Genomic DNA, 57,344 nt, shown 5'->3' with positions numbered 1-57,344 from the left:
TTGGATGCCATATTCTTCTGTTTCCGGTGTATGTTCACCGCGCAGCTCCTTCAGCCAGCCAGGCGCTTGCGCCGCCTGGTCGAAGTCGAACAAGCCAGTGTCCAGAATCCTGGCAAGGGGAACCTGACCCATGACCATGGGAATGATCTGGGCTCGGCGGTTCAGGCTCCGGAGGATAGCTGAAAGCTCCTCCCGCTCGGCCTGACTGACCAGATCGATTTTGCTCAACAGCAACACGTCAGCGAACTCTACCTGCTCGATCAGCAAGTCGCTGATCGAACGTTCATCGTCATCCCCCAATGTCTGGCCACTGCTTTCCAGGCTCTCTGCGGCTTGGTAATCCCGCATGAAATTCAAGGCATCCACCACGGTGACCATGGTGTCGAGACGCGCCAGATCCGACAGGCTGCGGCCTTGCTCATCACGAAAGGTAAAGGTTTCAGCCACAGGCAACGGCTCTGAGATACCGGTCGATTCAATCAGCAGGTAATCGAAGCGCCCCGCCTCGGCCAGCCGTGCAACCTCTTCAAGCAGATCTTCACGCAACGTGCAGCAGATGCAGCCATTGCTCATTTCCACCAGCTTTTCTTCGGCGCGGTTAAGGGTGACATTGCGCTGAACTTCGCTGGCGTCAATGTTGATCTCACTCATGTCATTGACGATAACCGCGACACGAAGCGCTTCGCGATTGCGCAGCACATGGTTGAGAAGCGTGCTTTTGCCTGCGCCCAGAAAACCGGAGAGCACAGTGACAGGAAGACGATTGGACATGGCAAAACCTCATCACACAGGCGCATTCGAAACGATGCATTGCATAATGTTATAAAGTAACAATACAATCTAGCCAAGTGGTTCCTGACGAATGCTCGGTGCGGTGAACTGGGAATTGACCAGCTCATTTCACAGCGCAGTACCAACGGCTCTGCCGTTACCTCACACGACCCATCAGCAGTGGACCCAATGTTCCACATACACGCATAGCCTTGGAAATCCCATGTCCCAATTCCAGCCCCAGCTTCCTGACGTCGCTGCACAACACATGAACTCAACCACACCGTTGGACTGGGTAGGAATGTGTGGGATAGCCATGCCAATGCAGATTGGAGGCCGTCAGGTAGCGGCTACAGTGGATGCTGGGGTGAATTTGGTAGATGGCAGCTCACGCGGCATACACATGTCGCGTCTGTACCTAGCGCTTGAAGATCTTGAGCATGAGCCGCTGCGCCCGCTATCGCTGCGTCGCCTTTTGGCGAGTTTTCTCAGCAGCCATGATGGGCAATCATCTGCGGCATATGTGCGCCTGAGCTTCCAACACCTACTCAGGCGGCCTGCCCTGGTTAGCCCTCTAGCTGGGTGGAAAAGCTATGACGTCGAGATCGATGCACGGATCGAACATGAAATGTTCCACGTGGAACTATCTGTTTTGGTGCCTTATTCGTCTACATGCCCATGCTCGGCGGCGCTCGCTCGACAGCTTATCCAGCAACAGTTCCACGCTCGATTCGGCTCAGGAACTTTGGACAGCGAAGAGGTATTGGCATGGTTGGGGACTTCGGAGGGCATCGTAGCAACGCCTCATAGCCAGAGGAGCATGGCAAAGATAAGCGTTAGGCTCGAGGATAATCGTCCTGAGCTTCCCATAACCGAGGTCATAGATGCGGCCGAGCAAGCCTTGGGCACTGCGGTACAAACTGCGGTAAAGCGCGCCGATGAACAAGCATTTGCGTTGGCAAACGGACAGAACCTGATGTTTTGCGAGGACGCAGCGAGACGCTTGTATCAAGCGCTAAGCACTATCGAATGGATTAAAGGGTTCAAGACGCGCGTGGAACATGCTGAAAGTCTGCATGCCCACGACGCCGTAGCAACTGGCCAGTGGCAGTGGAACATCACGTCCGAGGCTTGACCGTACCGCAATCATTGCCCAGCCATACCGCACGTGTGTTCATGCTGCCCTGCTGCTGAACACCGGACGCATTGAACGTGCCACTCACTTGAGTGGTGAACTCCTTGTCACTCAGGAAGGTGGCCTGGCCATTACCCTGGGCTTTGGGGCAGCTGAATTGAAACTTCCAAACGTTACCGGTGCGGTCAGTGATCTTCTGAGTGCAGCCGGACTTTGGATCCTGCAGCGGAATGTCGTTGGTTGCCACCTGCTGAGGGGTGAGGCAGGAGCGCACCCCTTTACCACCTACAGTGACACCTTGCTTGGCAAGCATGCCTTCCATCATCGCCCGTTGATCGGGCGGTAGGTTCTTCAACTGGCTGAGCATGAAATCCATATCAGGTAGCGGCTTACCGTCGACCTGCATATTGCTAGTGGTCAGCTCCCACAAGCCGGGTTGAAGCATCTGGGCCTGGGCTGTGACGCTGCCTGCGCACAAGGCCAGCGCCAGCAACGGCATACGAATTTTCATGGAAATCACACTCCTGGAAATGTCGGTCATCCCGACGATGTTTGGGTTAGACGTTGAAACGAACCGCTTGTTGCAGGCGAACCACGTTCGTGTTCTGTTACCTAAGGTGTATTCAACGAGCAGGATGCATATGGATTACCACAGCCCACTTTTTTTTGGCTACCTACTCGGCGTGATTCATCTGCTGGGTATTATCGCCGCGCTGCATGCGTTGTTCACAGTCCGTACTGCTCAAGGCGCCATTGCCTGGGCAATGCCACTTTTTTTCATTCCCTACCTGACGCTTATCCCCTACCTGATATTCGGTGCGCGCTCTTTCAATGCCTACATCAAGGCCAGGCGCCAAGCCAATCAGGAAATGCATGTCGCCATGGCCAGTTTGAATTGGCGCCCATGGGTCGAAGAAGCGCTGGCCGCGCGCGCATCGGACAGCTACGCCGCTTTGCGCGCCATGCCCAAACTCAGTCGAATGCCATGTCTGGCCAATAATCAGGTCGAGCTGTTGATTGATGGCAAGCGCACGTTCGAGGCGGTTTTCGAAGCCATCGATAAAGCGACACGCGTCGTACTGGTGCAGTTTTTCATCATCCATGACGATGCACTTGGGCGAGCCTTGCAACAATTGCTGCTGCGCAAGGCGGCCGAAGGCGTTCAGGTATTTGTATTGTATGACGGTGTCGGCAGCCATTCCCTGCCCCGCCACTACAGCCAGCAGCTTCGTGCGGGAGGTGTGCAAATACATGCATTCGCTACCCGTCGGGGCCTGTTCAATCGCCTTCAAGTCAACTTCCGCAATCACCGCAAGATCGTCGTGGTAGATGGGTTGGTCGGCTTTGTAGGTGGTCACAATGTCGGCGACGAGTACCTGGGGGCCAACCCCAAGCTTTCACCCTGGCGAGATACACACGTGCAAATCAGCGGGCCAGTGCTAGCGTGCCTACAGGAATCGTTCGCTGAAGATTGGTACTGGGTAACCCGGCAGTTGCCTCCCCTGATCCTCCAGGACACCTATCCCGATGACGGTGTGCTGTGCCAGGCATTGGCCAGCGGCCCTGCAGACTCCAAGGAAACCTGCTCGCTGTTCTTTCTAGAGGCAATCCACTCGGCCAAGCATCGAGTCTGGATAACCAGCCCGTATTTCGTGCCCGATGAAGCGGTATTCGCCGCCCTGCGTTTGGCGGCACTACGCGGTGTAGATGTGCGGGTCCTGATCCCGTCTCGCCCGGACCACAAGATCGTATACGCCGCCTCCAGCCTGTTCGCATTCGAAGCGGTGCGCGCCGGTGTTCGCATGTTCCGTTATCAACCTGGGTTCCTGCACCAGAAGGTCGTGTTGGTGGATGACGACATAAGTGCTGTCGGCAGCGCCAATCTCGATAATCGATCGTTCCGTCTCAACTTCGAGATCACGTTGCTCACCATCGACAAGGCATTCGCCGATACGGTCGAACGCATGCTCAACAAAGACTTTGCCAACGCGCGGGAGATTACGGTCGAGGAAACAGAGGCCACCCATCGGTTACAGCAAGTGGGCATGCGCATCGCAAGGTTGATTTCACCGGTATTGTAAAGCGCGCCAAGGGACGACCTCACTCTTGAAGTGAGGTCGGTCACGCTTGGCACACGTTTGGTAGGCGCTAGCGGTAAAGGTGCTCACGCGTCCAAGGTAGGTCATGGTGGCCATCCGCGTAGGGTTTGACCGCCAATATCTGATGCAGGTTGATCCAGCCTTTCTCGAAAGCGTACGCGCAACCTGCCAAATAAAGGCGCCAGATACGCAATGTTTTTTCAGGGACCAGCGCAGCTGCATTGTGCAGTTGGTTTTCCAGGTTCTCGCTCCAGTGATGCAGGGTCTTGGCGTAATGCATGCGCAAGCTTTCCACATCCACCACTTCCAACCCTGCCTCACAGACAGCGGCGCTGATCATCGACAAGTGGGGCAGCTCGCCGTGGGGGAACACATAACGGTCAATGAACTCTCCAGCCCCCCGACCCACCGGGCGGCCATCCACATGCTTGGCCGTGATGCCATGGTTCATGACGAGGCCGCCTTCGCGCACTGCGCCGAACAGCGTCTTGCAATACAAAGGTAGATTGGCATGACCCACATGCTCGAACATGCCCACGCTGACGACCTTATCGAAGCGCCCGTCTTGTGGCAGGTCACGGTAATCAAGAATCTGCAGGTCTACGCTGTCGGACAGGCCCTCGGCCTCCACCCGTTCCCTGCCCAGCTTGAGCTGCTCTTTGCTCAACGTGATGCCAAACACGTTCGCCCCATATTCACGTGCAGCGAAGCGCGCGAGACCTCCCCACCCACACCCCACGTCCAGCAAGTAATCACCGGCAGCCAAGCGCAGCTTGCGGCACAGATGATCGAACTTGTCTTGCTGGGCCTGTTGCAGTGTATTGTCCGGCTCACGGAAATAGGCGCAGGAATAAACCATGTCCTGGTCCAGCCATAACCGGTAAAAGTCGTTGGACACATCGTAGTGGTAGGAAATGGCTTCGGCATCGGTTCGCTTGTCATGCGCCAGGCGCTGGGGAGCATGATCGCTATCATCGGGTAGCAGTGCTTCGCTGAGTTCATCGCAGACACGGATGGCCTCACCGATGTCGCCTTCGAGTTCGAGCTTGCCTTCCACGAAAGCGGTGCCCAACTCATCCATGCTTGGATGGGTGAGTTGGGAGATGAGCTGAGGCTCCTTGACCAGGATGGTCACTTGCGGGCTGGGGCCCAGGTCGAAATGGTTGCCGTCCCACAATTTGAGACGCAACGGCAGGTGTAGACTCTGCAAAGCCGGCGGAAGCTGAGCAAGCATGTAACCCTTCCTTCCCATGTACGGGGCAAGACCCAAGACATTTCGAAAGCCACCGGTTCAGCGTAGACCATCTGTAGGAGCTGTCTGTAAAACGAAAGTTTAAGCCGAGGTCTACAGCTTCAGATTCAGGGAAACGAATGTCGACCGACCAGGTGCTGGCGAAAACATCGCCTGGTCGTCACCGCCCCAGAAGAAGTTGTCGTACCAGACGTATTCGTATTTGCGGTCCAGCAGGTTCTTGACCTGCACATCGACGCTGGCAGCGGACGTGATGCGGTAGCTGACGCTGGCGTCCGCAACGACAAACCCACCGTATTTGCCTTGCTCATTGAGCTCGTCGATGTAGTAGCTCCCTTGCGCCCTGCCCTGCAGACCGAACTTCCAGTCATCGTTATAACGATAATCGACGCCCACGGTGCTCACGTACCGAGGCGTGGAGAACACTTCCTTACCCGAGAGTGATTGCCCTGCGGCAGAAAACGCTTTGACCACCTTTGCTTCCTGGATGGCGTGGGAGGCATAGACAGTCCACTGATCATCCAGTTGAGCATTGATCTGCAAATCCACGCCGCGACGGCGCGTTTCACCCAACCCGACCGTGGTGCCGGTGCTGGGCATGTTTGCCACTTCATCGGTAGCATCCTGCTGCCAGATCGCCACTCGCGCTTGGGCGCCCTCGAACGGTCTGAACTTGATACCGACCTCTTTGCCTGTGTTGATCGACGGGTCGTATGAAGGCTGCCCAGGGGTCAAGTAGGCGGGCTCGGTCGAGCCGGTGAGTATCTGGAAGGTACGCCCCCAATTGGCGTAAACGTCGATATCGGGGGTAACGCTATAGATCACGCTCAGCTTGGGCTGTCGGATCCAGCCGTAGTCTTGCAGCGAGCCTTTGACGCCACCCAAGAGCTGCGTACTACCGGTGAACTGGTCCACCCGCATGGCCGGGATGATCTTCAGTGACTCGATGGGCTGGATAACGGCCTGAACATAGGCACCGGTGTTGCGCAGGGTATAGCGATCGTCATTCTGCACGCGGGCCGGTACGGTATCGAAGTGGGTCGGAACGCTGAAGCTGTAGCGCTGGCGACGGTAGGTATTGTCCTGCTCTTCGTAGTTGACGCCGCCATCGAGGGTGAGGTGCTCGTTAACGCGCCATGTCAGGTTATTGAGGATGCCCGTCTGCTGTTCGTCCCATTGCCGACGCTGACGGGGCGCATTACCTGGGCGATAGTCCGTGAAGGTAACGGTGCGATCATCGTTGTAGTCGTTGTAATACAGCTTGCTGCTAAGGCTCAAGTCATCATTGAGCTGCCAATCCGCGTGCAGGCTGAGGTGCTTCATGTCGCGGTCATCACCGTCATTGGCGTTCTTGGCCGGTGATTGTGTACGGCTGGCGTGCATCTGGTCACGGGTGAGAAACCCGGACTCCTGGGCCTGGTGATGGTACAAGCGCGCGATCAGCCCAATGCGGAAATTCTGCTCGTCGTTGCTGACGAACCACTTACCCCCCAGTGCGTATTTGTTCGAGTTGCTGTGATCGCGGTAGCCATTGCTGTCCTGCTTGGCAAGGATGTAGTTCTGGGCAAAATTCCCCTCCTCGTGCCCGACCGCCAACTGCACTTCACGGGTGTCGAAGCTGCCATAGGTCAGCCGGCTATCGACATAGTTGCCGCCTTGGCGCGTGGCGAAATTGATGTTGCCCGCAATGTTGTGCAACCCGTAACGAGGGTCGTTCGTGCCCCGGACCACTTCGATGTAGTCGATGTCCAGGGGAAAGATCATGTCGATGAAGCGCTGGTTACCGCTGTTGACGTTGCTCGGGATGCCATCGATCAATGTCTTGATACCGTTGATGTACCCTTCGCCGTTGAAAGCGCGGAACGTAACCTTGCCCGATTCGGCCCCCTGCCCTGTTTCGGTGAGCTGAATGCCCGGCATCTGGCCCAGCAGTTGCCAGCTGTTCATGACGTTCTTGTCCTCTACCTGATCACCGCCCAGCACATCGACCGACGTGAGCACGTTCTCGGTGCTCAGGGCCACCTTGGCGTCCTGCGTAATGTTCACGGCGCCAAGGGTGATCGTGGAGCTGCCTGTTTGGTCGGCGAACAGTTCAGGGGTAACCATTACCGTGAACATGGCAAGGGAGGCCGGGGTGACTCGCATGGGTGCTCCTAGGTGAGTAGACAGGGGTGGGATCAGGTGCGCAAAGCTCGGGAAAATCATGCAGAGCTATTAACACGTTATATCATAACTACTTAAACGTTATGATATATCACCTCAATTCCAACCGCCCAATGTTCAACGCACCCAGATTCGAGATAGGCCTTAGGGGTTGTTAGGTGAAGGGTTCAGCCGCATCCAACCCTGAAGCACAACCGTATAAAAATCATCGATAAAAAAACCCCCGTGATACGGGGGTCTTAGCTGCGGGTTGATCCGATGATCACCTGCCATGTTTCACGGCTAGCCCTGCTCAGGAGCAGGACAGTATGCCGGCACTGTTGAAACGCTACCTTTACTCCACCGTCACCGACTTCGCCAAGTTGCGCGGCTGGTCAACATCAGTCCCTTTGAGCACGGCGACATAGTACGAGAGCAGCTGCAAAGGAATGGTGTACAGAATCGGCGCCAGCGCATCCGCGATATGCGGGACTGGAATCACATGGGTGCCTTCGCCGTTGCTCAAGCCGGCTTGCTCGTCAGCGAAGACCACCAGCTCACCGCCGCGTGCACGCACTTCCTGCAGGTTGGACTTGAGCTTCTCCAGCAGTTCATTGTTCGGCGCAACGGTCACCACGGGCATGTCGTTATCCACAAGCGCCAGTGGGCCATGTTTGAGCTCGCCCGCAGGATAGGCTTCGGCGTGGATATAGGAGATTTCCTTGAGCTTGAGCGCACCCTCCATGGCCACCGGATATTGAGCGCCGCGCCCCAGGAACAAGGTGTGATGCTTGTCTGCGAACAGCTCGGCGATTTTCTCGACGGTTGCGTCCATGGCCAATGCTTCACCCAGACGGGTTGGCAAGCGGCGCAGCTCCTCGACCAGCTCAGCTTCGACGCCCTTGTCCAAGGTGCCGCGCACCTGGCCCAAGGCCAAGGTCAGAAGCATCAACGACACCAGCTGGGTGGTGAAGGCCTTTGTCGAGGCGACGCCGATTTCCGGTCCGGCCAGGGTCAGCAACGTCAGGTCAGATTCACGCACCAGCGAGCTGATGCCCACGTTGCAGATCGCCAGGCTGCCAAGGAAGCCCAGCTCCTTGGCGTTGCGCAGCGCTGCCAGGGTATCGGCGGTCTCGCCCGACTGGGAGATGGAAACGAACAGCGTATCGGGCTGCACGACCACCTTGCGGTAACGGAACTCGCTCGCCACCTCTACTTGGCAGGGGATCCCTGCCAGGCTTTCCAGCCAGTAACGTGCAACCATGCCAGCATGATAGCTGGTACCACAGGCCACGATCTGCACATTGCGCACTTTGCCGAACAACTCGGCTGCCTGCGGGCCGAATGCCTGGACCAGCACATGGTCACTGCCCAAGCGACCTTCCAGTGTGCGTTGCACCACGCGTGGTTGCTCGTGGATTTCCTTAAGCATGAAGTGGCGGTACTGGCCCTTGTCGGCGGCCTCGGCACCCTCGTGGTACTGCACGGTTTCACGCTGCACGGGTTGGCCATCATGGTCCCAGATGGCGACGTGGTCGCGACGGATCTCGGCGATGTCCCCTTCTTCGAGGTACATGAAGCGGTCGGTGACCTGTCGCAGGGCCAGCTGGTCGGAGGCGAGGAAGTTCTCACCGAGCCCCAGGCCAATCACCAATGGGCTGCCGCTACGGGCAGCGACCAGGCGGTCCGGCTGGCTTTTGCTGATCAACGCCAGGCCATAGGCGCCGTGCAAGCGCTTGACCGCAGCCTTCAAGGCGTCTGCCAGGTCGGGGATGCCCTTGAGGATATGGTCGATCAGGTGGACGATCACTTCGGTATCGGTCTGCGACACGAAGGCATAGCCCAATCCCTTCAGTTCCTCGCGCAGCGCCTCGTGATTCTCGATGATGCCGTTGTGCACCACGGCCACGTCATGGCCTGAGAAATGAGGGTGGGCATTGGTTTCAGTAGGCGCGCCATGAGTGGCCCAGCGCGTATGCGCGATGCCGAGCCGTCCTGCGATTGGCTCGAGCACGACGGCTGCTTCGAGCTCGCTGACCTTGCCGATACGGCGACGGCGTTGCAATTCGCCTTCCGGCGTCAGCACCGCCAGGCCTGCGCTGTCATACCCACGGTATTCAAGACGCTTCAGGCCCTCGATAAGGATGGCGGTAATGTTGCGTTCGGCCACAGCACCTACGATTCCACACATGCTTGGTTACTCCTGACTGATAGCGGCGCAGATCAAATTGACGCCGCGTGCTTTAATTTGTTCGCGTGCCTGTTCGCACAGGCGTTCGTCCGAGATCAGGGTGTGCACCCTGCCCCACGGCAGTTCGAGGTTGGGAATCTTGCGGCCGACCTTGTCCGACTCGACCATCACGATCACCTCACGGGCGACCTCGGCCATGACTCGGCTCAAACCCAGCAACTCGTTGAATGTGGTGGTGCCGCGTTCCAAGTCGATGCCATCGGCCCCAATGAACAATTGGTCGAAGTCATACGAACGCAGAACCTGTTCGGCCACCTGGCCCTGAAAAGACTCGGAATGTGGGTCCCAGGTGCCACCCGTCATCAGCAACACCGGCTCGTGCTCGAGTTCGCTGATGGCCCTGGCAACATTGAGCGAATTGGTCATGACCACCAGACCAGGCTGGCGTCCGAGTTCAGGGATCATGGCAGCGGTGGTACTGCCGCTGTCGATGATGATCCGGGCGTGTTCGCGGATAAGGCTCACAGCGGCGCGAGCAATGGCACGTTTGTAGGCCGACACCGGTTGTGCCGGCTCAACCAGCAATTCCTGCGGCATGGTTACCGCACCGCCGTACCGGCGTAACAACAAGCCGTTGGTTTCAAGTGCCGCCAGGTCCTTGCGGATAGTGACCTCAGACGTGTCAAACCGCCTCGCCAGCGCGTCCACGCTGACTTCACCCTGCTCCGCGAGCAGGGCCAGTATGTTGTGGCGACGTTGTGGCGTGTTTCGTTTCGACATCGGCGCTTTAAGTTTCGTTTCGAAAGATAATGATCGCAATCAAAACCTAAATGCTCGGGTTCGTCAACCCGTCTTAGCGCTGTGGATAAAAACGCTGTGCAGAGGCATAGTCCAGCTTTGGCTATCCATCTGATGCCGGACAAATAAAAAGGCCGGCTTGTTATGCACAAGGCCGGCCTTGATAGAGCTGTGGATAAATCAGGGCTTCTTGATTTTCTCTGGACGCTTCCACCCCGAGATGTTGCGCTGACGGGAGCGTGCTACCGCCAACTCACCTGCTTCCACGCATTGAGTGATCGTCGAGCCCGCGGCAGTCGTGGCCCCGGCCTTGATTTCCACAGGCGCGACAAGGGCGCTGTTGGAGCCGATGAAGACGTCTTCGCCCATCACTGTCTTGAATTTGTTTGCGCCATCGTAGTTACAGGTGATGGTGCCAGCACCAATATTGGTACGGGCACCGATTTCGGCATCACCCAAGTACGACAGGTGCCCCGCCTTGGCGCCTTCACCAAGATGAGCATTCTTCAACTCGACGAAGTTACCCACATGGGCCTTGGCATCGAGTACGGTCCCCGGACGCAAGCGTGCAAATGGACCTGCATCACTCCCCTCGCCCATGACTGCACCCTCAAGGTGACTGTTGGCCTTGATCACGGCACCTTTGCGCAGCGTGCAATCCTTGATCACGCAATTAGGGCCAATCTGCACGTCGTCTTCGATGACAACCTTGCCTTCCAGAACGACGTTGATGTCGATCAGCACATCCCGGCCGACCGTCACTTCGCCCCGGACATCGAAACGCGAAGGGTCACGCAAGGTCACACCCTGCGCCATCAGGCGGCGGCCTTCACGCAACTGGTAGTGACGCTCCAGTTCGGCAAGCTGACGACGGTCATTGGCACCCTGCACTTCCATGGGATCGGCGGGTTGCTCGGTGGCAACCATCAAACCATCAGCGACTGCCATGGCGATCACATCCGTCAGGTAGTACTCGCCCTGGGCATTGTTGTTCGACAAGCGGCCCATCCAATCCGCCAGGCGAGCGCCAGGAAGCGCCAGAATGCCGGTGTTGCCCTCACAAATGGCCTTCTGCGCCTCGTTAGCGTCTTTATGCTCGACGATGGCCGTTACTTGCCCATGCGCATCACGCACAATGCGGCCATAGCCCGTCGGGTCTTCGAGCGTGACCGTGAGCAAACCGAGTTGCTGCTCGCTGGCTTTGGCCAACAAACGTTGCAGGGTCGGTACCTCGATGAGCGGAACGTCGCCATACAGCACCAGCACGGTGTCCGCCGACAGTGCTGGCAAAGCTTGCGCCAAGGCATGCCCCGTACCCAGTTGCTTGTCCTGCATGACAAAGTTGAGGTCGTCGCCTGCCAGTCTCGCCTGAACCAACTCTGCCCCATGGCCTATCACCACGTGGATGCCCTGCGGCTGAAGCTGGCGAGCGCTGTGGATAACATGACCGAGCATGGAGTTGCCGGCTACCGGGTGCAGTACCTTGGGCAGCGACGAGCGCATGCGGGTGCCTTGGCCGGCGGCAAGAATAACGATATCGAGGGACATGACTGGCTACCAATCCTGGGCGGTCAGTTGCTTGACCGAAAGGGGGAAATCGAAAAAAGAAAAAGGGTAGCCGAGGCTACCCTTTTACTCAATCGCAACACAAATGATGGCCGTAGCCGATCACTTGCCTCTGCGCATCTGCTGGACAGTACGCAGCTGAGCCGCAGCCTCGGCCAGACGTGCGGCAGCAGCGCCGTAGTCGAAGTCCGAGCCTTTGGTGTTCAGCGCGTTCTCGGCAGCCTTGAGGGCTTCCTGAGCCTGAGCTTCGTCCAGGTCGGCAGCACGTTGCACGGTGTCGGCAAGAACCTTCACCATGTTCGGCTGCACTTCGAGGAAGCCACCGGAGATGTAGTACACCTCTTGAGTGCCACCCTGCTTGGTCAGCGTGATCGGACCCGGCTTGAGATTGGTGATCAGCGGGGCGTGACCTGGTGCGATACCCAGATCGCCCAAGTTGCCGTGCGCTACTACCATCTCGACCAGACCGGAGAAGATTTCTCCTTCCGCGCTGACGATATCGCAATGGACTGTCATAGCCATCTGCTTGCCTCAACCTGATTAGCGCCCCTTGCGGAGCGCCGGGATTACAGTTTCTTGGCTTTCTCGATCGCTTCGTCGATGCTGCCGACCATGTAGAACGCTTGTTCTGGCAGGTGGTCGTAGTCACCTTTGAGGATGCCGCTGAAGCCAGCGATGGTGTCTTTCAGGGAAACGTACTTGCCTGGCGAACCGGTGAAGACCTCGGCCACGAAGAACGGCTGCGACAGGAAGCGCTGGATCTTACGAGCGCGCGCTACCAGTTGCTTGTCGGTCTCGGACAGTTCGTCCATACCCAGGATCGCAATGATGTCTTTCAGCTCTTTGTAGCGCTGCAGAACATACTGAACCTGACGGGCAGTTTCGTAGTGCTCGGTACCGATCACGTTCGGGTCCAGCTGGCGCGAAGTCGAGTCCAGTGGGTCGACCGCTGGGTAGATACCCAGGGAGGCGATGTCACGGGACAGAACGACGGTGGCGTCCAAGTGGGCGAAGGTGGTCGCTGGCGACGGGTCGGTCAAGTCATCCGCAGGCACGTAAACGGCCTGGATGGAGGTGATCGAACCTTCCTTGGTCGAAGTGATACGCTCTTGCAGAACGCCCATCTCTTCGGCCAGGGTCGGCTGGTAACCTACTGCCGAAGGCATACGGCCCAGCAGTGCGGATACTTCGGTACCGGCCAGGGTGTAACGATAGATGTTGTCGACGAACAGCAGAACGTCGTTACCTTCGTCACGGAATTTCTCAGCCATGGTCAGGCCAGTCAGCGCAACGCGCAGACGGTTTCCTGGTGGCTCGTTCATCTGACCGTAGACCAGCGCTACTTTGTCGAGAACGTTGGAGTCCTTCATCTCGTGGTAGAAGTCGTTACCCTCACGAGTACGCTCACCCACACCGGCGAACACGGAATAACCGCTGTGCTCGATGGCGATGTTACGGATCAGCTCCATCATGTTCACGGTCTTGCCGACACCGGCACCACCGAACAGACCGACTTTACCACCCTTGGCGAACGGGCAAACCAGGTCGATAACCTTGATGCCGGTTTCCAGCAGGTCGTTGCCGCCTGCCTGGTCAGCGAACGAAGGCGCCTTCTGGTGGATACCACGACGCTCTTCTTCACCGATCGGGCCGGCTTCGTCGATTGGGTTACCCAGGACGTCCATGATGCGGCCCAGGGTAGCCTTGCCGACAGGAACGGAGATGGCCGCGCCGGTATCGACGACGTCCAGACCGCGCTTCAGACCTTCGGTCGAGCCCATCGCAATGGTACGAACCACGCCGTCGCCCAGCTGCTGCTGAACTTCCAGGGTGGTTTCCGCGCCTTGTACTTTCAGCGCGTTGTAAACACTCGGCACGACGTCACGTGGGAATTCCACGTCGATGACGGCGCCGATGATTTGAACGATACGTCCGCTACTCATAGCTGGATCCTCTGAATTTTTGAACCGTTAAACCGCGGCAGCGCCGCCGACGATTTCCGAGATCTCCTGGGTGATCGCAGCCTGACGCGCCTTGTTGTAGATCAGCTGGAGTTCGCTGATCAGGTCACCGGCGTTGTCTGTGGCGTTCTTCATGGCGATCATCCGGGCTGCTTGTTCAGCAGCATTGTTCTCGACCACCGCCTGGTACACCTGCGACTCCACGTAACGCACCATCAAGCCGTCCAGCAGCTCTTTTGCGTCGGGTTCGTACAGGTAGTCCCAGTGATGCTTGAGTTCCTGATCCGGGGTTGCCACCAACGGTACCAATTGCTCGACCGTCGGCTTTTGGGTCATGGTGTTGATGAACTTGTTCGAAACCACCGAAAGGCGATCGATACGACCATCGAGGTAGGCGTCCAGCATGACCTTGACGGAGCCGATCAAGTCATTGATCGATGGCTCTTCGCCCAGGTGGCTGATCGCGGCTACTACGTTGCCGCCAAAGATACGGAAGAAAGTCGCACCCTTGCTGCCGATCACGCACAGGTCGATTTCCACGCCCTGTTCGCGGTTTTCGTTCATGTCCTTGACCAAGGCCTTGAACAGGTTGGTATTCAAGCCACCGCACAGACCACGGTCACTGCTCACCACGATATAACCGGCGCGCTTTACAGGGCGCTCGATCATGAACGGGTGGCGGTATTCCGGGTTGGCGTTGGCCAGATGACCGATCACCTGGCGGATACGCTCCGCATAAGGACGGCTAGCAGCCATGCGCTGTTGTGCCTTGCGCATTTTGCTGACCGCCACTTTTTCCATGGCGCTGGTAATTTTTTGCGTGCTTTTGATGCTCGCAATCTTACTGCGAATCTCTTTTGCGCCTGCCATGTATCACCTATCAGGTTAGCAAGCGGGGGCCTGGGCCCCCGCTGCGGCTTACCAGGTCTGGGTGGCCTTGAACTTCTCGATACCGGCTTTCATGCCTGCGTCGATTTCGTCGTTGAAGTCACCCTTCACGTTGATCTTCGCCATCAGTTCGGCGTGATCACGGTGGAAGAAGGCGATCAGTGCTTGCTCGAAGCTGCCGACCTTGGAGACTTCTACGTCGGTCAGGAAGCCACGCTCAGCGGCGTACAGCGACAGGGCCATGTCCGCGATGGACATCGGCGCGTACTGCTTCTGCTTCATCAGCTCGGTAACGCGCTGACCATGCTCCAGCTGCTTGCGGGTCGCTTCGTCCAGATCGGACGCGAACTGGGCGAATGCCGCCAGTTCACGGTACTGAGCCAGTGCGGTACGAATACCCCCGGACAGCTTCTTGATGATCTTGGTCTGAGCGGCACCACCTACACGCGATACCGAAACACCGGCGTTCACTGCAGGGCGGATGCCCGAGTTGAACATGGCCGATTCCAGGAAGATCTGACCGTCAGTGATGGAAATCACGTTGGTCGGAACGAACGCCGAAACGTCGCCAGCCTGGGTTTCGATGATCGGCAGAGCGGTCAGGGAACCGGTCTTGCCAGTGACTGCGCCATTGGTGAACTTCTCGACGTATTCTTCCGAAACGCGCGATGCACGCTCCAGCAGACGGGAGTGGAGATAGAACACGTCGCCTGGGTACGCTTCACGTCCTGGTGGACGACGCAGCAGCAGGGAGATCTGACGGTACGCAACAGCCTGCTTGGACAGGTCATCGTAGACGATCAGGGCGTCTTCACCGCGGTCACGGAAGTACTCGCCCATGGTGCAGCCGGAGTACGGCGCCAGGAACTGCAGTGCAGCCGATTCCGAGGCGCTGGCGGCAACAACGATGGTGTTGGCCAGGGCACCGGCTTCTTCGAGCTTGCGCACGACGTTGGCGATGGTCGACTGCTTCTGGCCAACGGCCACGTATACGCAGAAGATACCGCTGTTTTTCTGGTTGATGATCGCATCGACCGCCATGGCAGTCTTACCGATCTGACGGTCACCAATGATCAGCTCACGCTGACCACGGCCAACCGGGATCATGGCGTCGACCGACTTGTAGCCAGTCTGTACAGGCTGGTCTACCGACTTACGCCAGATCACGCCTGGAGCAACTTTCTCGACCGCGTCGGTCTCGGTGTTGTTCAGCGGACCTTTGCCGTCGATCGGGTTACCCAGTGCGTCCACGACGCGACCCAGCAGTTCCTTACCAACCGGAACTTCCAGGATGCGACCGGTGCACTTGGCGCTCATGCCCTCGGCGAGGGAGGTGTACGCACCCAGTACCACCGCACCTACGGAGTCTTGCTCCAGGTTCAGTGCCATACCGTATACGCCGCCCGGGAACTCGATCATTTCGCCGTACATAGCGTCGGCCAGACCGTGGATCCGTACGATACCGTCGGAAACGCTTACGACGGTACCTTCGTTACGGGCTTGGGAGCCGACATCGAGCTTCTCGATGCGACCCTTGATGATTTCACTAATTTCGGAAGGATTGAGTTGCTGCATTGCTCTGCTGCCCCTTCAAACTCAAGATTTCAATGCTTCGGCCAGTTTCGCGATTTTGCCGCGAACAGAGCCATCGATTACCAGGTCGCCGGCGCGGATGACGACGCCGCCGATCAGGCTGGCATCCTCCGACGCGTGCAGGCGCACTTCCCGGCTGAGCCGTGCACTGAGAACCTTGGCGAGTTTGTCTTGCTGTTCTTGGTTCAACGCAAAAGCACTGGTGACTTCCACGTCCACGGATTTCTCTTGTTCTGCCTTGTACAGGTCGAACAGAGCGGCAATCTCCGGCAGAAGCAGGAGACGGTCGTTTTCCGCGGCAACATGAATGAAATTCTGTGCCGATGCATCGAACTTGTCACCGCAAACGTCAATGAATGCGGCGGCCTTTTCTGCGCTTGTCAGTCGCGGGGCCTTGAGCAGGCGCTGCATGGTGTCGTCTTCGGACACTGCAGCAGCCAGGCCGAGCATGGCTGACCAATTGGCCAGTTGCTGATGGGCCTGGGCATGCTCAAAGGCAGCCTTAGCGTAAGGTCGGGCCAACGTGGTCAGTTCTGCCATGATCGCCCTCGCTTAAATTTCAGCGGCCAGTTTGTTAACCAGCTCTGCATGCGCGTTTTGATCGATTGTGGCGCCAAGGATCTTTTCAGCACCGCCAACAGCCAGGGCACCCACTTGGGCACGCAGGGCGTCTTTGACGCTGTTCAGTTCCTGTTCGATCTCGGCCTGAGCCTGAGCCTTCACACGGTCAGCTTCGACACGAGCCTGTTCACGGGCTTCGTCTACAAGCTGAGCAGCGCGTTTCTTGCTTTGCTCAATGATTTCAGCTGCCTGTGCCTTTGCTTCACGCAGTTGCTGACCCACTTTTTCTTGGGCCAGCTCCAGGTCGCGAGCTGCGCGGTTGGCAGCGTCCAAGCCGTCTGCAATCTTCTTCTGACGCTCTTGCAGAGCAGTGATGACCGGAGGCCATACGTACTTCATGCAGAAGAGTACAAAAATCAGAAAAGCAACGGATTGGCCAATCAGGGTTGCATTAATGTTCACGCCAACACCTCGCTCGGTCTTTGTCCATCACACCAATCAACTCGTCGAAACGAGTGATTAGCCGGCGATTTGACCAACGAAGGGATTCGCGAAGGTGAAGAACAGAGCGATACCAACACCGATCATGGTGACGGCGTCGAGCAGACCGGCAACGATGAACATTTTGACCTGCAGCATCGGAACCATCTCAGGCTGACGAGCAGCGCCTTCCAGGAATTTGCCGCCCAGCAGGCCGAAACCAATGGCGGTACCCAGAGCACCCAGGCCGATCAGCAGAGCAACAGCGATAGCGGTCAGACCAACTACAGTTTCCATCTTTCCTCCCGACTTTTACGTCGTATTGGTTAGGTTTTTTAGTTTGAAGCGGTAAAACGAATCGTTTGGTACAGCATGCCCTTGCGGACTTTTTAAGCCCTCCCCCCAAACGAGCGGGGAAGGCTATCAGACACGCCAGGCGGTCTTAATGGTTATCTTCGTGAGCCATCGACAGGTAGACGATGGTAAGCATCATGAAGATGAAGGCTTGCAGGGTGATGATCAGGATGTGGAACACAGCCCACGCCCATTGCAGCACGATACCCAGGCCGCTGAGCCACAGGATGCCGGCGCCGAACATCACGGCAATCAGGATGAACACCAGTTCGCCGGCGTACATGTTGCCGAACAGACGCAGTGCCAGCGAGATCGGCTTGGCGATCAGGGTCACGAATTCCAGCAGGAAGTTGACCGGGATCAGCAGGATCTGCAGGAAGATGTTCTTGCTGCCGAACGGGTGCAGGGTCAGCTCACCGATGAAGCCACCCAGGCCCTTGACCTTGATGCTGTAGAAGATGATCAGCGCAAACACGCAGAAAGCCATGGCCAGGGTCGCGTTCGGGTCGGTGGTCGACACGGCGCGGAACGGAATGTGCGGATCACCCGAGATCAGGATGGCCAGCTGAGGAATCCAGTCGACCGGTACCAGGTCGATGGCGTTCATCAGGAATACCCAGACGAAGATGGTCAGCGCCAGCGGCGCGATCACCGGGCTACGGCCGTGGAAGGAGTCCTTCACGCTGCCGTTGACGAAGTCCACCAGCACTTCGACGAAGTTCTGCAGGCCGCTCGGTTGACCGGAAGTCGCCTTCTTGGCCGCCATGCGGAAGATGAACAGGAAGATCAGACCCAGTGCGACGGACCAACCCAGGGTATCCACGTGGAATGCCCAGAAGCCCATAGCCTTGGCTTCTGCAGCCGAATGGGCGAAGCCCCAGCTGCCGTCTGGTAGTTGACCGTAAGTCAGGTTCTGCAAGTGGTGCTGGATATAGCCCGAAGCGGTTTCTGCTGCCATGGTTGCCTCAAACGCCCTAAGGTCTCGAAAGTCTTTTATTCATCAGCAGGGGCGCGAACCAGCTGACCAAAAGGGTCAACACGAAGACGCCGAATACTGCCAGCGGCGCCAGTGGCTTCACTCCTGCGAAGGTCAGTGCGAAGAGCACTGCCGTCAAAATCATCTTGCCTGCCTCGCCAGCGTAGAACGACTTGACGATGGCCTGCGCCGCCCGAGCTCCGCTAAAGCGAAAAGCCTTCCAGGCGAAATAAACATTGGGCAGCCAGGCAATCAGGCCTCCGCAGAGCCCTGAATATCCGCTGACCGTCCCAGCCAACTGCCACAACACCAAGGTTGCCAGCAGCAGCACGACGAATTGCGTCAGCAATACCGGAAAAACCGCCCAGCGATGGAAAGGCAACCGGTTTGGCGTGCGGATTTCCATCACAACTGCTCCCCGTGAATCGGCCCGCCAGTCAGCGATGACTTGGCATAATTTGTGCCGACAAAATGCGCGCAGAGTATAGGGGTGGATTAACCCCTATTCAACTATTCGTAGTGATTTCCGATTGCGCGCTACAACAGGAATTGTTTCAGCGAATGTGTGCGAGTACGCCCTGCAACTCATCGAGCGAGTTGTAGCGAATGACCAGTTGGCCCTTGCCTTTGGTGCCGTGGCGAATCTGTACAGCCGAGCCCAAACGCTCTGCAAGCCGCTGTTCCAGGCGTGCAATGTCCGGATCAGGTTTACCGGGTTCTACCGGATCAGGCTTGTCGCTCAGCCACTGGCGCACCAGTGCCTCGGTCTGACGTACGGTCAGCCCACGTGCGACAACATGACGCGCCCCTTCCTCCTGGCGATTCTCCTCCAGGCCTAGCAAAGCCCGTGCGTGACCCATTTCCAGGTCTCCATGGGCGAGCATGGTCTTGATCGCCTCCGGCAACGTGATCAACCGCAACAGGTTGGCCACGGTCACCCGTGACTTGCCTACCGCATCGGCCACTTGCTGCTGGGTCAGCTCGAACTCCTGCTGCAACCGCTGCAAGGCCAGCGCCTCTTCCAGAGGGTTCAAGTCCTCGCGCTGGATGTTCTCGATAAGGGCCATGGCAATGGCCGCTTCGTCAGGGACCTCGCGGACCATGGCCGGAATGGTGTCCAGCCCAGCTTGCTGAGTCGCGCGCCAGCGCCGCTCACCGGCGATGATCTCATAGCGCTCATCGCCAACCGGCCGCACCACGATCGGTTGCATCACGCCATGGCTGCGGATCGAGTGTGCCAGTTCTTCGAGCGCCTGCGGGTCCATGTCGCGACGCGGCTGGTACTTGCCCCGTTGAATCAGCTCGACGGGCAGGTGCTGAAGCTCCTTCAGGTCGATCTTTACAGCCTGCTCTTCGAGCGCGCTTACGGTTGGACCGCTGAGCAGCGCATCCAACCCACGTCCGAGACCCCGTTTCTTGACGGCCATGCGGATTCCTTAAGTTGCTTGTGCAGTGCGGGACTGGCGGCGTTGACGACGGACCAATTCTCCCGCCAGGGCGAGGTAGGCCTGTGCGCCGCGCGATTGCTTGTCGTAGGCCAATGCCGGCATACCGAAGCTGGGTGCTTCGGCCAGGCGGATGTTTCGAGGAATGACGGTGTCGTACAACTGCGAACCGAAGTGCTCCTTGAGCTGCGCCGATACATCGTTGTTCAGGCTCAGCCGCGGATCATACATGGTTCGCAGCAACCCCTCGATCTTGAGCGCGGGGTTCAACTTGGCGGCAATGCGCTTGATGTTGTCCACAAGGTCGCTCAGCCCTTCCAGCGCGTAGTACTCGCACTGCATGGGAATGATCACGCCATCGGAAGCCACCAGGGCATTGAGCGTCAGCATCGACAGTGAAGGCGGGCAGTCGATGAGGATGAAATCGTAATTGTCGCGAATGGGCGCCAGCGCATTGCGCAGGCGGCTTTCCTTGACCTGCATCTCCAGCAGCACCACTTCGGCAGCGGTCAGGTCCCGGTTGGCCGGCAACAGCTGGAACCCGCCATGCTCGGAATAGTGCATGGCCTGGGCCAGGTCACACTCTCCGATAAGCAGGTCGTACACAGAGTGCTCGAGCTCGTGCTTGTCCACGCCGCTGCCCATGGTGGCATTGCCCTGCGGATCGAGGTCGATCAGCAGCACACGGCGCTTGGTCGCCACCAGCGAGGCAGCGAGATTGATACAGGTGGTGGTCTTGCCCACACCACCTTTCTGGTTCGCGATTGCGAATACCTTAGCCATTGATGCGTCTGTTCCCAATCAAGCCTTGCGGCGCAGTATCAGCAGATGACGTTGGCCCTGGCAACCCGGAACGGTCAGGGCCTGCTCGCTTTCCACTGTGAAGTCTGCGGGCAATGCTACCAGTTCATCGGCAGGATGCAGCCCCTTCATTGCAAGCCACTGCGTCCCGGTGTCGCCCAGGTGGCGGGTCCAGTTGGTGAAATTCTCCATGCTGCTGAAAGCGCGGGAGATGATGCCGTCGAACGGCTGGGCCGGCGTGTACCCCTCGACCCTGCTGTGGATAACCGTGAGATTGTCCAGCTTGAGTTCCATTTTCACCTGGGTCAGAAAGCGCGTCTTCTTGCCGTTGGCATCCAGCACGGTGATTCGTTTTTCGGGATGCAGGATAGCCATGGGCACACCGGGCATGCCTCCGCCGCTGCCAACATCCAGCCAGTTGCTGCGCTCGCTGTGGATAAACGGCATCACGCTGAGGCTGTCGAGCAGGTGACGCGAAACCATTTCGTCCGGATCCCGGACGGCGGTGAGGTTGTAGGCCTTGTTCCATTTGATCAACAGGGCCAGGTAGCCCAGCAGTTTTTCATGGTGTTCAAGGCTCAGGGGCACCCCCAACTGGCGGGCACCTGTGGACAACTCTTCGGCATGTTGCGAGGTAACCAGGGAACTCAAACGCTTTGCTCCAGCTCGCGGCCTGCGCCGCGTTTTTTCAGGTGAATGAGCAACAGGGAAATGGCCGCCGGCGTAACGCCCGGAATGCGCGAGGCCTGCCCCAGGGTTTCGGGACGGGTCTGGCTGAGTTTCCCCTGAATTTCCTTGGACAGCCCCGAAATCGTGGCGTACTCGATATCCACAGGCAGGCGCGTGTCCTCGCTGGCTCGCAGGCGGGCAATTTCGTCCTGTTGACGGTCGATGTAGCCCGCATATTTGGTACGAATCTCGACCTGCTCGGCAACCTGTGGGTCGATCGACTCGCCGCCGGTAGCCGCCATAAGCCCTGCGTAGTCGATTTCAGGCCGCGCCAACAGGTTCAGCAGGCTGTACTCGTGGCTCAGTGGCGTACCGAACTTGTCCACAACGGCTTGGCCTAGCTCGGTGTTGGGTCTTATCCAGGTCGATTTCAGCCGCTGCTCTTCTTTTTCGATTCCGTCGCGCTTGGTGCAGAAGGCGTCCCAGCGCTCGTCGTCGATCAACCCCAGCGCTCGCCCTTTTTCAGTCAGACGCAGGTCAGCGTTGTCCTCGCGCAGGATCAACCGGTATTCGGCACGGGATGTGAACATCCGATACGGTTCTTGAGTACCCAAGGTGATCAGGTCATCGACCAGCACGCCGATATAGGCTTCATCGCGCCGCGGGCACCAGGTCTCGCGCCCCTGGGCGCGCAGTGCGGCGTTGGTCCCGGCCAACAGGCCTTGCGCACCGGCTTCTTCGTAACCGGTGGTGCCGTTGATCTGGCCAGCGAAGAAAAGCCCACCAATGACTTTGGTTTCAAGGCTGTACTTCAGGTCACGCGGATCGAAGTAGTCATATTCGATGGCATAGCCTGGGCGCACGATATGCGCGTTTTCCATGCCGCGGATCGAGCGCACCAGCTCCAGCTGCACATCGAAGGGCAGCGACGTGGAGATGCCGTTGGGGTAGAGCTCATGGGTGGTCAGGCCTTCAGGCTCGATGAATACCTGATGGCTTTCCTTGTCCGCAAAGCGGTGGATCTTGTCTTCGATCGACGGGCAGTAACGTGGCCCTACCCCTTCGATGACGCCCGAGTACATGGGCGAGCGGTCAAGGTTCGAAGCGATGATGTCATGTGTGCGGGCGTTGGTGTGAGTGATGTAGCAGCTCACCTGGCGCGGGTGCATGCCGGCATTGCCCATGAACGACATCACCGGGATGGGCGTGTCGCCGGGCTGCTCGGTCATGACCGAGAAATCAACGGAGCGGCCGTCGATGCGAGGCGGCGTACCTGTCTTCAGACGGCCAACGCGTAGCGGCAATTCACGCATGCGATGCGCCAACGCGATGGAAGGCGGATCACCTGCGCGTCCACCCGAGTGGTTCTGCATGCCGATATGGATCAAACCGCCCAGGAAGGTGCCGGTGGTGAGCACGACAGAGTTTGCAAAGAACCGCAGCCCCATCTGGGTGACCACGCCTTTGACTTCATCCTGTTCAACGATCAGGTCGTCACACGATTGCTGAAATATCCACAGGTTGGGCTGGTTTTCCAACATCTCACGCACCACCGCCTTGTAGATGGCGCGGTCAGCCTGCGCACGCGTGGCGCGAACGGCTGGGCCTTTGCGGTTGTTCAACACGCGAAACTGAATACCACTCTTGTCGGTGGCCAGCGCCATGGCGCCGCCCAAGGCATCGATTTCCTTGACCAGATGGCTCTTGCCGATGCCACCAATGGCAGGGTTGCAACTCATGTGCCCGAGGGTTTCCACGTTGTGGGTCAGCAGCAGGGTTTTGACACCCATGCGTGCAGACGCAAGCGCAGCCTCGGTACCGGCATGGCCGCCGCCGATGACGATCACTTCAAAACGGGAAGGGAAATCCACCACGCACCTCGTGCCTGTTGTGCAAATAGAAAAGGTAAGCCGACAAGTATAGGGACATCACCCCCCTCAATGAAACCGTCTGAGCAAATTTTGATCAGGCTGTGGATGAATGGCATACAACAGAAATCAAGAAGAGAGATTTATAAAAGCTTTGTTTTTATGTTTATTCTTATGCACATTACTATCTGTGGATAACGCTCTGAAGGCCATGTAGCACGTGCTGTACAGAGATCCTGAACCCTGTGGCTTACCCCCTCTGAGCGCTTGGGATAACGAGGAATAGCCTGTGGATTAAAGTGATGGTTACCCACAGGGCCATTTATCCTCAAGAAAAAGTGCCGCTTATCAACGGAGCTTAGCGAGGGTTTTCCACAGGGCTTAGCGGGTGCCGTTCTTAGGCTATGCCTTGCTGGAGGCTTTGTTCGGGCCAAAAAAAACCGCCTCAAAGAGGCGGTTGGCTGATGTGGGACCTGGCTTGTCTGTTACTTGCCGATGCAAAAACTCGAGAAAATCCGTCCCAACAAGTCATCGGAACTGAAGGCTCCGGTGATTTCCCCAAGCACCTGTTGTGCCTGCCGCAGGTCCTCTGCCAGTAACTCACCTGCACCGGCAAGGGTCAGCTGCGCACGGCCATGCTCCAGGTGCTCACTGGCCTGGCGCAAGGCATCCAGATGCCGTCTACGGGCGCTGAAACCACTTTCGGCGGTCTGTTCATAGCCCATGCAGGCCTTGAGATGGTCGCGCAACAGCTGCAGCCCTCCCCCCTCTCCTTTGGCGCTCAGCGTGATGGTGGCTTGTCCATCTTCGCCCTGGTGCAGCGCGACAGGCTCCCCGCTCAGATCCGCTTTGTTGCGTATGAGGGTTACCCGTGCCGGATCCGGGCGCTGGTCCAGAAACTCGGGCCACAGGGAGAAGGGATCGCCGGCTTCAGGGGCCGTGGAGTCCACAACCAGCAATATCCGGTCTGCCTCACTTATCGCTCGTAGCGCGCGCTCCACACCGATCTTTTCCACATGATCATCTGTCGAACGTAGCCCGGCTGTGTCCACCACGTGAAGCGGCATACCGTCGATGTGGATATGTTCGCGCAGGGTATCCCGGGTCGTGCCGGCGATATCCGTCACGATCGCCGCTTCACGTCCCGCCAGCTGGTTGAGCAGGCTCGACTTGCCTGCATTGGGCCGCCCAGCGATGACCACTGTCATGCCATCGCGCAGCAATGCACCTTGGCCTGCCTCACGCAGTACTGTGGATAAATGATCCCTTACGGCATCGAGCATCGACAGCACATGGCCATCGGCTAGAAAGTCGATTTCCTCCTCGGGAAAATCAATGGCGGCCTCAACGTAGATGCGCAGCGCGATCAACGCTTCGGTAAGGCTGTGGACATGTCTTGAGAATTCGCCCTGCAGCGATCGCAGTGCGTTTCGCGCTGCCTGGCTGGAGCTGGCTTCGATCAAGTCGGCGATGGCCTCAGCTTGAGCCAGGTCGAGCTTGTCATTGAGAAATGCCCGCTCGCTGAACTCACCCGGCCTGGCCAGGCGACAACCCAGTTGTACACAGCGCTGTAGCAGCATATCCAGAACGACGGGGCCGCCATGGCCTTGCAGCTCGAGTACATCTTCACCGGTGAATGAGTGGGGCCCCGGAAAGAACAGCGCGATACCTTCATCCAGTACCACCCCCTCCTCGTCTCGGAACGGCCCGTAATGAGCATGACGCGGTTGCAGGCTGCGACCGGTTATCCACTGGCCCGCCTTGGCAGCCAGTGGCCCTGACAACCTTACGATGCCTACACCGCCGCGGCCTTGGGCAGTAGCGATGGCGGCAATGGTTTCACGCACAGTATTCATGCTGGGGAAGCCTCTACGACAAAAACGACAGATAGCAAAAACGCCCCACGAAGGGGCGTTTTATTCACAAGCTAGCGTAGCAGCCCGTCAGGCAGCCGCTTTCTTGTTGGCAGCCTCGATGCTGCGCGTGATGTACCACTGCTGCGTGATGGACAGGCAGTTGTTCACAACCCAGTACAGCACCAGACCTGCTGGGAACCACAGGAAGAAGAAGGTGAAGATGATCGGCATCATTTTCATCACCTTGGCCTGCATCGGATCCGGCGGGGTCGGGTTCAGGCGCTGCTGAATGAACATGGTGGCGCCCATGATGATCGGCAGGATGAAGAACGGATCCTTGATCGACAGGTCGGTAATCCACAGCATCCAAGGTGCCTGACGCATCTCGACGCTTTCCAGCAGTACCCAGTAAAGGGCCAGGAATACTGGCATCTGAACCAGGATCGGCAAGCAACCGCCCAGCGGGTTGATCTTCTCTTTCTTGTACAGCTCCATCATCGCCTGGGACATCTTCTGGCGATCATCGCCGAAGCGTTCCTTGAGCGCTGCGAGCTTGGGCGAGACCGCACGCATACGTGCCATGGAACGGTAGCTGGCAGCGGACAGCGGGAAGAACAGGCCCTTGATGAGCATGGTCAGCACGATGATCGACCAGCCCCAGTTACCCAGCAGGCTGTGGATATGTTGCAGAAGCCAGAAGATCGGCTGGGCGATGAACCACAAGAAGCCGTAGTCGACGGTCAGTTCCAGGCCTGGGGACAACTCCTTGAGCTTGGACTGGATCTTGGGACCGGCATACAGCATGGCGCTGGTTTCAGCCTTGCCCCCAGCAGGCACGCTGATAGCCGGGCCGGTGTAGCCGATGATGTAATTACCCTGGCTGTCCTTGCGGGTTTGCACCACGTTGTTGTCGGACTTGGCCGGGATCCATGCGGTCACGAAGTAGTGCTGAAGCCATGCTACCCAGCCGCCGGACACATTTTCTTTCAAACTACCTTTGTCGATGTCCTTCATCGAGACCTTTTTGTAAGGCTCCGAAGGTGTCCACAAGGCCGCACCCAAGTAGGTCGCGGTACCCGTGGCAGTGCTCGACGATGGATCGGAACTGGCATCGCGCTTGAGCTGGGCGAACATGTTGCCGCTCCAAGCCTGGCTGCTCTGGTTGTCGATCAGGTAGCTGACGTTCAGGTCATATTCGCCGCGCTTGAAGCTGAAGCGCTTGATGTAGTTGACCCCGTTGTCGCTGAACTTCAGGTCCACCACCAACTGGTCCTGACCATCGGCCAACTGATAACGCTTCTGATCGGCAGCGTAGAGGGGGCGACCGGTCGAGCGGGCATCTGGACCGTTGGCACCAGTCAAGCCGCTTTGCGCGAGATAGACGCGCTCCCCACCGTTGTCGAACAGTTGGAACGGAATGTCCGGATGGTCCTGACGGCGTGGATACTGCGGCAGGTTCAACTGGACGACGTCACCACCTACCGGATCGATAGCCAGGTCCAGCACATCGGTCTTGACCCGGATCAGGTCCTTGCTGACAGCCACGGGTGCCTGATCGGCGGTGTGGGTTTCAGCAGTGGCGCTTGGCACATCGGCGCTGGCACCCGCACCGGAATCACCGGCAGGTACGCCATCGGGCAAACCAGGGTTGGTCGTGCTGGCAGCAGTATTCTGAGTCGGCAGGGCAGCCTGGCCGTAGTCCTGGTTCCATTTAAGGACCATGACGTAGGACACGATTGCCAGGGCGACGATCAGGATCGTGCGTTTAATATCCATGATTACTCGGCTATCGAAGAAGTTCGGGAGGAAGGAGCGGGTGGAACGGGGTCGAAACCGCCGTCGTTCCACGGATGACAACGCCCCAGGCGACGAACGGCTAGCCATCCACCACGCCAGAGGCCGTGGTTTTCGATGGCTTCGTAGGCGTAACAAGAGCAACTGGGGTAGAAACGGCAGTGGCTGGCCATCAGAGGACTAATGGCATAACGGTAAAACTGGATCGGAACGAGTGCCAGTTTACGCATCTTGGCTGCTTACCCCTGCGCGATCGGCGGAGACTGCTGGTGCCGGTCGGCTACGCGCCAGGCGCTTCCAGAGTTTGCCGAAGTGTTGGTGCAATTCCGGGTTTTCTATCTCACCCAATCCCTTGCGCGCGACGATCACGATATCCAATCCGGCAAGTGAATGCTGGTTCAGACGAAAGGAATCGCGCATCAAGCGCTTGAGGCGGTTGCGTTGAACGGCGAGCTTGACGCTTTTCTTGCCAATCACCAGGCCAAGGCGCGGGTGATCCAGACCGTTCTCGCGAGCAAGGATCAGCAGGTTTTTCCCTGGAACCTTGCCGGTTGGGGAGTCGAAGACCGCTTTGAAATGCCGGGGTGTAAGCAGTCGCTTTTCCCGACTGAAGTCCTGACTCACCACCTGTGCCGAAAAATCAAATGGCCAGACGCTTACGGCCTTTGGCACGACGACGCGACAGAACAGCGCGGCCGTTCTTAGTAGCCATACGGGCACGGAAACCGTGAGTGCGCGCGCGCTTGATGGTGCTTGGTTGGAAAGTACGTTTCATGGCGTGTTACCTGGGTTTGTCGACGACGGGCCGGGATGGCCCCCTTTTAAGAGACCGGCGATTCTAGAGAAAGCAAGCCCATAGGTCAATTTCCAACCAACCTTTCCTTTAGGTGTGGGATGAACGGGCGTAAGGATTGGCTAGCGGCACTGACACCTCCATGAGGCTGGGCAGGACACCACTGCTCAACATGAAAAATAAGAAAGACATATAAAAAACTTCTCTAAAGATCTTAATACTCTTAAGTGGATAACTTTCTGTGGATAACGTGCTGAAGGCCTCATAGCCAGGGCTTCGCAGCATTTTTAAACCCTGTTCGGAAGCCGTGCTGCAACTGTTCTAGAGCTGAATTTAAGCTGTGCATAAAAGGGCTATTTATACACAGGCAGGTTATGCACAGCTCGATTCACTGGGTTGTGCATAGCCCTCATGGCTAGTTATCCACAGAGTTTATGCACAGCGTATAAGTGGTGTTTCGGTCATTAAATGACAGTTCTGCCATGCATGCCGGTGTGTCCGCATGTGGATAACTGAGCGCGTGCCCGGTACAATGGCCGTTTGTTTCAGCCTTCGTGGCTTTCAAGCTCAGGGGATATCCGTGTCAGTGGAACTTTGGCAGCAGTGCGTGGAGCTTCTGCGCGATGAACTGCCTGCCCAGCAATTCAACACCTGGATCCGTCCGTTACAGGTCGAAGCCGAAGGCGACGAGTTGCGCGTCTATGCGCCTAACCGTTTCGTTCTCGATTGGGTCAATGAAAAGTACCTGGGGCGTTTGCTTGAGCTTTTGGGAGAAAAAGGCACGGGCATCGCCCCTGCGTTGTCGCTGCTGATCGGCAGCCGGCGCAGCTCTGCCCCCCGTGCGGCACCTAATGCCCCAGTGAGCGCGGCTGTGGCAGCCTCTCTGGTGCAAACGACGCCCAAGGCCCCCTCCATCACGCCGTCCGAGCCCGCTCCAGTGGCCTCGTCCGACCCCGCGCCTGCAAACGCCAACGACGTGGCCGAGCCTTCTTCGAGGGATAGCTTCGATGCCATGGCCGAACCTGCTCAGGCCCCCGCGGGTAGGACAGAGCAGCGGACGGTGCAGGTGGAAGGTGCTCTCAAGCACACCAGCTACCTGAACCGCACGTTCACGTTCGACACATTTGTAGAAGGCAAGTCGAACCAGCTGGCCCGTGCCGCCGCCTGGCAGGTTGCCGACAACCCCAAGCATGGTTATAACCCCCTGTTTCTCTATGGCGGTGTGGGCTTGGGTAAAACCCACCTCATGCATGCCGTGGGTAACCACCTGCTTAGAAAGAACCCGAATGCCAAGGTGGTGTACCTGCATTCCGAGCGCTTCGTCGCCGATATGGTCAAGGCACTTCAGCTCAATGCAATCAACGAGTTCAAGCGCTTCTACCGTTCGGTCGATGCGCTGCTCATCGATGACATTCAGTTCTTTGCGCGCAAGGAGCGTTCACAGGAAGAGTTTTTCCACACCTTCAACGCACTGCTCGAAGGTGGCCAGCAGGTGATCCTCACCTCCGATCGATATCCCAAGGAAATCGAAGGGCTCGAGGAACGTTTGAAATCGCGCTTTGGCTGGGGCCTCACGGTTGCCGTGGAGCCGCCGGAACTGGAAACGCGCGTCGCGATCCTGATGAAGAAGGCCGATCAGGCCAAGGTGGAACTGCCGCACGATGCGGCCTTCTTCATCGCTCAGCGTATTCGGTCGAACGTGCGTGAGCTGGAGGGCGCCCTGAAGCGCGTGATCGCCCATTCACACTTCATGGGGCGCGACATCACCATCGAGTTGATCCGCGAATCCCTGAAGGACCTTCTGGCACTGCAAGACAAGCTGGTGAGTGTGGATAACATCCAGCGTACGGTGGCCGAGTACTACAAGATCAAGATCTCCGATCTGTTGTCCAAACGCCGGTCCCGTTCGGTAGCTCGTCCACGTCAGGTGGCGATGGCGCTCTCCAAGGAGCTGACCAACCACAGCTTGCCAGAAATCGGCGACATGTTTGGTGGGCGCGACCACACGACCGTGCTGCATGCCTGCCGAAAGATCAATGAACTGAAAGAATCCGACGCGGATATCCGCGAGGACTACAAGAACCTGCTGCGCACGCTGACGACCTGAGGGCCGTCAGCGCAGCCATATGAAGGCAAGGGACTAGACCATGCATTTCACGATTCAACGCGAAGCCTTGCTCAAACCTCTGCAACTGGTGGCAGGTGTCGTCGAGCGCCGGCAGACGTTGCCGGTGCTTTCAAATGTTTTGCTGGTCGTTCAAGGCCAGCAACTGTCGCTGACCGGTACCGACCTTGAGGTTGAACTGGTGGGCCGCGTGCAACTGGAAGAACCTGCCGAGCCTGGCGAGATCACTGTCCCAGCACGCAAGCTGATGGACATCTGCAAAAGCCTGCCCAGTGACGTGCTGATCGACATCAAGCTCGATGAGCAAAAACTGCTGGTCAAGGCCGGGCGTAGCCGCTTCACACTGTCGACGTTGCCTGCCAATGATTTCCCGACCGTGGAAGAAGGGCCAGGCTCGCTCACGTGCAATCTGGAACAAAGCAAACTGCGTCGATTGATCGAACGCACCAGCTTCGCCATGGCCCAGCAAGACGTGCGTTACTACCTTAACGGCATGCTGCTGGAGGTGTCGCGCAATACCCTGCGTGCCGTTTCCACTGATGGCCACCGCCTGGCATTGTGCTCGATGAGTGCACCGATCGAACAGGACGACCGCCACCAGGTGATCGTGCCGCGCAAAGGTATTCTGGAGCTTGCTCGCTTGCTGACCGAGCCTGAAGGCATGGTCAGCATCGTTCTTGGGCAACACCATATCCGCGCAACGACGGGTGAGTTCACATTCACCTCCAAGCTCGTCGACGGTAAATTCCCTGATTACGAGCGTGTGCTGCCCAAAGGCGGTGACAAACTGGTGATTGGTGATCGCCAAGCTTTGCGCGAGGCGTTCAGCCGCACCGCGATCCTGTCCAACGAAAAGTACCGCGGGATTCGCTTGTTGCTCGCTGCCGGCCAGTTGAAGATCCAGGCCAACAACCCCGAGCAGGAAGAGGCTGAGGAAGAAATCAGCGTCGACTACGACGGTAGCTCGCTTGAGATCGGTTTCAACGTCAGCTACCTGCTGGATGTGCTGGGCGTCATGACCACTGAGCAGGTGCGCCTGATTTTGTCGGACTCCAACAGCAGTGCACTGCTGCAGGAGGCAGGCAATGACGACTCTTCGTACGTTGTCATGCCGATGCGGCTGTAAGCAAAGCAGGCCAAATGTCACTTAGGCGTATCATCGTCACCGGGGTGCGAAACCTGCACCCGGTGACGCTCTCCCCTTCCCCGCGTATCAACGTGCTCTTTGGCGATAACGGGAGCGGCAAGACAAGCCTTCTTGAAGCTGTTCATCTACTCGGTCTGGCTAGATCCTTTCGCAGCACTCGCTTGAACCCGGTAATCCAGTACGAGCAAGCCTCTTGTACGGTATTCGGGGAGGTGCTCCTTGCCGAAGGCGGTACCTGTAACCTTGGGGTGTCTCGCGAGCGGCAGGGTGATTTCACCATCAGGATCGATGGGCAGAATGCGCGTAGCGCTGCACAGCTTGCTGAATTGCTTCCATTACAGCTCATCAACCCAGACAGCTTTCGACTCCTCGAAGGCGCCCCGAAGATCAGGCGACAGTTTCTCGACTGGGGCGTGTTCCACGTGGAACCTCGCTTCATGCCCGCGTGGCAACGCCTGCAGAAGGCCCTCAGGCAGCGGAACTCATGGTTGCGGCATGGTACACTTGACCCAGCTTCGCAAGCCGCTTGGGACCGGGAGTTATGCCTGGCCAGCGCCGAAATAGATGAATACCGCCGCGAATACATCAAGGCCCTGAAGCCTGTATTCGAAAAGACTTTGAGTGAGTTGCTTGAGCTAGACGGTCTTACCCTGAGCTATTACCGAGGCTGGGACAAAGACCGGGAGCTGCAGGATGTGTTGGCTACTTCCCTCCTTCGTGACCAGCAGATGGGACACACGCAGGCGGGTCCGCAACGTGCAGATTTGCGACTTCGATTAGCTGCAAACAACGCAGCAGACATCCTGTCCCGCGGCCAGCAAAAACTGGTGGTATGCGCACTGCGGATAGCTCAAGGTCATTTGGTTGGCCAAGCACGACGCGGCCACTGCATTTATCTTGTGGACGATTTGCCGTCGGAACTCGATGAGCAACATCGCCGCGCACTATGTCGCTTGCTTGAAGAATTACGCTGCCAGGTATTCATCACCTGTGTAGATCATGAATTATTGAGGGAAGGCTGGCAGACGGAAACGCCGGTTGCTTTGTTCCACGTGGAACAAGGCCGTATCACCCAGACCCACGACCATCGGGAGTGAAGGCATGAGCGAAAATCAGACGTACGACTCCTCCAGCATCAAGGTGCTAAAAGGTTTGGATGCCGTGCGCAAGCGTCCCGGCATGTACATTGGCGACACCGATGATGGTAGCGGCCTGCACCACATGGTCTTCGAGGTGGTCGACAACTCCATCGACGAAGCCCTGGCCGGCCACTGCGACGACATCACAGTAATTATTCACCCTGATGAATCCATCAGCGTGCGTGACAACGGCCGTGGCATTCCGGTCGACGTGCATAAAGAAGAAGGTGTTTCGGCAGCAGAAGTCATCATGACTGTGCTGCACGCAGGCGGTAAGTTCGATGACAACTCCTACAAGGTATCCGGTGGATTGCACGGGGTAGGCGTTTCGGTCGTCAACGCGTTGTCCGAGCAACTGATACTGACGGTGCGTCGCAGCGGCAAGATCTGGGAACAGACGTACGTCCACGGTGTGCCTCAGGCGCCGATGGCCATCGTCGGTGAAAGTGAGACGACCGGTACTCACATTCACTTCAAGCCATCCGCAGAGACATTCAAGAATATTCACTTCAGCTGGGACATCCTGGCCAAGCGTATTCGTGAGCTGTCTTTCCTGAACTCGGGCGTCGGCATTCTGCTGAAAGACGAGCGCAGTGGTAAGGAAGAGTTCTTCAAGTACGAAGGCGGCCTGCGGGCATTCGTCGAATACCTGAATACCAACAAGACGCCGGTGAACGCCCAGGTGTTCCACTTCAGCGTACAGCGCGAAGACGGTGTGGGTGTAGAAGTTGCTCTCCAGTGGAACGACAGCTTCAACGAGAACCTGCTGTGCTTTACCAACAACATCCCGCAGCGCGATGGCGGTACGCACCTGGTGGGTTTCCGTTCGTCTTTGACGCGCAGCCTGAACAGCTACATCGAGCAGGAAGGCCTGGCTAAGAAGAACAAGGTTTCCACCACTGGGGACGACGCACGCGAAGGCCTGACTGCGATCATTTCGGTCAAGGTGCCCGACCCCAAGTTCAGCTCGCAGACTAAAGACAAGCTGGTATCGTCTGAGGTTAAAACCGCTGTCGAGCAGGAGATGAACAAGTACTTCTCTGACTTCCTGCTGGAGAACCCGAACGAAGCCAAGGCTGTCGTCGGCAAGATGATCGATGCTGCGCGCGCCCGTGAAGCTGCACGCAAAGCGCGTGAGATGACTCGCCGTAAAGGCGCACTGGATATTGCGGGCTTGCCAGGCAAGCTGGCTGACTGCCAGGAGAAGGACCCTGCCCTGTCTGAACTCTACCTGGTGGAGGGTGACTCTGCAGGCGGCTCTGCGAAACAGGGGCGTAACCGTCGGACCCAGGCCATCTTGCCACTCAAAGGCAAGATCCTGAACGTAGAGAAAGCTCGGTTCGACAAGATGATTTCGTCCCAGGAAGTCGGGACTTTGATCACCGCGCTGGGCTGCGGCATTGGCCGGGAAGAGTACAACATCGAAAAGCTGCGGTATCACAACATCATCATCATGACCGATGCTGACGTTGACGGTTCGCACATTCGTACGTTGCTGCTGACCTTCTTCTTCCGTCAGTTGCCAGAGCTGGTCGAGCGCGGCTACATCTACATTGCTCAGCCACCGTTGTACAAGGTCAAGCGCGGCAAGCAAGAGCAGTACATCAAGGACGATGAGGCCATGGAAGAGTACATGACCCAATCGGCCCTGGAAGACGCCAGCCTGCACCTGGACGAATCCGCGCCGCCGGTATCCGGCGTGCAACTGGAAGCCCTGGTCAACGAGTTCCGCGGTGTGATGAAGACCCTCAAGCGTCTGTCGCGCCTGTACCCGCAGGAGCTCACCGAGCATTTCATCTACCTGCCTGAAGTCACTCTCGAGCAGCTGGGTGATCATGCGGTGATGGAAGCCTGGAAGAACCAGTTGCATGAGCGCCTGAATTCGACCCAGAAATCGGGCCTGGTCTACAAGGCCAGCCTGCGTGAAGACAAGGAACGTAATGTGTGGCTGCCTGAGGTGGAAATCACCTCCCACGGGCTTGCCAGCTACATCACGTTCAACCGTGACTTCTTCGGCAGCAACGACTACCGCACCGTGGTCAACGTGGGTGCCAAGCTGTCCAGCCTGTTGGGTGAAGGCGCTTATGTGCAACGTGGTGAGCGTCGCAAGGCCATCGTCGAGTTCAAGGAAGGCTTGGACTGGTTGATGAACGAGACCACCAAGCGCCATACCATCCAGCGCTATAAAGGGCTGGGTGAGATGAACCCGGATCAGTTGTGGGAAACCACCATGGACCCAACTGTGCGCCGTATGCTGAAGGTCACCATCGAAGATGCAATCGCGGCTGACCAGATCTTCAACACCCTGATGGGTGACGCCGTTGAACCGCGCCGTGACTTTATCGAAAGCAATGCATTGTCGGTGTCCAACCTGGACTTCTGATCAGCCTTGACCGTTGCACGACCGGGCAGCTTCGAAATTCGAGCCTAACCGGTCATCATCAAGCCCGCGCTAGCGGGCTTTTTCATTTCCAATCTCCGGGTAGGCACGCTCACCCCGCATTAGCTCAAGGGTGTAATTCAGAACGGACTTGCAGTGGGTCATACGCCTCGACCTTGAGTGCTTCAAGTTTTAAAAGCAGCCAATCGCTGACATGATTCTGCAAGGGTGACGTGCGACGAGGGTAAGCAGTGGCCCAGATCGAGTTTGTGCGTAGGGGATCAATGGTCCTCGGCAATGCCCGCCGCTTTCAAACGCCGATACAACGTACGTTCGCTGATACCCAAGTGCTTGGCCAGCTCACTGCGCGACCCCCTGAACTGACTAAGCACCTGTAGGAGATCTGCTGGCCGACTTCCGTGGGCGCGCACTTGGGCAGGGAGCGACACCACGTCTTCGGGCAAGTGTTCTGGCTGAATGACGCCTTCATCGGCAAACAGCCGTGCCCGCTCCAGGATGTTGCGTAACTCGCGGATGTTCCCCGGAAACGGATACGTCATCAGTCGATCGAGAGCAGCATTACCGAGTGTGGGCGCGCTGGGCCCTGCGATTCTTTTCAGCAGGCTTTGGACCAGCAGAGGCAGATCCTCGATACGCTCGCGCAGTGCAGGCATCCGGATAGGGAACCCACTGATCCGGTAGTACAGGTCCTCCCTGAACGTGCCGTCGGCCACCATCTGCCTCAAGGGTTTATGGGTTGCCGACACCAGGCGGAAATCCGAATGCACGGTACGCAGGCTGCCAACAGGCCGGAAGCTGCCGGTTTCGATCAAGCGCAGCAGCTTGACCTGCATGGCCAAGGGCACTTCACCGATCTCGTCCAGGAACAGCGTGCCGCCGTGGGCAGCTTCTGCCAGGCCGGTCTTGCGCTGGTGAGCACCGGTGAATGCACCCTTCTCGTAACCGAACAGTTCGCTCTCGAAAAGCGCCTCCGTCAGGCTGGTGCAATCGACCACGACCAAGGGGCCATCGGCCTTGGGGCTGCCCATGTGCAACGCCCGCGCGAACAGTTCCTTGCCCGTGCCGGACTCACCCTGGAGCAGGACAGGGATGTCAGCCGGCGCCGCACGTTGCAAGCTGGCCAATGCCGCCGTGAATGCAGGTGCCTGGCCAACGAGCCCTTGCTCTTGCGGCTGGGCAGATGCGATGACGATAGGGGTGAGCCGTTCGACGAAAGCAATCACCCTGCCCTGCTCATCCAGGATCGGCCGAAGTTCGACATCCACATGTTCCGGTCCGCGAGGGGTGTGATGCACATGCAGCACGCGCTCGGGCACCTTGCTGGACCAGGCCTTGCGCATCGGGCAGTCCTCGCCGGCCTGGTCGCAGGGAACGTGGTAATGGTGTGAGACCTTGTGACATTTCTGCCCAAGCGGCGCCTGCTGGTCCTGACCGAACTGACGTCGATAAGCGGCGTTGGCGGCCAGAATGTTGTAGTCGGTGTCCAGCACGATGGCGGGCAGGACGTCGTGCTCCAGAAAAGACACCAAGGCAAGCACTGAGGGGTGAGGTTCGGACATGACGGCACCAGTCGGATAACGTGTTCGAGGGTAGCAAGGACTGCCAGCCGCTGCCATCGACTGACACCGCACTGCCACTCTTCACTGCCAACGAAGCGGCCATCTGCCCATGACCCGCCAATCCAGGGCCCCAGGCAGGCATCTGTGCGGTGGCATGTATCTTGATGGGGGGTAGATGTGGCGCCCCTGAACCGTGCAGCAAACGGGGCTAGCCGAATGGGAGACTTGAATGATCATTGGCAAAAACCTTCACGTGGAAGCGTTCTTCGACAGCGCCACCTCAACCATCAGCTATCTGGTCATGGATGGCGAAACGCGCGCTTGCGCCTTGATCGACAGCGTTCTGGATTACGACCCGAAGGCCGGGCGCGTGACGACGGCCTCTGCGGACTGCCTGATCGAACGTGTGAAAGCGCTTGGTGCTCAGGTGCAATGGATACTGGAAACCCATGTGCATGCAGATCACCTGTCCGCTGCTGCCTACCTCAAAGACACGCTGGGGGGGCGCATTGCAATTGGAGCTTGCATCACCCAGGTCCAGAAAGTTTTCGGTAGCTTGTTCAACGCTGAACCTGGCTTCGCCCGTGATGGTAGCCAGTTCGACGTGCTGTTCGACGATGAAGAAATGTTCCACATAGGCAATCTGCAGGCTAAAGCCCTGCATACCCCTGGGCATACGCCTGCCTGCATGAGCTATCTCATCGAGCATGAAGGCCAGGCGGCAGTCTTCGTCGGCGACACGTTGTTCATGCCGGACTACGGGACTGCGCGATGCGACTTCCCTGGTGCCGATGCCCGGACCCTGTACCGCTCGATTCATCGCCTCCTGGCGCTAGGGGATGGCACCCGGCTGTTCATGTGTCACGACTACCTGCCCGAAGGGCGCGAGCTGCGCTACATGACCACCGTGGCCGAGCAGCGCACTCAGAACATTCACATCCATGAAGGTATCGACGAAGACAGCTTCGTGGCCATGCGCGAAGCGCGTGATCGAACGTTGGACATGCCTGTCCTGATCCTGCCCGCCGTCCAGGTGAACATGCGCAGTGGCCAGTTCCCAGCCCCTGAGGCCAATGGGGTGCGCTACCTGAAGATTCCCCTCAATACGTTGTAGTCAGGCACATCCCATAATCAGACAGTCAGGATCGACCATGCCCGCCGTGCCCTCCTCCGTTCCAGCGTTTCATCACCAAGTCATCATCATAGGCGCCGGTGCTGCCGGCATTGCGACGGCGTCCAGCCTCCTCCAGCGCGACCCCTCGCTGGACATCGCCCTGATAGACCCCGCCGAGGTTCATTACTACCAACCCGGCTGGACCATGGTCGGTGCCGGGGTCTTCGATGCCCCGAGCACGGCTCGGCCGATGTCGTCGGTCATCCCCCGCGCGGTGCGCTGGATCAAGTCACAGGTGCAAGGGTTCGATGCACAGTGTCGCAAAGTCCTGCTGGCAGATGGCAGGGCCTTTACCTTTGAACAGCTGGTGGTCTGCCCTGGGCTGAAGCTGGATTGGGCGGCCATCGAGGGGCTGGCGGACACCCTGGGCGAGAATGGCGTCACGTCCAATTACCGCTACGACCTGGCGCCCTATACCTGGGAGCTGGTGCAGGGCCTCAAGCAAGGCCGCGCCGTGTTCTGCCAGCCGCCCATGCCCATCAAATGCGCTGGCGCCCCGCAAAAAGCGCTGTACCTGTCCTGCGACCACTGGCTGCGCCAGGGCCGGCTGGGCGCCGTGCAAGCCAGCTTTTTCAATGCCGGCAATGCCTTGTTCGGGGTGCCCGCCTACGTGCCCGCCTTGATGGCTTACATCGACAAGTACTCGGTAGACCTCAACTTCGGCCATCGGCTGATCGCCGTGGATGGACCAAAGCAGCAGGCTGTGTTCGCCCATACGCTTGCGGATGGCACCCAGCACCTTCGCACCGAGCCGTTCGACATGCTGCATGTGGTACCGCCACAGGTCGCCCCCGACTTCATTCGCCACAGCTGCCTCGCCGATGGCGCTGGTTGGGTGGACGTGGACCCCTCTACCCTGCGCCATCGTGTCTTCGCCCATGTGCACGCGCTTGGGGACGTGATCAATGCCAGCAACGCGAAGACGGCTGCCGCTGCACGCAAACAAGCGCCGGTGGTGGCAAACAATGTATTGGTGGCACTGGGTCGACGCACGGGCCTGGCGCACTATGATGGCTACGGCTCCTGTCCGCTGACCGTCGAGCGCGGCAAGATCGTGCTGGCCGAATTTGGCTATGGTGGCGCGCTCAAGCCGAGCTTCCCTCAGTGGCTCCTCGACGGCCGCAAACCCACCCGCTTGGCCTGGCTGCTCAAAGCTCGTCTGCTGCCGCCCTTGTATTGGCAAGGCATGCTCAAGGGCCGTGAGTGGCTGGCCAAGCCAGTTGCAAGAACGACCGAGGCAGCCCAGTGATCGATCAGACGTGGCTCAGCACAGGGCTGGGCACGATCATCGGCGCGGTCTTGGCGCTGACAGGTGCCGGCGGTGGCATCCTTGCGGTTCCGTTGCTGGTGTTTGGCCTGGGGCTTTCGATGGCGCAGGCTGCCCCGATCGGTTTGCTGGCTGTGGGGCTGTCGGCGGCGGTAGGTGCCGGCTTGGGCTTGCGCCAGGGCGTGGTGCGCTACCGTGCGGCCCTGTTCATCGCTGCGGTGGGTATCGTGTTTACGCCGCTGGGGCTGATGCTTGCGCATCGTTTGCCCAACGCACCGCTTCAGCTGATGTTTGCAGGCATCCTGATCTACGCGTGCGTGCGCACCTGGTTGAAGGCCCGTCAGCAATTGAGCGGCGCAAACCCAGGTGCACATCGCTTCATCGAGCCCTGTGTACTCAACCCCCTGCAGGGTCGTTTACGCTGGACGCTTCCGTGCGCGCGGGCGCTCGCCGGCACCGGGGCGTTGTCGGGGCTACTGTCAGGCCTGCTGGGCGTGGGCGGCGGTTTCGTCATCGTCCCTGCCCTGCGGCGCTACACCAACTTGCGTATGGTCAGCATCGTCTCTACCTCCCTGGCAGTCATCGCGCTGGTTGCCTTGGGCAGTGTTGCCACCGCCACCTTTGCAGGGAGCATGCGCTGGCAGGTGGGTGCGCCGTTTGCGCTGGGTGCGGTACTGGGCTTGCTGGTGGCCCGACCACTGGCGGCAAGGCTGGAGGGCCCGCGGCTGCAACAACTGTTCGCCATCGCAGGGTGGGCCGCGGCGGCATTGCTGATCAGCAAAGCGCTAGGGCGCTAGCAGCGCATCCTGCTCGGCAGCACACAGGTTCAGCAGGTAATCCCATACCACGCGCAGGCGTACGGATTTATGCAGTTCGCGCCGCGTGCAGATCCAGTAACTGCGCTGGATGGTTTCCCCTGGCAGCACCCGCACCAGCGTCGGGTCATGCCGCGCCATGTAGTTGGGTAGCACGGCGATACCCAACCCTGCACGCGCCGCCGCTTGCTGGGCTATCACGCTGGTACTGCGAAACACCACGTTCGGCGATCGGCAGAAGCTGTTGAGAAACAGCAGCTCCTGACTGAACAGCAAGTCGTCCACGTAGCCAATCCAACTGTGGCGCGCCAGGTCTTCGCGGTTGCGCAGGGGCGCGGCACGCTCCAGGTACGCTGCGCTGGCATAGAGGGCCAGCCGGTAGTCGGTGAGCTTGCGGGTGATCAGCAAGTCTGCACTTGGCCTTTCCAGGTGAATGCTGATTTCCGCTTCACGGTTGAGGATGCTGACAAAACGCGGCACCGCAACCAACTCCACTTCCAGGCCGGGGTAGCGCTCGAACAACTCATTCATCCGTGGCGTGAAGAACATGATGCCGATCCCCTCGGTCACGCCGAGGCGGATCTTGCCAAGCGGCGTGATGGCTTGGGTGATTTCCTCCTGCGCCAGCAAGGCGGTGTTCTCCATGGCTTCGGCATGTTTGAGCAGCGCCTGTCCGGAAGGCGTCAGCTCATACCCTTGGGCATGCTGGACGAACAACGCAGTGCCCAGGCTCTGCTCGATACGCTCGATGTGGCGCGCAACGGTGCTGTGGGTCGTCTCCAGACGCTTGGCAGCCGTCAACAAGCGCCCGCTGCGCTGCAGCTCCAGGAAAAACCGCAAATCATTCCAATCGAACATGCTGGTCCCTGCATATCTGTATCGAACACCCCGGTAAGAGGCGCCGACGCTCCGAGAGGCATCGCTGTGCTTAAACGCACAACGGGTGCGCGAAATCGCGTGTTTCTTCCGCGAAATTACTCACTAAGCTGATTGGGGACAAGAACAAAAACAGGCCCTGAGGTCCTCTATGTCATCAGTCGATTCTGCCTACGACTATGTGATCGTGGGCGCCGGCCCCGCTGGCTGCTTGCTGGCGAACCGGTTGTCTGCCGACCCGTCATGCCGGGTACTGCTGCTCGAAGCCGGTGGGCGGGACAACTATCCCTGGATACACGTGCCGGTGGGCTACCTGTACTGCATTGGTAACCCCCGCACGGACTGGTGCTTCAAGACCGAGGCGCAGCCTGGACTGCAAGGTCGGTCGCTGGGCTACCCCCGTGGCAAGGTCCTGGGCGGGTGCTCCTCCATCAACGGCATGATCTACATGCGTGGCCAGGCGGCTGACTACGATCACTGGGCTAGCCTAGGCAACCGAGGCTGGGCCTGGAAAGACGTGTTGCCGCTGTTCAAGCAAAGCGAAAGCCACCATGGCGGTGCCAGCGAATACCATGGTGCCAGCGGTGAATGGCGTGTAGAGCGCCAGCGCTACAGCTGGCCGATCCTCGACGCCTTCCGCGATGCAGCCGAGCAGGCGGGTGTTGCCAAAATCGATGACTTCAACACCGGCGACAACGAAGGCTGTGGATATTTTCAGGTCAACCAGCGTAGCGGTGTTCGCTGGAACGCATCCAAAGCGTTTCTGCGCCCCATTAAGCACCGCGCCAATCTGACTGTTATGACCGATGTGCAGGTGGATCAAGTGCTGCTAGGCAACACGCGCGCCCGCGCTGTCAAAACCCGTTGGCAGGGCCGCTGGCACGAGTTCTCGGCGCGACGAGAGATTGTGCTATGCGCAGGTGCAGTAGGCTCACCCGGCATCCTGCAACGCTCGGGCATTGGTCCGCAGCAGTTGCTGGAGGACTTGGGTATCGGGGTGCGCCATGCCATGCCGGGTGTAGGCAGCAATCTGCAGGATCACTTGCAGCTACGGCTGATCTACCAGATCGGCAACGCACGTACCCTCAACCAGATGGCCAATAGCCTGTGGGGCAAGATGGGCATGGGCCTGCGCTACCTGTACGATCGCAGCGGTCCGCTGGCCATGGCGCCAAGCCAGCTGGGCGCTTTCGTGCGTTCGAACCCCGACCAGGCCACTGCGAACTTGCAGTACCACGTGCAGCCTCTGTCCCTGGACCGTTTTGGCGAGCCGTTGCATCCGTTTCCAGCCTTCACGGCTTCTGTGTGCAACTTGCGGCCACTGAGCCGCGGGCGTATCGATATTCGCAGTGCAGACATGCACAGCGCGCCGCTCATCGACCCCAACTACCTCAGCGACCCCCAGGACCTGCGTGTCGCCGCCGACGCTATCCGTCTCACCCGGCGCATCGTGCAGGCCCCTGCCCTCGCAGCCTTTGCGCCCGAAGAATATCTGCCTGGACCTGCCCTACAAACTGAAGAACAGCTGCACGAAGCGGCGGCCAAGATAGGCACGACGATTTTCCATCCCGTAGGGACATGCCGCATGGGCAATGGCCCCATGGATGTGGTCGATGACCAGCTTCGTGTCCATGGCATCCCCGGCCTTCGTGTGGCAGACGCATCGATCATGCCCCAGATAACGTCGGGCAATACCTGTTCACCTACCCTGATGATCGCTGAAAAGGCGGCGCAGCTTATTTTGAAAGGAGCAGCCACAACGACCTTCCTCAACCAGGATGCACTACCAACACCCTGAAGGGGTGTGCAATACGGCAGCGCGTAGTCGGACGCTGTCGGCAGTGGAACAACAAGAATAATCACTGTGGCCTGCGGGCCGAGGACAGCAACGATGTCGGATTACATCCAAGAGCAGGATGCGGCCGCCAGCCGCCCCAGTCGTCGTGAAGAGCGCAAGATCATTTTCGCGTCATCGCTCGGTACGGTGTTCGAGTGGTACGACTTTTTCCTCTACGGCGCCCTGGCTGCCGTCATCAGCAAGCAGTTCTTCGCGGGCGTCAACGACACCACCGCGTTCATCTTCGCACTGATGGCGTTTGCCGCCGGCTTCCTGGTGCGACCGTTTGGTGCCCTGGTATTCGGCCGCTTGGGGGACATGATCGGGCGCAAGTACACCTTTCTCATCACCATCGTGCTGATGGGGCTGTCCACGTTCGCCGTTGGCCTTTTGCCCACCTATGCCAGCATTGGCATCGCGGCGCCGATCATCCTGGTCGTGTTGCGCATGCTGCAAGGCCTGGCGCTGGGCGGTGAGTACGGCGGTGCAGCCACCTACGTGGCCGAACATGCGCCACCTGGCAAGCGGGGCTTCCATACTGGGTTCATCCAGTCCACCGCCACCTTGGGACTGTTGCTGTCATTGCTGGTGGTACTGGGCAGCCGTTATGTAAGTGGCGATCAGTTCGAAACCTGGGGCTGGCGCCTGCCGTTTCTGCTGTCCATCGTGCTGCTGGGGATCTCGACCTGGATTCGAATGAGCATGCACGAGTCCCCGGCCTTCGTGAAAATGAAGGCACAGGGCAAGATCAGCAAATCGCCGATTCGTGAGTCGTTTACGTCCTGGCCCAACCTGAAGGTCGTGCTCACTGCGCTGTTCAGTATCAATGCGGGTCAGGCTGTCACCTTCTATACGGCACAGTTCTACGTGCTGTTCTTCATGACCCAGATGTTGAAGATGGACCCGGCCCAGGCCAACACCTTGCTGATCATCAGCGTCGTGATCGGCGCGCCGTTTTTCGTGTTCTTTGGCTGGCTGTCCGATCGGATCGGGCGCAAACCGATATTGATGCTGGGCCTGCTGTTGGCCACGGTGCTCTACTTCCCGTTGTTCAAGGCCCTTAGCTTCTACGCCAACCCGCAGATCGACACCGCCAGCCGCCAGGCCCCCATCGTCGTGACCGCTGACCCGAAAGGCTGCACCTTCCAGTTCGACCCTGTGGGCAAGGCGCGCTTTGATAGCCCCTGCGACAAAGTAAAGACCTTCCTGGTCAAGCAAGGCTTGCCCTATAGCTCGGTAAGCGTTGACGGCAGCGAAGTGGTCGTGAGCATCGGCGACAAGACCATCAATGGCTATGACGAGGCGGCCATGCGCGCGGCGGTCGAGCAGGCAGGGTACCCCGCCAAGGCTGACCCGGCCCAAGTCAACAGCGTGATGGTGGTGGTGTTGATCGTGGCCATGATCCTGATCGCCACGATGACCTACGGACCGCTGGCTGCCGTGATGGTCGAGCTGTTCCCTACGCGTATCCGGTACACCTCCATGTCCTTGCCGTATCACATCGGTAATGGCTGGTTCGGCGGTTTCCTGCCCACGGTATCGTTCGCCCTGGTGGTTTACACCGGCGATATCTTTTACGGGTTGTGGTACCCGGTACTGGTCACGGGCATCAGCCTGATAGTGGGCATCTTCTGTCTCAAAGAGACCAAGGACGTGGATATCGACAAGGTGTGATTCGCTGAACCACCCCCACAAAAAAACCGGCTCTAAAAGCCGGTTTTTTTATGCCGTGAAAAAACTTATGCACGTTTTTAGGAAAAATCAACAAAGAGTAAATATGTAGCTAATTCATAGGGTTAGCTTATTTTTGCAACAGCTAATCCATAATTTGCTCACACGTTATCCACAAGCCGCTCAGGCCTCGGCTTGCGTGCTTTCTTCGACCTGCGCAAGCGAGCCCAGGGCCCGTTGGGTGGCTTCGTTCCAGGCCTGGGCGCGGTCATTGAGCTCGGCAATGGCGCGAGGGCCTGTGCCGTTGGCGTACATGGGTTCGCCGATCACCACTTCGATGGTGCCAGCGTGCTTGCCCCACCCATTCTTCGGCCAGTACTTGCCGGCATTATGGGCAATGGGCAACACCGGGAGCCCAGCGTTTACCGCCAGCGCCGTCCCGCCCCGGGAGAACTTGCCCACCGTGCCAAAGGGTACGCGTGTGCCCTCCGGGAAGATCAGAACCCAGGTTTTCTGCTTGAGCAGTTCATCGCCTTTCTTGGCCACTTGGCGCAATGCTTCCTTGGGGTTGTCGCGGTCGATGGCAATGGGACGCAGCATGGCCATGGCCCAGCCGAAGAACGGCACATACAGCAGCTCACGCTTGAGCACCTGGCTGAGCGGAGAGAAATACTGAGACAGGAAAAATGTCTCCCAGGTGCTCTGGTGATTCGACAAAATCACACAGGGCTCGGCTGGCACGTTTTCAGCGCCGGTAATCTTGTAATCGATGCCTACGATGACGCGTGCCAGGAAAATAGCGCAGCGGCACCAGTACACATTGATGAATTTGTAGCGCTTGGGAAACGACAGAAACGGCGCAATGAAGAAGCTCAGCGAGCACCAGAGCAGCGAACTGGTACCCAGCAGCAGGTAAAAAAGAAAGACTCTGATCGCCTGCAGGATCGACATAGTGGTTTGTACCATTGCGGGACCTGCCCGCTTTTAGAAAAGTGCGCCCACGGGCGCACCGTTTAGATAAGTGCCCTGGCGATGGCAGCCAGATCGTCATAAATCAGGGTTGAAGCCGGAACGCCCTTCTCAAGGGTACGTTCGCCTTTGCCTGTCTTTACCAGAACAGGTTGTGCATCGACGGCCAGCGCAGCCTGTAGGTCACTTTGGCTATCGCCCACGAACCAGATGCCCTCAAGGCTTGCCTGGTAGTGCTCGGCGATGGCTCGCAACAGGCCCGGCTTGGGCTTGCGGCAATCGCAGCCTTCATCGGGGCCATGCGGGCAATACACGATATGCCCCACCTCACCGCCCTGCTCGGCCACCAGCATGCGCAAGCGCGCATGCATGGCCTCAAGGGTCGCGAGCGGGTAATAGCCACGGGCGATACCGGACTGGTTGGTGGCCACGGCCACCGTCCAGCCCGCTTTGCTCAACTGCGCGATCGCCTCGATGGCGCCAGGGATGGGCACCCATTCATCCAGCGACTTGATGTAGGCGTCGGAGTCCTGGTTGATGACCCCGTCACGATCGAGAATCAGCAGTTTCAAGGCTTACCCCAGCAACGAAATGTCGGCCACGCCCAGGAACAGCCCACGCAGACGGCTGAGCAGGGCATATCGGTTGGCACGTACCTTGGCGTCCTCGGCATTGACCATCACAGCCTCGAAGAAGGCATCGACCGGATCACGCAGGGCGGCAAGGCGCGCCAGCGACTCGCTGTACTGACGTGCAGCAGCCATCGGTTGCACAGCCTGATCGGCTTGCTGGATGGCCGAGTACAGCGAGAACTCGTTGGCATTGTCGAAGTACTTGGGCTCGACCTGTTCGGCGATGGCGCCTTCTGCCTTGCTCAACAGGTTCGACACGCGCTTGTTGACGGCGGCCAGTGCCTCGGCTTCGGGCAGCTTGCGGAAGGCCTGGACCGCCTGGACGCGCTGATCGAAGTCCAGTGCGGAACCTGGCTGAAGCGCGCGAACCGAGAGGTAAGTGGCGACGTCGATGCCTTCGTCTTCGTAACGGGCACGCAGCCTGTCGAAGATGAACTCCAGCACCTGGTCAGCCAACCCGGCAGCCTTGACCTTGGCCCCGTACTGCTTGACCGCGAACTGCACGGCACCGGTCAGGTCCAGGTCCAGCTGCTTCTCGATCAGGATGCGCAGCACGCCCAGTGCGGCGCGGCGCAGGGCGTACGGGTCCTTGCTGCCGGTGGGCAGCATGCCGATGCCGAAGATGCCCACCAGGGTATCGAGCTTGTCGGCGATGGCGACGGCAGCACCGGTCAGGGTCTGAGGCAATTCGGCGCCTGCACCGCGCGGCATGTATTGCTCGTTCAGCGCCAGCGCCACATCCTGCGGTTCGTCGTCGTTGAGCGCGTAGTAGTAGCCAGCGACGCCTTGCATCTCTGGGAACTCACCGACCATTTCCGTAGCCAGGTCGCACTTGGACAGCAAGCCGGCACGCGCGGCTCGTTGCGCATCGCCGCCAATCAAGGGCGCAATGAACGCTGCCAGTTTCGATACCCGCTCGGCCTTGTCATAGACCGTACCCAGCTGGGCCTGGAACACCACGTTCTTCAAGCGCTCGTTGAAGGTTTCCAGCGGTTGCTTCTTGTCCTGCTTGAAGAAGAACTCGGCGTCGGTCAGGCGTGGACGCACGACCTTTTCGTTACCCTGCACGATCTGCTTGGGGTCGCGGCTCTCGACGTTGGCCACGGTGATGAAGCGCGGCAGCAACTTGCCTTCGCTGTCGAGCAGGCAGAAGTACTTCTGGTTGTCCTGCATGGTGGTGATCAAGGCTTCTTGCGGCACCTCCAGGAAACGCTCTTCGAACGAGCACACCAGCGGTACCGGCCACTCCACCAGCGCGGTCACTTCGTCCAGCAACGCGGGTGGCACGATGGCGGTGCCTTCCTGCTGCATGGCCAGCTCGGCGGTACGTTTGGCGATCAGGTCGCGACGCTCGCTGAAATCGGCCAGCACATAGGCCTTGCGCATGTCCTCGACATAGTTGGCCGGGGCGCTGATGGTGACGCTTTCTGGATGGTGGAAGCGGTGCCCGCGCGATTGGCGGCCGGCCTTCTGGGACAAGAGGGTGCAGTCGACCACCTGATCGCCCAGCAGCATCACCAGCCATTGGGTCGGACGCACGAACTCTTCACGGCTTGCCGCCCAGCGCATGCGTTTAGGGATAGGCAGGTCGTTGAGCGAGTCTTCGACGATGGTCGGCAGCAGGCCCGCGGTCGCTTTGCCGGGGATGTGCTGGGAGAAGCGCAGCTTGGGGCCGCTACGGTCGATGTCGGCCAGCTCCACACCGCACTTCTTGGCAAAGCCCAGTGCAGCCTGGGTCGGCTCGCCTTCTGCGTTGAAGGCCGCCTGCAGGGGCGGGCCGTCGATGTTGATGCTGCGGTCAGGCTGCTGCACATCGAGTTGGCGGATCAGCACGGCCAGGCGGCGCGGCGCGGCGTAGACCGATTTGCCGGTGTAGTTCAGGCCTGCAGCTTGCAGGCCTTTTTCGATGCCGGCCAGGAACGCGTCGCCCAGGGTCGCAAGGGCCTTGGGTGGCAGCTCTTCGGTGCCCAGTTCTACCAGGAAATCTTGAGCACTCATTGTGCAGCCTCCAGCTTAGCCAACACTTCGTCACGCAGTTCGGGGGTCGCCATCGGGAAGCCCATGCGCGCACGGGCCTGCAGGTAGCTTTGCGCCACGTCGCGGGCCAGGGTGCGCACCCGCAGGATGTAACGCTGGCGCTCGGTCACCGAGATGGCACGGCGGGCATCGAGCAGGTTGAACGTATGGGATGCCTTGAGGACCATTTCATAGGTCGGCAATGGCAGTTCCAGCTTGATCAGGCGGTTGGCTTCACTTTCGTAGAAGTCGAACAACTCGAACAGTTTCTCGACGTTGGCGTGCTCGAAGTTGTAGGTCGACTGCTCCACTTCGTTCTGGTGGAACACGTCGCCGTAGCTGACCTTGCCGAACGGACCATCGGCCCATACCAGGTCGTAGACCGAGTCCACGCCCTGGATGTACATGGCCAGGCGCTCCAGACCATAGGTGATTTCACCGGTCACCGGGTAGCACTCGATACCACCGACCTGCTGGAAGTAGGTGAACTGAGTCACTTCCATGCCATTGAGCCAGATTTCCCAGCCCAGGCCCCAGGCCCCGAGGGTTGGCGATTCCCAGTTGTCTTCGACGAAGCGAATATCGTGCACCAGCGGGTCCAGACCGATGGCTTTCAGCGAGCCGAGGTACAGCTCCTGGAAGTTGGCCGGGTTGGGCTTGAGCACTACCTGGAATTGATAATAGTGCTGCAGGCGGTTGGGGTTTTCGCCGTACCGCCCGTCGGCAGGGCGACGGCTTGGCTGCACGTAGGCGGCGTTCCAGGTTTCTGGACCCACCGCGCGCAGGAAGGTGGCGGTGTGGAAAGTGCCGGCGCCTACTTCCATATCGTAGGGCTGAAGCACCACACAACCTTGCTCGGCCCAGTAGTTCTGCAGGGCGAGGATCAGGTCTTGGAAGGTACGCACGGCTGGCGTAGGCTGGCTCACGAAATTCACCTGTATCTGGGGATGCGGATGTAAAGAGCGGGAGTATAACCTGATTCGCCTCGCCCTCTACTCATTGGAGCCTTATGCCACGCTGCTTTTGGTGTACCGACGATCCGTTGTACCAGGCCTACCATGACCAGGAATGGGGAACGCCCCAGCGTGACCCGGCGTTGCTGTTCGAGATGCTTTTGCTCGAAGGGTTCCAGGCAGGCCTTTCCTGGATCACCGTGCTGCGCAAGCGCGAGCGCTATCGTGAAGTGCTGGAGGGTTTTGATCCTGCGAAACTCGCGGTGATGAGCGACGAGCGCATCGAGGCGTTAATGCAGGATGCCGGCATCATCCGCAATCGGCTCAAGCTCAAGGCTGCCAGGCGCAATGCCCAGGCCTGGCTGGCTGTGGATAACCCGGCCGAGTGGCTGTGGTCATTCGTCGGTGGCGCCCCGAAGATCAACCATTTCAGCACCCGCAGCGAAGTCCCGGCGGTCACCGAACAAGCCCAAGCCATGAGCAAGGCGTTGCGCAAAGCCGGCTTCACATTCGTCGGCCCGACCATCTGCTATGCCTTCATGCAGGCGACCGGCATGGTCATGGACCACACCACCGACTGTGATCGCTACGCCGACTTGTCCCACTGAAGGGTTACAATGCCCGTCTTGCTGAAATAAGGAACTCGCCTGTGGAAAAGTTCAAGGGCGCCCTGATGGTCGGGGTGCTGCGACTGTTCGCCAAGTTGCCTTGGGGTGCGGTGCAACGCGTCGGGGCCGGCATCGGCTGGCTGATGTGGAAAATACCCAATGGCTCGCGCAACGTGGTGCGCATCAACCTGGCCAAATGCTTCCCCGAGATGGACCCGGTTGCCCGTGAGCAACTGGTCGGCCAGGCCCTGCGGGACATCGGCAAATCCTTCGTCGAAAGCGCCTGCGCCTGGATCTGGCCTCCACACCGTTCGTTGGAGTTGGTCAAGGAAGTGCATGGGCTTGAAGTGCTGGAGCAGGCCCTGGCTTCTGGAAAGGGCGTTGTGGGCATCACCAGCCATTTGGGCAATTGGGAAGTGCTGAACCACTTCTACTGCAACCAGTGCAAGCCGATCATTTTCTACCGCCCCCCCAAACTCAAGGCGGTGGACGACCTGCTGCGCGAGCAGCGTGTGCAGATGGGTAACCGTGTGGCGCCTTCGACCAAGGAAGGCATCCTCAGCGTGATCAAGGAAGTTCGGCGCGGCGGCCAGGTCGGCATCCCGGCCGATCCCGAGCCGGCCGAATCGGCGGGTGTATTCGTTCCCTTCCTGGGCACTGAAGCGCTGACCAGCAAGTTCGTGCCGAACATGCTCGCCGGCGGCAAGGCAGTCGGGGTTTTCCTGCATGCCCTGCGCCTGCCTGACGGGTCAGGCTTCAAGGTGTTTCTGGAAGCCGCGCCGGAGGCGATGTACAGCACCGACGTGAACGAGTCGGCGGCCGCGATGAGCAAGGTGGTCGAGCGCTATGTGCGCGAGTATCCCAGCCAGTACATGTGGAGCATGAAGCGCTTCAAGAAGCGTCCGGCGGGTGAGGCGCGCTGGTATTGAGGCGCGCATCGCCGGCAGCGGCTGTCTGGCAGCCGACGTGTCGGCGACAGCGCACTCAGCGTTTGTCGAGTTTCTTGAGAAACACCGTCATTTCTTTCTCGGCCTGCTTGTCGCCATGGGCCTGCGCCGCCGCGATGCCATCTTCCCAGGCCTTGCGCGCCGCTGGCAGGTCCCCTAGTAACTGGTAGGCCTTGCCCAACAGCTTCCAGGCTGCCGAATAGGTGGGGTCCTGCTCGACACAGCGAGCCAGGTGCACGGCAGCCTGGGCACCATCGCCTTCGTCGAGCCACGCCTTGCCCAGGCCAAAGCGCAACAACGGGTTATCCACACCCTTGGCCAGCATCTTTTCCAACGATTGGCGCATGTCCCGCCTCCTAGAAGAAACTCAAGCCGACGTGGAACAGCTTCTCCACATCCCGAATGTGTTTCTTGTCCACAACGAACAGGATCACATGGTCACCTGATTCGATGACTGTCGTGTCGTGCGCGATCAGCACACTGTCGTGGCGAATGATGGCACCTATGGTCGTCCCCGGGGGCAGGGTAATGTCCTCGATCGCCTTGCCCACCACCTTGCTCGACTTCGCATCACCGTGGGCCACAGCCTCGATGGCTTCGGCTGCACCACGACGCAGCGAGTGCACGCTCACGATATCGCCACGGCGCACATGCGCCAGCAAGGTACCGATGGTGGCCAATTGCGGGCTGATGGCGATGTCGATTTCACCGCCCTGCACCAGGTCCACATAGGCCGGGTTGTTGATGATCGTCATGACCTTGCGCGCACCCAGGCGCTTGGCCAGCAGGGACGACATGATGTTGGCTTCGTCATCGTTGGTCAGGGCCAGGAAGATATCGGTGTCGGCGATGTTCTCTTCCAGCATCAGGTCTTTATCCGATGCGCTGCCCTGCAGCACCACGGTACTGTCCAGCGTATCGGACAGGTACCGGCAGCGTGCCGGGTTCATCTCGATGATCTTCACCTGGTAGCGGCTTTCGATGGCTTCGGCCAGGCGCTCGCCTATCTGCCCGCCGCCGGCGATGACGACACGCTTGTTGGTTTCATCGATACGGCGCAGCTCGCCCATGACCGCCCGGATGTCCTTCTTGGCGGCGATGAAGAACACCTCGTCATCGGCCTCGATCACCGTGTCACCGCGCGGTGTGATCGAACGGTCACGGCGGAAGATCGCCGCCACCCGGGTTTCCACATTGGGCATGTGCGCGCGTATCTGGCGCAGCTGCTGGCCGACCAGCGGGCCGCCGTAATAGGCCTTCACGGCCACTAGCTGCGCCTTGCCCTGGGCGAAGTCGATCACCTGCAACGAACCGGGCTGTTCGATCAGGCGCTTGATGTAGTGGGTGACGACCTGCTCCGGGCTGATCAGCACATCGACCGGAATGTGGTCGTTGTCGAACAGCTCTTCACGGGTCAGGTAGGCCGACTCGCGCACCCGGGCGATCTTGGTCGGTGTGTGAAACAGCGAGTAGGCCACCTGGCACGCGACCATGTTGGTCTCGTCGCTGTTGGTCACGGCAACCAGCATGTCGGCGTCCTCGGCGCCGGCCTGGCGCAACACCGTCGGCAGCGACCCGCGCCCCTGCACGGTGCGGATATCCAGGCGATCACCCAGGTCGCGCAGGCGGTCGCCATCGGTGTCGACCACGGTGATGTCGTTGGCCTCGCTGGCCAGGTGCTCTGCAAGCGTCCCGCCCACCTGGCCGGCGCCCAGGATGATGATCTTCATCCGCTACTCTCCAGTGTGCTCAACCGCGCGAGGCGGCAATCTTGATCAGCTTGGCATAGTAGAAACCGTCGTGGCCGCCTTCCTGAGCCAACAACTGGCGTCCATGCGCCTGGCGCAGGCCCGCTTCGGTGGCCAGGTCCAGCTCGCGTGCGCCTGGCGTGCGTGCCAGGAACGCGCCGATGACCTCGGTATTCTCGGTCGGGAGGCTGGAGCAGGTGGCGTACAGGAGCATGCCGCCCACCTCCAATGTCGGCCACAGGGCATCGAGCAACTCGCCTTGCAAGGCCGCCAGCGGCGCGATGTCTTCGGCCTGGCGGGTGAGCTTGATGTCTGGATGACGACGGATTACGCCAGTCGCCGAGCAAGGCGCGTCCAGCAGGATGCGCTGGAACGGTTTGCCGTCCCACCAGCTGGCCGTGTCGCGGGCATCGCAGGCGATCAGCTCGGCGTCGAGCTTCAGGCGGTCGAGGTTTTCCCGCACGCGTACCAGGCGCTTGGCTTCAAGGTCGATGGCCACCACGTGAGAGAGCCCGGCTTGGGCTTCAAGCACATGGCAGGTCTTGCCCCCAGGGGCGCAGCATGCGTCGAGCACGCGTTGACCGGGCGCCAGGTCCAGCAGGTCGGCGGCCAGTTGCGCGGCTTCGTCCTGGACGCTGATCCAGCCCTCGGCAAAGCCTGGCAGACCGCGTACGTCCCGCGGTTCGGCCAGCACGATACCGTCACGGCTGTACGCGCAGGCCTGGGCCTGGACGCCTGCATCGGCGAGCAGCTTCAGATAGCCGTCGCGGCTGTGGTGGCGGCGGTTGACGCGCAGGATCATCGGCGGGTGCGCATTGTTGGCGGCGCAGATGGCTTCCCACTGATCCGGCCAGAAGGCCTTGAGCGCCTTCTGCAGCCAGCGTGGGTGCGCCGTGCGCACCACAGGGTCGCGCTCCATGTCGGCCAGCATCGCTTCGCCGTCGCGCTGAGCACGGCGCAGCACGGCGTTCAGCAGCCCCTTGGCCCAGGGTTTTTTCAGCTTGTCGGCGCAGCCTACGGTTTCACCAATGGCGGCGTGAGCCGGGATGCGTGTATAGAACAACTGGTACAAGCCAATCAGCAACAATGCCTGCACGTCGGCATCGGCGGCCTTGAAGGGCTTTTGCAACAGCTGCGCTGCCAGCAGGTCCAGGCGCGGCTGCCAACGCGCGGTACCAAAGGCCAGGTCTTGGGTCAGCCCGCGGTCGCGGTCCTCGACCTTGTCCAGTTGCGCGGGCAGGGAGCTGTTCAGGGAGGCCTTGCCGCTGAGCACAGCGGCAAGGGCACGGGCGGCAGCCAGGCGTGGGTTCATTGGCCGAGCACCTTGCCTGGCGTGAATTTCTCTTTGCGGCTGTTGAACAGGTCAGCGAAGGCCAAGGCTTTACCGCCAGGCAACTGCAGGCGGGTCAGGCTGAGCGCCTGCTCGCCGCAAGCCACCACCAGGCCGTCTTTGCTGGCCGCCAGGATTTCACCGGGTGCGCCCTGCCCTGTGGCCAGGCACGCACCCAGCACCTTCACGGTTTCCCCGTCGAGCGTGCTGTGGCAAATCGGCCAGGGGTTGAATGCCCGGATCAGGCGCTCCAGCTGTTCAGCGGGCAGCGACCAGTCCAGACGCGCCTCGTCCTTGTTCAGCTTGTGCGCATAGGTGGCCAGGGCATCGTCCTGTACCTCGCCGTGCAAGGTGCCATCGGCCAGCCCGGCGACGGCCTGGATGACGGCCGGCGGTCCCATTTGCGCCAGGCGATCGTGCAGGCTGCCGCCGGTATCAATGGCGTTGATCGGGGTGACGACCTTGAGCAGCATGGGGCCGGTGTCCAGGCCCGCTTCCATGCGCATGACGGTTACGCCGCTTTCGGCATCGCCCGCCTGCACGGCCCGCTGAATCGGGGCCGCCCCGCGCCAGCGTGGCAGCAGGGACGCATGGCTGTTGATGCAGCCAAGGCGCGGGATGTCGAGCACCGCCTGGGGCAGGATCAGGCCGTAGGCAACCACGACCATCAGGTCGGGTTCCAATGCTGCCAATTGTGCCTGGGCCTCGGCATTGCGCAGGCTCGGCGGCTGCATCACCGGGATGTCATGGGCCACGGCCAGCGCCTTGACGGCGCTGGGCATCAGCTTTTGACCGCGGCCTGCCGGGCGATCGGGCTGCGTGTAGACGGCCACGACTTCGTAAGGGCTGTCGAGCAGGGCCTTGAGGTGTTCGGCGGCAAACTCGGGAGTGCCTGCAAAGACGATGCGCATGGTGTTCTCGCTGCAAAAAGAAAAAGGCTTGCCGGAGCAAGCCTTCTGGGAGGTGGGAATCAGGCTTGCTGGCGGTGCTGTTTTTCCAGCTTCTTCTTGATTCGATCCCGCTTGAGCTGCGACAGGTAGTCGACGAACAGCTTGCCATTGAGGTGATCGAATTCGTGCTGCACGCACACCGCCAGCAGGCCTTCGCATTCCAGCTCGAACGGTGTGCCGTCGCGATCCTGGGCCTTGACCCTGACACGCAGGGGCCGGTCTACGTTCTCGTAGAAGCCCGGCACCGACAGGCAGCCTTCCTGGTACTGGCCCATGTCATCGGTCAGTTCCTCGACCGACGGGTTGATGAAGACGCGTGGCTCGCTGCGGTCTTCGCTGAGGTCCATCACCACGACTTGCTGGTGCACGTTGACCTGGGTCGCAGCCAGGCCGATGCCAGGGGCTTCGTACATGGTTTCAAACATGTCGTCGATCAGCTGGCGCAGGGCGTCGTCGAACGCCGTCACCGGTTTGGCGATGGTGCGCAGGCGCGGGTCCGGGAATTCGAGAATGTTCAAAATGGCCATAAGGTCAGGCAGTCACTGTGCGTTTGGTTGAAAACTGAACACACATAATAAAGGGAAACGCGGACTTCGGCACCTGGCAAGCTCGTCTAGGGTGACTATTGGCGTGATAGCCCCCAGCCAATGGACAGCTTTTCAAAGTGTTACTCACAGAGTTATCCACAGGTTGCGCAGCCTGAATCAACCGTTTTGCATCAAGGATGATTGCCGATGTCTGATTGCTCCTTATCCACTTGCCCACCTGCGGAACTGGAGGCGCGCTTGCGCCTGCATTGCCTTCCCGAGACCGGCTTGCGACGCTTTTCTACGCTGATCGAGGCCTTCGGAAGTGCCTCATCGGCGCTCAGTGCCCCCGGCTCGGCCTGGCGCGCACTGGGCATTCCCCATGCCAGTATCGATGCAAGGCGCAGCCCTGAAGTGCGGGATGCGGCCAGTGCCGCAATGCGCTGGCTAGAGCGTCCGGGCCAGCAATTGCTGATGTGGGACAGCCCAGACTACCCCCCGCTGCTCGCCGAAATCGACGACGCCCCGCCGCTGCTGTTCGTGACGGGGAACGCATCGCTGCTCAGCCGCCCGCAGTTGGCGATCGTGGGCAGCCGCCGCGCGACGCCGCCGGCGGTGGACACGGCTGGAGCGTTTGCCAGGTACCTTGCCCAGGCAGGCTTCGTCGTCACCAGCGGCCTGGCAGTAGGCATTGATGGCGCCGCTCACCGCGCCGCGCTGCAGGCTGGAGGGGCCACGATAGGCGTACTGGGCACAGGGCTCGAAAAACTTTATCCACAGCGGCACAAGCAGTTGGCCGAGGCGATGATCGACAACGGCAGTGCACTGGTGTCGGAGTACCCGCTCAACGCCGGGCCGCTGCCGGCTAACTTCCCCCGGCGCAACCGCATCATCAGCGGTCTTTCGTTGGGTGTGCTGGTGGTCGAGGCCAGCTTGGCCAGTGGCTCGCTGATCACGGCGCGGCTCGCCGCCGAGCAGGGCCGGGAGGTCTATGCCATTCCAGGCTCCATTCACCATCCCGGCGCCAAGGGTTGTCACCAGCTGATCCGCGACGGCGCACTGCTCGTCGAAAGCGTCGGGCAGATACTCGAAACCCTGCAAGGCTGGCAGAACCTGCCCCCGGCCCGTGCGGACACGTTCGATCACCCGCTGCTGGCGCTATTGCACGCTGCACCGCAGACCACCGAAAGCCTGGCCCATTGCAGTGAGCAGCCGCTGGCAGAGGTGCTGGCGCAGCTCACCGAACTGGAGCTCGATGGCCGGGTCAGCAATCAAGCGGGGCGTTGGTTTGCCCGCTCGGGCTGAGTAAACTGCGCCCAGGCAACATTCCCAGTGGAGAAACATCAATGGTGAGCAGTTTTCGTGTGCAACAAGCCGCACGTGAGATCCGGGCAGGCGCAGTGATCGCCTACCCGACGGAGGCGGTCTGGGGCCTGGGCTGCGACCCATGGAACGAGGATGCGGTCTATCGGCTGCTGGCACTGAAGTCGCGGCCTGTGGATAAAGGGTTGATCCTGGTCGCCGACAACATCCGCCAGTTCGACTTCCTGTTCGAAGACTTCCCCGAAGACTGGATCGACCGAATGGCCAGCACTTGGCCTGGGCCCAACACCTGGCTGGTGCCGCATCAGGATCTACTGCCTGAATGGGTGACCGGGCAGCACGACACCGTAGCGCTTCGCGTCAGCGACCACCCGGTGGTACGCGAGCTGTGCGCATTGGTCGGGCCGCTGATCTCCACGTCGTGCAACCCTGGCGGGCGCCCTGCGGCGAAGACCCGGCTGCGGGTGGAGCAGTACTTTCATGGGCAACTGGATCTGGTACTGGGCGGGGCATTGGGCGGTCGGAAGAACCCGAGCCTGATTCGCAATCTGGCTACCGGCGAGGTAGTACGGCCGGGTTGATGCACCTGCTGACCAGGCTTGGGCCGAGTGCCTGAGCCATCCCCCACATGACCCCTTGGTTTTTTCTGATTTTTGCCAAGGCGGTTGTTTAATATTCGGTTTGGGAAATATCCTACGAGCCGCGTCCCCTGCCATCACCTTTTCAGTAGGAACCGCTGCCCGTAGGCTTCAACCGTCGCTGAATAACTTGGCGATCGGGTGTGGTAACCCGGGTTCAGGGTGATCTTGGCAGTCCATGGCGGCTGTTCGCAGGAGGCTTCGTGCCTGCTGGGTTTTGGATCTCCCACCCGGTTTACCACCCTGCGTACAGCTGCCACCCATTCGTGTGGTAACGACTGGTTGGGGCCATGAAGCGAGATCTAATGATGAAGAAGATCGTCCCCGATCCACCCCTTCCCTCCACTTCCACCCATCCATTCGGCCGCTGCGACGCAGGCCACGAGCCGCTGTTTGCGGTTAATCCAAACATCTCAGCCGAAGACGCCCTGGTGCACGTGGCCCTCTATCTGCGCAGTGCGTACGAAGCCGGCTACAAAGCCCTGGACCATATGCGCGAAGAAGGTCGTGGCCTGTTCTGGTCCAATCTGCATGCCGTTGAAATGGCAGAAGGTGTGGTCGAGGCCATCTTGAATGGCATCGAGTCGAATCCGCCGTCGCAGAAGAAGGTGTGAGGGCTGACAGGAGTCCGCCGTTAGGTTTTTAGCGCCTGTGAAATCGAGCGCCGCCCGCGCGGCGCTTCGCGGGACAAGCCCGCTT

The 57,344-nt window shown here is 59.4% G+C and carries 52 protein-coding genes (1 of these 52 running past the window's edge); 16 read left to right on the top strand and 36 right to left on the bottom strand.

The window, feature by feature from the left end; translation table 11 throughout:
• Positions 1–771, bottom strand: the 5' portion of a protein-coding gene (gene zigA / locus PFU01S_RS00250; RefSeq protein ID WP_028686801.1) for a zinc metallochaperone GTPase ZigA. It extends 438 nt beyond the left edge of the window; only the first 771 of its 1,209 coding nucleotides appear in the window; its start codon is at positions 769–771; the stop codon falls past the left edge of the window.
• Positions 772–994: 223 nt separating this feature from the next.
• On the opposite strand from zigA, the gene folE2 reads away from it, so the two are divergent.
• Entirely contained in the window at positions 995–1,906 is a 912-nt protein-coding gene (gene folE2, locus PFU01S_RS00245; RefSeq protein WP_028686802.1) for a GTP cyclohydrolase FolE2, read from the top strand.
• On the opposite strand, the gene PFU01S_RS00240 is transcribed toward folE2, so the two are convergent.
• Positions 1,890–2,417, bottom strand: coding sequence for a DUF3617 domain-containing protein (locus tag PFU01S_RS00240; protein WP_027913319.1), 528 nt, complete (start codon positions 2,415–2,417; stop codon positions 1,890–1,892). The two genes, folE2 and PFU01S_RS00240, sit on opposite strands and share 17 nt — an antisense overlap.
• 130 nt (positions 2,418–2,547) lie before the next feature.
• On the opposite strand from PFU01S_RS00240, the gene cls reads away from it, so the two are divergent.
• The gene (cls, locus tag PFU01S_RS00235; RefSeq protein ID WP_028686803.1) at positions 2,548–3,987 is read left to right on the top strand and encodes a cardiolipin synthase; all 1,440 of its coding nucleotides are present in this window, start codon (positions 2,548–2,550) and stop codon (positions 3,985–3,987) included.
• Between the two features lie 67 nt (positions 3,988–4,054).
• Here cls and cfaB read toward each other — a convergent pair whose 3' ends face one another.
• The 23 genes from cfaB to rpmH form a co-directional block, all read right to left on the bottom strand.
• On the bottom strand, positions 4,055–5,239 hold the full coding sequence (cfaB, locus tag PFU01S_RS00230) for a C17 cyclopropane fatty acid synthase CfaB (RefSeq protein WP_028686804.1): 1,185 nt from the start codon (positions 5,237–5,239) through the stop codon (positions 4,055–4,057).
• Between the two features lie 111 nt (positions 5,240–5,350).
• Positions 5,351–7,402 carry a TonB-dependent receptor gene (locus tag PFU01S_RS00225; protein ID WP_028686805.1) on the bottom strand — a complete coding sequence of 684 codons (2,052 nt, stop codon included), beginning with the start codon at positions 7,400–7,402 and terminating at the stop codon, positions 5,351–5,353.
• 352 nt (positions 7,403–7,754) lie between these two features.
• Complete coding sequence (glmS, locus tag PFU01S_RS00220) at positions 7,755–9,590, bottom strand: glutamine--fructose-6-phosphate transaminase (isomerizing) (protein WP_028686806.1); 1,836 nt, start codon at positions 9,588–9,590, stop codon at positions 7,755–7,757.
• Positions 9,591–9,596: 6 nt separating this feature from the next.
• Complete coding sequence (locus tag PFU01S_RS00215; RefSeq protein WP_028686807.1) at positions 9,597–10,370, bottom strand: DeoR/GlpR family DNA-binding transcription regulator; 774 nt, start codon at positions 10,368–10,370, stop codon at positions 9,597–9,599.
• A gap of 198 nt (positions 10,371–10,568) precedes the next feature.
• Positions 10,569–11,936 carry a bifunctional UDP-N-acetylglucosamine diphosphorylase/glucosamine-1-phosphate N-acetyltransferase GlmU gene (gene glmU / locus PFU01S_RS00210; RefSeq protein WP_028686808.1) on the bottom strand — a complete coding sequence of 456 codons (1,368 nt, stop codon included), beginning with the start codon at positions 11,934–11,936 and terminating at the stop codon, positions 10,569–10,571.
• 120 nt (positions 11,937–12,056) lie between these two features.
• Positions 12,057–12,476 carry a F0F1 ATP synthase subunit epsilon gene (locus tag PFU01S_RS00205; RefSeq protein ID WP_023532701.1) on the bottom strand — a complete coding sequence of 140 codons (420 nt, stop codon included), beginning with the start codon at positions 12,474–12,476 and terminating at the stop codon, positions 12,057–12,059.
• A gap of 44 nt (positions 12,477–12,520) precedes the next feature.
• Positions 12,521–13,897, bottom strand: coding sequence for a F0F1 ATP synthase subunit beta (gene atpD / locus PFU01S_RS00200; RefSeq protein ID WP_023532615.1), 1,377 nt, complete (start codon positions 13,895–13,897; stop codon positions 12,521–12,523).
• Between the two features lie 27 nt (positions 13,898–13,924).
• Complete coding sequence (gene atpG, locus PFU01S_RS00195; RefSeq protein ID WP_023532742.1) at positions 13,925–14,785, bottom strand: F0F1 ATP synthase subunit gamma; 861 nt, start codon at positions 14,783–14,785, stop codon at positions 13,925–13,927.
• Between the two features lie 48 nt (positions 14,786–14,833).
• Complete coding sequence (gene atpA, locus PFU01S_RS00190; protein WP_023532736.1) at positions 14,834–16,378, bottom strand: F0F1 ATP synthase subunit alpha; 1,545 nt, start codon at positions 16,376–16,378, stop codon at positions 14,834–14,836.
• A gap of 21 nt (positions 16,379–16,399) precedes the next feature.
• Positions 16,400–16,936 (bottom strand): F0F1 ATP synthase subunit delta, encoded by a 537-nt coding sequence (locus PFU01S_RS00185; RefSeq protein ID WP_023532623.1) that lies wholly within the window; start codon positions 16,934–16,936, stop codon positions 16,400–16,402.
• 12 nt (positions 16,937–16,948) lie between these two features.
• Entirely contained in the window at positions 16,949–17,419 is a 471-nt protein-coding gene (locus PFU01S_RS00180; protein ID WP_011536505.1) for a F0F1 ATP synthase subunit B, read from the bottom strand.
• Between the two features lie 57 nt (positions 17,420–17,476).
• On the bottom strand, positions 17,477–17,734 hold the full coding sequence (atpE, locus tag PFU01S_RS00175) for a F0F1 ATP synthase subunit C (RefSeq protein WP_003097235.1): 258 nt from the start codon (positions 17,732–17,734) through the stop codon (positions 17,477–17,479).
• A 145-nt stretch (positions 17,735–17,879) separates the two neighbouring features.
• A complete protein-coding gene (gene atpB, locus PFU01S_RS00170; protein WP_023532311.1) occupies positions 17,880–18,749 on the bottom strand; it encodes a F0F1 ATP synthase subunit A in 870 nt (289 codons plus the stop codon).
• A 16-nt stretch (positions 18,750–18,765) separates the two neighbouring features.
• Complete coding sequence (locus PFU01S_RS00165; protein WP_023532288.1) at positions 18,766–19,173, bottom strand: F0F1 ATP synthase subunit I; 408 nt, start codon at positions 19,171–19,173, stop codon at positions 18,766–18,768.
• Between the two features lie 148 nt (positions 19,174–19,321).
• Positions 19,322–20,194 carry a ParB/RepB/Spo0J family partition protein gene (locus PFU01S_RS00160; RefSeq protein ID WP_027913312.1) on the bottom strand — a complete coding sequence of 291 codons (873 nt, stop codon included), beginning with the start codon at positions 20,192–20,194 and terminating at the stop codon, positions 19,322–19,324.
• A 9-nt stretch (positions 20,195–20,203) separates the two neighbouring features.
• Complete coding sequence (locus tag PFU01S_RS00155; RefSeq protein ID WP_023532809.1) at positions 20,204–20,995, bottom strand: ParA family protein; 792 nt, start codon at positions 20,993–20,995, stop codon at positions 20,204–20,206.
• 18 nt (positions 20,996–21,013) lie between these two features.
• The gene (gene rsmG, locus PFU01S_RS00150; protein WP_027913310.1) at positions 21,014–21,664 is read right to left on the bottom strand and encodes a 16S rRNA (guanine(527)-N(7))-methyltransferase RsmG; all 651 of its coding nucleotides are present in this window, start codon (positions 21,662–21,664) and stop codon (positions 21,014–21,016) included.
• The gene (mnmG, locus tag PFU01S_RS00145; protein WP_028686809.1) at positions 21,661–23,553 is read right to left on the bottom strand and encodes a tRNA uridine-5-carboxymethylaminomethyl(34) synthesis enzyme MnmG; all 1,893 of its coding nucleotides are present in this window, start codon (positions 23,551–23,553) and stop codon (positions 21,661–21,663) included. Before mnmG ends, rsmG begins: the two co-directional genes overlap by 4 nt.
• Positions 23,554–24,035: 482 nt before the next feature.
• A complete protein-coding gene (gene mnmE, locus PFU01S_RS00140; RefSeq protein ID WP_028686810.1) occupies positions 24,036–25,406 on the bottom strand; it encodes a tRNA uridine-5-carboxymethylaminomethyl(34) synthesis GTPase MnmE in 1,371 nt (456 codons plus the stop codon).
• 87 nt (positions 25,407–25,493) lie between these two features.
• Entirely contained in the window at positions 25,494–27,182 is a 1,689-nt protein-coding gene (gene yidC / locus PFU01S_RS00135) for a membrane protein insertase YidC (protein WP_028686811.1), read from the bottom strand.
• A gap of 2 nt (positions 27,183–27,184) precedes the next feature.
• Positions 27,185–27,430 carry a membrane protein insertion efficiency factor YidD gene (gene yidD, locus PFU01S_RS21490; protein WP_078477749.1) on the bottom strand — a complete coding sequence of 82 codons (246 nt, stop codon included), beginning with the start codon at positions 27,428–27,430 and terminating at the stop codon, positions 27,185–27,187.
• Positions 27,423–27,827, bottom strand: a complete 405-nt coding sequence (gene rnpA / locus PFU01S_RS00130; protein ID WP_027913306.1) for a ribonuclease P protein component — start codon at positions 27,825–27,827, stop codon at positions 27,423–27,425. The genes yidD and rnpA overlap by 8 nt, the downstream gene beginning before the upstream one ends.
• 13 nt (positions 27,828–27,840) lie before the next feature.
• Complete coding sequence (rpmH, locus tag PFU01S_RS21485; protein ID WP_003253163.1) at positions 27,841–27,975, bottom strand: 50S ribosomal protein L34; 135 nt, start codon at positions 27,973–27,975, stop codon at positions 27,841–27,843.
• 598 nt (positions 27,976–28,573) lie between these two features.
• Here rpmH and dnaA point away from each other — a divergent pair.
• The 4 genes from dnaA to gyrB are packed head-to-tail and all read left to right on the top strand — an operon-like array spanning position 28,574 to position 34,787.
• A complete protein-coding gene (gene dnaA / locus PFU01S_RS00125) occupies positions 28,574–30,100 on the top strand; it encodes a chromosomal replication initiator protein DnaA (RefSeq protein ID WP_027913305.1) in 1,527 nt (508 codons plus the stop codon).
• A 40-nt stretch (positions 30,101–30,140) separates the two neighbouring features.
• Positions 30,141–31,244 carry a DNA polymerase III subunit beta gene (gene dnaN / locus PFU01S_RS00120; protein ID WP_023532585.1) on the top strand — a complete coding sequence of 368 codons (1,104 nt, stop codon included), beginning with the start codon at positions 30,141–30,143 and terminating at the stop codon, positions 31,242–31,244.
• Positions 31,245–31,258: 14 nt separating this feature from the next.
• Positions 31,259–32,362: a DNA replication/repair protein RecF gene (gene recF, locus PFU01S_RS00115; RefSeq protein ID WP_028686812.1), complete on the top strand. Its 1,104-nt coding sequence runs from the start codon at positions 31,259–31,261 to the stop codon at positions 32,360–32,362.
• A 4-nt stretch (positions 32,363–32,366) separates the two neighbouring features.
• A complete protein-coding gene (gene gyrB, locus PFU01S_RS00110; RefSeq protein WP_027913303.1) occupies positions 32,367–34,787 on the top strand; it encodes a DNA topoisomerase (ATP-hydrolyzing) subunit B in 2,421 nt (806 codons plus the stop codon).
• A 278-nt stretch (positions 34,788–35,065) separates the two neighbouring features.
• Here gyrB and PFU01S_RS00105 read toward each other — a convergent pair whose 3' ends face one another.
• Complete coding sequence (locus PFU01S_RS00105) at positions 35,066–36,364, bottom strand: sigma-54 interaction domain-containing protein (protein WP_028686813.1); 1,299 nt, start codon at positions 36,362–36,364, stop codon at positions 35,066–35,068.
• 229 nt (positions 36,365–36,593) lie between these two features.
• On the opposite strand from PFU01S_RS00105, the gene PFU01S_RS00100 reads away from it, so the two are divergent.
• From PFU01S_RS00100 to PFU01S_RS00090, 3 genes are read left to right on the top strand one after another with little or no spacing between them, the layout of a single operon-like run.
• Positions 36,594–37,478 carry an MBL fold metallo-hydrolase gene (locus PFU01S_RS00100; RefSeq protein ID WP_028686814.1) on the top strand — a complete coding sequence of 295 codons (885 nt, stop codon included), beginning with the start codon at positions 36,594–36,596 and terminating at the stop codon, positions 37,476–37,478.
• Between the two features lie 37 nt (positions 37,479–37,515).
• A complete protein-coding gene (locus PFU01S_RS00095; RefSeq protein WP_028686815.1) occupies positions 37,516–38,787 on the top strand; it encodes an NAD(P)/FAD-dependent oxidoreductase in 1,272 nt (423 codons plus the stop codon).
• Positions 38,784–39,602, top strand: a complete 819-nt coding sequence (locus tag PFU01S_RS00090; protein WP_028686816.1) for a sulfite exporter TauE/SafE family protein — start codon at positions 38,784–38,786, stop codon at positions 39,600–39,602. The genes PFU01S_RS00095 and PFU01S_RS00090 overlap by 4 nt, the downstream gene beginning before the upstream one ends.
• Here PFU01S_RS00090 and PFU01S_RS00085 read toward each other — a convergent pair.
• Entirely contained in the window at positions 39,591–40,478 is an 888-nt protein-coding gene (locus PFU01S_RS00085; protein ID WP_027913298.1) for a LysR family transcriptional regulator, read from the bottom strand. The two genes, PFU01S_RS00090 and PFU01S_RS00085, sit on opposite strands and share 12 nt — an antisense overlap.
• A gap of 169 nt (positions 40,479–40,647) precedes the next feature.
• On the opposite strand from PFU01S_RS00085, the gene PFU01S_RS00080 reads away from it, so the two are divergent.
• Together PFU01S_RS00080 and PFU01S_RS00075 are read left to right on the top strand one after the other, a co-directional pair.
• Positions 40,648–42,294, top strand: coding sequence for a GMC family oxidoreductase (locus PFU01S_RS00080; protein WP_027913297.1), 1,647 nt, complete (start codon positions 40,648–40,650; stop codon positions 42,292–42,294).
• 93 nt (positions 42,295–42,387) lie between these two features.
• A complete protein-coding gene (locus tag PFU01S_RS00075; RefSeq protein ID WP_027913296.1) occupies positions 42,388–44,007 on the top strand; it encodes an MFS transporter in 1,620 nt (539 codons plus the stop codon).
• Positions 44,008–44,187: 180 nt separating this feature from the next.
• On the opposite strand, the gene PFU01S_RS00070 is transcribed toward PFU01S_RS00075, so the two are convergent.
• From PFU01S_RS00070 to glyQ, 4 genes are read right to left on the bottom strand one after another with little or no spacing between them, the layout of a single operon-like run.
• On the bottom strand, positions 44,188–44,970 hold the full coding sequence (locus tag PFU01S_RS00070; RefSeq protein WP_027913295.1) for a lysophospholipid acyltransferase family protein: 783 nt from the start codon (positions 44,968–44,970) through the stop codon (positions 44,188–44,190).
• A gap of 47 nt (positions 44,971–45,017) precedes the next feature.
• On the bottom strand, positions 45,018–45,545 hold the full coding sequence (gmhB, locus tag PFU01S_RS00065; protein WP_027913294.1) for a D-glycero-beta-D-manno-heptose 1,7-bisphosphate 7-phosphatase: 528 nt from the start codon (positions 45,543–45,545) through the stop codon (positions 45,018–45,020).
• 3 nt (positions 45,546–45,548) lie between these two features.
• Positions 45,549–47,603, bottom strand: coding sequence for a glycine--tRNA ligase subunit beta (glyS, locus tag PFU01S_RS00060; RefSeq protein ID WP_028686817.1), 2,055 nt, complete (start codon positions 47,601–47,603; stop codon positions 45,549–45,551).
• Complete coding sequence (glyQ, locus tag PFU01S_RS00055) at positions 47,600–48,547, bottom strand: glycine--tRNA ligase subunit alpha (RefSeq protein ID WP_023532379.1); 948 nt, start codon at positions 48,545–48,547, stop codon at positions 47,600–47,602. Before glyQ ends, glyS begins: the two co-directional genes overlap by 4 nt.
• 83 nt (positions 48,548–48,630) lie before the next feature.
• Between glyQ and PFU01S_RS00050 the strand changes: the two genes are divergently transcribed.
• Together PFU01S_RS00050 and PFU01S_RS00045 are read left to right on the top strand one after the other, a co-directional pair.
• Positions 48,631–49,182 carry a DNA-3-methyladenine glycosylase I gene (locus PFU01S_RS00050; RefSeq protein WP_027913291.1) on the top strand — a complete coding sequence of 184 codons (552 nt, stop codon included), beginning with the start codon at positions 48,631–48,633 and terminating at the stop codon, positions 49,180–49,182.
• 41 nt (positions 49,183–49,223) lie between these two features.
• On the top strand, positions 49,224–50,111 hold the full coding sequence (locus tag PFU01S_RS00045; protein WP_027913290.1) for a lysophospholipid acyltransferase: 888 nt from the start codon (positions 49,224–49,226) through the stop codon (positions 50,109–50,111).
• 55 nt (positions 50,112–50,166) lie between these two features.
• On the opposite strand, the gene PFU01S_RS00040 is transcribed toward PFU01S_RS00045, so the two are convergent.
• The 5 genes from PFU01S_RS00040 to def are packed head-to-tail and all read right to left on the bottom strand — an operon-like array spanning position 50,167 to position 54,684.
• Complete coding sequence (locus tag PFU01S_RS00040) at positions 50,167–50,475, bottom strand: tetratricopeptide repeat protein (protein WP_027913289.1); 309 nt, start codon at positions 50,473–50,475, stop codon at positions 50,167–50,169.
• A gap of 10 nt (positions 50,476–50,485) precedes the next feature.
• Positions 50,486–51,859, bottom strand: a complete 1,374-nt coding sequence (trkA, locus tag PFU01S_RS00035) for a Trk system potassium transporter TrkA (protein ID WP_027913288.1) — start codon at positions 51,857–51,859, stop codon at positions 50,486–50,488.
• A 19-nt stretch (positions 51,860–51,878) separates the two neighbouring features.
• The gene (gene rsmB, locus PFU01S_RS00030; protein ID WP_028686818.1) at positions 51,879–53,189 is read right to left on the bottom strand and encodes a 16S rRNA (cytosine(967)-C(5))-methyltransferase RsmB; all 1,311 of its coding nucleotides are present in this window, start codon (positions 53,187–53,189) and stop codon (positions 51,879–51,881) included.
• Positions 53,186–54,118, bottom strand: coding sequence for a methionyl-tRNA formyltransferase (gene fmt / locus PFU01S_RS00025; RefSeq protein ID WP_028686819.1), 933 nt, complete (start codon positions 54,116–54,118; stop codon positions 53,186–53,188). The genes rsmB and fmt overlap by 4 nt, the downstream gene beginning before the upstream one ends.
• Positions 54,119–54,177: 59 nt before the next feature.
• Positions 54,178–54,684 carry a peptide deformylase gene (def, locus tag PFU01S_RS00020; RefSeq protein WP_023532616.1) on the bottom strand — a complete coding sequence of 169 codons (507 nt, stop codon included), beginning with the start codon at positions 54,682–54,684 and terminating at the stop codon, positions 54,178–54,180.
• Positions 54,685–54,891: 207 nt separating this feature from the next.
• On the opposite strand from def, the gene dprA reads away from it, so the two are divergent.
• From dprA to PFU01S_RS00005, 3 genes are all read left to right on the top strand, one after another.
• A complete protein-coding gene (gene dprA / locus PFU01S_RS00015) occupies positions 54,892–55,989 on the top strand; it encodes a DNA-processing protein DprA (protein WP_027913285.1) in 1,098 nt (365 codons plus the stop codon).
• Positions 55,990–56,030: 41 nt separating this feature from the next.
• On the top strand, positions 56,031–56,588 hold the full coding sequence (gene tsaC, locus PFU01S_RS00010; RefSeq protein ID WP_027913284.1) for an L-threonylcarbamoyladenylate synthase type 1 TsaC: 558 nt from the start codon (positions 56,031–56,033) through the stop codon (positions 56,586–56,588).
• Between the two features lie 362 nt (positions 56,589–56,950).
• The gene (locus tag PFU01S_RS00005) at positions 56,951–57,259 is read left to right on the top strand and encodes a hypothetical protein (protein WP_028686820.1); all 309 of its coding nucleotides are present in this window, start codon (positions 56,951–56,953) and stop codon (positions 57,257–57,259) included.
• The last annotated feature ends 85 nt before the right edge of the window (positions 57,260–57,344 follow it).

The sequence above is a fragment of the Pseudomonas fulva NBRC 16637 = DSM 17717 genome, assembly GCF_000730565.1.
In the GTDB taxonomy this organism is placed as follows: Bacteria; Pseudomonadota; Gammaproteobacteria; order Pseudomonadales; family Pseudomonadaceae; genus Aquipseudomonas; species Aquipseudomonas fulva.
Note: the sequence above shows the minus strand (reverse complement) of the source record. Positions and strands in the feature narration are given on the sequence as shown.

Coding starts and splice junctions, on each gene's coding strand:
- glyS (WP_028686817.1), bottom strand. CDS start 47,603: ATGAGTGCTCAAGATTTCCTGGTAGAACTGGGCACCGAAGAGCTGCCA.
- atpB (WP_023532311.1), bottom strand. CDS start 18,749: ATGGCAGCAGAAACCGCTTCGGGCTATATCCAGCACCACTTGCAGAAC.
- PFU01S_RS00240 (WP_027913319.1), bottom strand. CDS start 2,417: ATGAAAATTCGTATGCCGTTGCTGGCGCTGGCCTTGTGCGCAGGCAGC.
- cls (WP_028686803.1), top strand. CDS start 2,548: ATGGATTACCACAGCCCACTTTTTTTTGGCTACCTACTCGGCGTGATT.
- PFU01S_RS00205 (WP_023532701.1), bottom strand. CDS start 12,476: ATGGCTATGACAGTCCATTGCGATATCGTCAGCGCGGAAGGAGAAATC.
- PFU01S_RS00085 (WP_027913298.1), bottom strand. CDS start 40,478: ATGTTCGATTGGAATGATTTGCGGTTTTTCCTGGAGCTGCAGCGCAGC.
- PFU01S_RS00155 (WP_023532809.1), bottom strand. CDS start 20,995: ATGGCTAAGGTATTCGCAATCGCGAACCAGAAAGGTGGTGTGGGCAAG.
- glmS (WP_028686806.1), bottom strand. CDS start 9,590: ATGTGTGGAATCGTAGGTGCTGTGGCCGAACGCAACATTACCGCCATC.
- fmt (WP_028686819.1), bottom strand. CDS start 54,118: ATGCGCATCGTCTTTGCAGGCACTCCCGAGTTTGCCGCCGAACACCTC.
- atpD (WP_023532615.1), bottom strand. CDS start 13,897: ATGAGTAGCGGACGTATCGTTCAAATCATCGGCGCCGTCATCGACGTG.
- gyrB (WP_027913303.1), top strand. CDS start 32,367: ATGAGCGAAAATCAGACGTACGACTCCTCCAGCATCAAGGTGCTAAAA.
- PFU01S_RS00100 (WP_028686814.1), top strand. CDS start 36,594: ATGATCATTGGCAAAAACCTTCACGTGGAAGCGTTCTTCGACAGCGCC.
- rpmH (WP_003253163.1), bottom strand. CDS start 27,975: ATGAAACGTACTTTCCAACCAAGCACCATCAAGCGCGCGCGCACTCAC.
- cfaB (WP_028686804.1), bottom strand. CDS start 5,239: ATGCTTGCTCAGCTTCCGCCGGCTTTGCAGAGTCTACACCTGCCGTTG.
- glmU (WP_028686808.1), bottom strand. CDS start 11,936: ATGTCCCTCGATATCGTTATTCTTGCCGCCGGCCAAGGCACCCGCATG.
- atpG (WP_023532742.1), bottom strand. CDS start 14,785: ATGGCAGGCGCAAAAGAGATTCGCAGTAAGATTGCGAGCATCAAAAGC.
- folE2 (WP_028686802.1), top strand. CDS start 995: ATGTCCCAATTCCAGCCCCAGCTTCCTGACGTCGCTGCACAACACATG.
- PFU01S_RS00225 (WP_028686805.1), bottom strand. CDS start 7,402: ATGCGAGTCACCCCGGCCTCCCTTGCCATGTTCACGGTAATGGTTACC.
- yidC (WP_028686811.1), bottom strand. CDS start 27,182: ATGGATATTAAACGCACGATCCTGATCGTCGCCCTGGCAATCGTGTCC.
- PFU01S_RS00080 (WP_027913297.1), top strand. CDS start 40,648: ATGTCATCAGTCGATTCTGCCTACGACTATGTGATCGTGGGCGCCGGC.
- atpE (WP_003097235.1), bottom strand. CDS start 17,734: ATGGAAACTGTAGTTGGTCTGACCGCTATCGCTGTTGCTCTGCTGATC.
- tsaC (WP_027913284.1), top strand. CDS start 56,031: ATGGTGAGCAGTTTTCGTGTGCAACAAGCCGCACGTGAGATCCGGGCA.
- PFU01S_RS00215 (WP_028686807.1), bottom strand. CDS start 10,370: ATGTCGAAACGAAACACGCCACAACGTCGCCACAACATACTGGCCCTG.
- trkA (WP_027913288.1), bottom strand. CDS start 51,859: ATGAAGATCATCATCCTGGGCGCCGGCCAGGTGGGCGGGACGCTTGCA.
- PFU01S_RS00075 (WP_027913296.1), top strand. CDS start 42,388: ATGTCGGATTACATCCAAGAGCAGGATGCGGCCGCCAGCCGCCCCAGT.
- dnaN (WP_023532585.1), top strand. CDS start 30,141: ATGCATTTCACGATTCAACGCGAAGCCTTGCTCAAACCTCTGCAACTG.
- PFU01S_RS00160 (WP_027913312.1), bottom strand. CDS start 20,194: ATGGCCGTCAAGAAACGGGGTCTCGGACGTGGGTTGGATGCGCTGCTC.
- PFU01S_RS00050 (WP_027913291.1), top strand. CDS start 48,631: ATGCCACGCTGCTTTTGGTGTACCGACGATCCGTTGTACCAGGCCTAC.
- mnmE (WP_028686810.1), bottom strand. CDS start 25,406: ATGAATACTGTGCGTGAAACCATTGCCGCCATCGCTACTGCCCAAGGC.
- atpA (WP_023532736.1), bottom strand. CDS start 16,378: ATGCAGCAACTCAATCCTTCCGAAATTAGTGAAATCATCAAGGGTCGC.
- recF (WP_028686812.1), top strand. CDS start 31,259: ATGTCACTTAGGCGTATCATCGTCACCGGGGTGCGAAACCTGCACCCG.
- PFU01S_RS00040 (WP_027913289.1), bottom strand. CDS start 50,475: ATGCGCCAATCGTTGGAAAAGATGCTGGCCAAGGGTGTGGATAACCCG.
- yidD (WP_078477749.1), bottom strand. CDS start 27,430: ATGCGTAAACTGGCACTCGTTCCGATCCAGTTTTACCGTTATGCCATT.
- PFU01S_RS00165 (WP_023532288.1), bottom strand. CDS start 19,173: ATGGAAATCCGCACGCCAAACCGGTTGCCTTTCCATCGCTGGGCGGTT.
- rsmB (WP_028686818.1), bottom strand. CDS start 53,189: ATGAACCCACGCCTGGCTGCCGCCCGTGCCCTTGCCGCTGTGCTCAGC.
- PFU01S_RS00105 (WP_028686813.1), bottom strand. CDS start 36,364: ATGTCCGAACCTCACCCCTCAGTGCTTGCCTTGGTGTCTTTTCTGGAG.
- PFU01S_RS00185 (WP_023532623.1), bottom strand. CDS start 16,936: ATGGCAGAACTGACCACGTTGGCCCGACCTTACGCTAAGGCTGCCTTT.
- def (WP_023532616.1), bottom strand. CDS start 54,684: ATGGCCATTTTGAACATTCTCGAATTCCCGGACCCGCGCCTGCGCACC.
- PFU01S_RS00070 (WP_027913295.1), bottom strand. CDS start 44,970: ATGGTACAAACCACTATGTCGATCCTGCAGGCGATCAGAGTCTTTCTT.
- PFU01S_RS00005 (WP_028686820.1), top strand. CDS start 56,951: ATGATGAAGAAGATCGTCCCCGATCCACCCCTTCCCTCCACTTCCACC.
- PFU01S_RS00095 (WP_028686815.1), top strand. CDS start 37,516: ATGCCCGCCGTGCCCTCCTCCGTTCCAGCGTTTCATCACCAAGTCATC.
- dprA (WP_027913285.1), top strand. CDS start 54,892: ATGTCTGATTGCTCCTTATCCACTTGCCCACCTGCGGAACTGGAGGCG.